This window comes from Gordonia sp. 852002-51296_SCH5728562-b, assembly GCF_001665475.1.
Classification (GTDB): domain Bacteria; phylum Actinomycetota; class Actinomycetes; order Mycobacteriales; family Mycobacteriaceae; genus Gordonia; species Gordonia sputi.
The window spans coordinates 1-42,890 of record NZ_LZMI01000130.1 but is presented as its reverse complement, the minus strand read 5'-3'; the positions used below and the strand labels follow the sequence as shown (position 1 = coordinate 42,890).

Sequence of the window (42,890 nt, the reverse complement as noted above, 5' to 3'; positions counted from 1 at the left end):
CTTAACCCGGGTGGCGCTTAAATAACCATTAAAACCACAACCCCATCCCCCCCCCCGCGCGCGGGGCCTCCCCTCGCCCGCCCGGCTCTCGACCGGTGTACAGCTACTGCGTATCAGGCAGCGGGTAAATCAAGCAGCGACGACGTCGACCTGAACGGTCGCGGTGACGTCGGGGTGCAGGTTCACGACGACCGGGAAGGTGCCGGTCGACTTGATGTGTCCCTTGGGCAGTTCGACGCTGCGCTTGTCGACTGCGGGGCCACCTGCGGACTTGATCGCGCCGGCGACATCGCCAGCGGTGACCGAGCCGAACAGCTTGCCCGAATCGTGCGTCTTGACCGTGAGGCTGATGCTCGACAGGTTCTCGAGCGCCTGCTTGAGCTCGTTGGCGTGCTCGACGCCACGGACCTCGCGGGCCTCCTGCGAGCGTCGAATGGTCTCGACCTGCTTCTCGGCACCACGGGTGGCCTTGATGGCCAGGCCGCGGGGCAGCAGGAAGTTGCGGCCGTAGCCGTCCTTGACCTCGACAGTGTCGCCTGCTTCGCCGAGGTTCTCCACGGCAGCGGTGAGGATGAGTTTCATGTCGTTATCCCCTTCCGGCTTATCGGGCGGTCGAGGTGAAGGGCAGTAGTGCCACCTCACGCGAGTTCTTGACGGCCACAGCGACGTCGCGCTGATGCTGGACGCAGTTGCCGGTCACGCGACGCGACCGGATCTTGCCGCGATCTGACAGGAAACGACGCAGCAGCGCGGTGTCCTTGTAGTCGATGTCGGCCTTCTTGTCTTTGCAGAAGGAGCACGCCTTGGTCTTGGTGACCTTCTCGACGCGCACCTTCCGGGTGCTCTTAGCTTTTGCCATGTGTACTTACTCCAAAGTTGTTGCGAGGACGCCTCTTTCACATGAGGGGCGTCGTCGCGGTTCAGAAGGGGGGTTCGTCGTCCCCGCCGCCGAAGTTTCCGCCGCTGCTCGCGGGTGCACTGCCCCACGGGTCGTCGGCAACCTGCTGGCCCGAGCCCGACCCGCCGCCGCGGCTTCCGCCGCCGGACGAGCCGAAGCCTCCGCCGCCGCCCCCACCGCGCGAGGCCTTGTTGACCTTCGCGGTGGCGTATCGCAGCGATGGGCCGATCTCGTCGACCTCCAGCTCAACAACAGTGCGCTTCTCACCCTCGCGGGTTTCGTACGACCGCTGCTTGAGACGGCCCTGCACGATGACCCGGGATCCCTTGGTCAGACTCTCGGTCACGTTCTCCGCGGCCTCACGCCAGATGTTGCAGCGCAGGAACAGCGCTTCGCCGTCCTTCCACTCGTTCGTCTGACGATCGAATGTGCGCGGCGTCGACGCCACCGTGAAGTTGGCCACCGCCGCACCCGACGGGGTGAACCGGAGTTCCGGATCAGCCGTGAGGTTGCCGATGACTGTGATGACCGTGTCGCCTGCCATGTGTTTCCCCTTAGGTCTACGTGTGGGCACTCGTCGAAATCGATGTGCACCGCGAGTTGAGTTCAACCCTAGGTGTCGACACCGACGAGATCGATGGATTCGTTCGGTCGATCAGGGATCTGTGGGTTACTTGCGCAGAACCTTCGTGCGCAGAACCGACTCGTTGAGCTTCAGCTGACGATCGAGCTCGCTGACCGTCTTGGGCTCGGCGTTGAGATCGATGACGGCGTAAATGCCTTCGCTGTGCTTCAAGATCTCGTACGCGAGTCGGCGCTTGCCCCAGATGTCGACGTTATCCACCTTGCCGCCGTCGTTACGGACAACGTTGAGGAAAGTATCGAGTGAAGGGGCGACGGTGCGCTCGTCCAGATTCGGATCGAGAATGACCATCAATTCGTAGTGACGCATAAGACCACATCACCTCCTATGGGCTCATCGGCCACGGACTGTCCGTGGCAGGAGGGTCGCCTGCGTCGGCAACCGCTCCACCATACACGGGACACCCCTGACCAGCGAAATCAGCGTCGCGCCGACTCACGCAGTCGCTCAGCCGCGTTGTCGACAACCCTGCGCAACTCCTCAGGCGACTCGATCACGAAGGCGCATCCGAGCCCCACGAGCACCCCGGGAATCCAGTCGAGGCGCTCGGCCGAGATGGACGCGCGCCACCAGGTTTCGTCATCGTCGGTCCTCGAAAGCCGTTCCAGCACGGCAATACTCGGCGGCAGATGAGCGCGAATCACGTCCTCCTGCGCCGCAACGCGCACCGACACCTGCCAGACACGCTCGGCGGTGGCGAAACGGCGCGTCAGATCGGGCGGACCATCCTCGCTGCGATGGGATCGCGAGGTGAATTCGCCGGGCAACGTGCGGATTGCCTGTACCCGGTCGAGACGGAAGGTGCGCTCGTCGCCGTGACGGAGGTCGAGGCCCACCACGTACCAGCGGCCTGCGTGCGACACGAGGTGATACGGATGCATCGTGCGCTGTGCGGTCACAGCTGCTGGCTTCGAGCCGCTTCGGTACGTCATCAATAACGGTCGACGATGGGCTACCGCGTCGGCAACCGTCAACAGCACCTCGGCGTCGGCGGCGTCGGATCGACGGCGCACGTCGAAGCTCGCAGTCGTGAGGAGCGCGTCGACCCGCGCGGCAGCGCGACGTGGGAGGGCACGTCGGATCTTGGACAACGCCGTCTGCGCAGCGGTGTCCGACCATCCGTCCTGCGATTGTGCGCGCAGCAACCCGACCGTCGCTGCGACCGCCTCGTCGTCGGAAAGCATCAGCGGCGGCATGCGATAGCCGGGTGACATCCTGTATCCGCCGTGACGTCCACGCATCGATTCGACCGGAATGTCGAGGTCGCGTAGCTGCTGCACGTAACGGCGGACGGTCCGCTCATCGACGCCGAGCCGATCGGAGAGCTCGCCGACCGTGCGCAGGCCGGTCGATTGCAGCAACTCGAGTAGCTGCAGCACGCGGGACACGGGCGCCGTCATGCGACCGATTCTGCCACTGAAACCGGGCTGATTCTGTCCGGTATCGCTCATAGCGTTGCCTTCGGTGATCGTCGATCACCACCGCAGACCTCAACCGAAAAGGACACCACCATGAAACTGGCAGCCACCCGTGTCATCACCGACGACGTCGACGGCCTCGTCGAGTTCTACGAAAAGATCACCGGACTGTCCGCGCGCCGCGTCCATCCACTGTTCGCCGAACTCGAGACGTCGACCGGCACCCTGGCGATCGCCAGCTCGCAGACCATCGGACTTCTCGGCGAGAATGCACTCGAGTCCCGGGCCAATCGGTCAGTCACGTTCGACTTCCTCGTCGACGACGTCGACGCCGTGTATGCGACGCTGCGGGAGGTCGTTGCCGAATTCGTGAACGAGCCGACGACGATGCCGTGGGGTAATCGCTCACTGCTGTTCCGCGATCCCGACGGCAACCTGGTCAATGTATTCAGCCCCGCGACCGACGCCGCGCGAGCACGTTTCGCATAGCCGAGCACTCGTCCACAGTGGTAGGTGACGCAGCCCACCCGGCATCGATCTCCTACCCTGTAGGCCATGCCCGCGCTCCGCTTCTCTCCAACCATGGGCTTTGGGCAGTACACGCTGTCTCGTCGCGGCGAGACAGCGTTGATCGTTCTGGTCTCGCTGCTTCTCACATCGGTGGCTCTGTACTGGTCCTATGTCATCAAGGTGAAGTGCGGCGGCGAGCCGTTCTTTCCCGACGGTCGGTCGCATCACTTCCCCGTCGGCGACGTCGACGCGGTTGTCCCCTGCTATTCCGACCTGATGTACCTGTGGGTCGGGCGCGACATCAACAATCACATCTTCCCGTACATCCACGGCGGGATCGGGCCCAACGGTCACCTGTTCGGCGGCGTTGTCGAGTACCCGGTGCTGTCCGGCATGTTGATGTACCTCGGCGCGATCGGCGCACACACCGACACCGAGTTCTTCCAGCATTCCGCGCTGTTGCTCGCTCCGTTCGCCTTCGCGATCACCATCATGCTGGCGCTGATGACTCGGTGGTGGGTTCTCCTGTGGGCCGCAACCCCGCCGCTCGTGCTCTACGCCTTCCACAACTGGGAGCTGCCCGTCGTCGCGACAGCGGTCGGTGCCGTCGCGGTGATGGCCTGGGGTGCGTCGACCAATCCGCGAACCGGCGACCGTCGACTCTCACTACGAACATCGGCGATGCTCGCTGCGGTGCTGTTGGGAATCGGCTTCTGCCTCAAGCTCTACCCGGGTTTCTTCGCGCTGCCGCTCGCCTTGTACGTGCTGACGCGCGGCGCCGGCAGCATGATCGACGCGCGGCGTCGAACCGAGGATCTCGACTGGACCGGCGCGATCATGACGGCCGCGGCGGCGGCCGTGACCGTGATCGCGATCCAGTTGCCGTTCATGATCGTCGGCTTCAAGGGCTGGAAGGCTGCACTCTCGTTCCAGGGCAAGCGGAAGTCCGACGTCGACACCAACTCCATCTGGTACTGGGGACTTCGACATTTCACCGGCGGCCAGACCGACACGTACAACTCACTTGTCGGCATGCTGTCTCCGCTGCTGATCCTGTGCGCCTTCGCGCTCGCGGTCTATCTGGGCTGGCGCGTGTACCTGCAGTCGGGCACCTATCCGTGGATCGGCGTCTCGGGCGCAATGCTCGCCGGATTCATGTTGTTCCACAAGGTCCACTCACCGCAGTACACGCTGTGGATTCTCCCGTTCTTCGTGCTGCTCAAGACGCGGTGGCCGATCATCATCGCCTACCTCATCGCCGACTTCCTGTTGGACACCACCATCTTCCGCTTGTTCGGCATCTACACGGCGCACGCGCCGATGCAGTGGTGGGTGATGGCGGGCGTGAACATCGGTGTCTGGGTGACCGCCACGATCCACCTGTACCTGATCTTCGCGTTCGTCCGTGCCCCACTGCGAGAACCGTTGGCCACCATGGTCGCTCCTCGCCCACGTCCGTCCGACGACCCCGAACCCGTGCTCGCGACGTCGTCGTAGAGGAGTCGACATGAACGAATGGCTTGGCGACGCCCCGCTCGTCGGCGAGCGGGTCACACTGCGGCCCTTGACCTTCGACGACGCTCCCGCACTCGCGCGGGTCGTCGACGATCCGCAACGCTTCGCCTGGACATCAGTGCCACGCGACGAACAGTCGGCACGCGAGTACATCGCCGCAGCACACGCCGACGACGCGCGCATCGCCTACGCGGTCGTCGACAACAGCGACGGACGCCTTGTCGGCTCGACGAGCTACTACGACATCGACCACGCCAACCTCTCCGTCGCGATCGGGTACACCTTCTACGCCGACACGGCGCAGGGCACTGCGGTCAATCCGACCGCGAAATACCTTCTGCTGCATCACGCCTTCGATGACTGCGGCGCCGTGCGCGTCGTGTGGCACACGCACGAGAACAACGCGCAGTCGAGGGCAGCGATCGCGAAACTCGGCGCACAGTTCGAGGGACTTCTCCGCAAACACCGACGCTGGGCCGACGGGTGGCGCACCACCGCGCAGTACGCCATGACCGACGACGGCTGGCCGGCAGCGAGAGATGCTCTGCTGCAGCGCATCTCACGTCACGGATAGGACATCCCGATCCGTCCGTCGCGGTATCGTCCGAACTCGTCGTGACGCAGGTAGCTTGGCTCACCCAGCCCATTCGACGAGTTCTGTGGGAGCTGCGAGATCGGATGTTGTCATGCACCCTGGGACGTCGAAACCCGCCTGCCGGTTCCACCGAAAGTTTCTGGCATCGCACCAAGCCGAGCCGGATCGGCCGTCGGATACCCGCCGGCAGCTCCGTCGAGTGGTCCGCCCGCCGGATCGTCGAGCGGTCTACCGCGTCGATCTCGACGCACCAGGTCGTCCTCGGGGTGGTAGATCTGCCAGATCACGACGACGCACAGCGCGACCACCATGAGCGCGCGAAGGACTACAACCAGGGTGAACCACCCCTCAGGGAGCCAGCGGCGCGACGGATCGAGGAACAGCGACATCCGCGGAATCCACACCAGGGCGTCGATCACCATCCACGTCATCAGCAGTCGCGTATGTGGAATGGCCAGTACCGCGAGCGGCACAAGCCACAGCGAGTACTGCGGACTCCAGACTTTGTTCACCAGCAGGAAGCCGGCGACCATGAGAAACGCCAACTGCGCGAGGCGCGGTCGGGTCGGCACGCGCAGTGCCAGGTAGCCGATCCCGCAGGCGATCAGGACCAGCAGGCCGAGGCTGACCGCATTCAGCAGCGTGATGTTCCATGTGAAATCAGCCGCTTTCGCGAGGATGCGGAAGAGGCTGTCGGAGTCGGCGCCGCGCTGACCGTTATAGCGGAAGAACTCGTACCAGCCGCGCGGATGTAGCAGCAGGATCGGCAGATTCACCACGACCCACGTCAGTACCGCCGCCGACGCCGCGACGAAGAAGTCGTTGCCCCGCCTGGCTCGGAGACACAGCACGAGAAGGACGAACAACAACAGGATCGGATACCACTTCGACGCGACCCCGAGGCCGATGAACAACCCCGCCAGCCACGGCTTATTACGTGCCCACGCCAGGATCGCGACCGCGACCATCGCCACTGCGATGGCGTCGAAGTTGGTGAATGCGTGGACGATCACAAGCGGTGAGAGAGCAGCCAGCCATGCCGCCCAGATGCGCGAGCGGGCGGTGAGGGCGGTCGCCCAGACGACGACGAGCCAGAATAATGCGAGACCGAGCGCCACGAGATCGAAGAACAACACGACGCTCAGCGCGCCCGGTATCCCGAGGTGATCGTGCAACCACTGCCATCCCTGCGCAGCCTGCGCGGCGACGTACATGTAGAGGCCGGTCAGCACCGGGTACTCCATGTACCGCGTGATGGTGTTGCCGTTCTGGTCCTGCTGAGTCCACGAGGCCTTGTAGGGGAATGCGCCCTTGTCCAGTTGCTCGGCGCCGTAGAGCGCGATCACGTCGGAGTAGCAGAGATCGGTGAACTGACGCTGGTTATCCCAGTCGAGCCGCATCGCATGTCCGGCATCGTTGGCCTCCGACGTCGCGGGAGCCTGCTGCAGGCAGCCCGCCTTGCCGTACCAACTGAGCGCCAACGCGCACAGGGAAAGCAGGAACAGCACGCGGATCGGTGTCCAACGTCGACTGCGGCCAACTGCCCCGTGCGCTCCCAATGGGCCGCCGATCACGCGACTCGCATCGCGCACGACGACGTCGGTCCTGCTGGGAATCACTCGCGCATCGTCGACCCGAAGGTCGTCGGACAGGGCAACCGGACTGGCGACCCCGCCCACGATCTGACCGTCGGACATCACCCCGCCGGAGATCACCCCGTCAGGAATCGATCCCTGCTGTGGCTGCGCTGACGCGGCGTCGTCGAAGTGCTTTCCCGACGACGAGCGACGGTCAGCCGACCGGCGGCTCAGGGGTGACTCCGCCCTCATTGCCGGTGCCGCCGGTGCCGGTACCGCCCTCGCCGTTACCGCCGTTTCCCGCACCACCGTTACCGGTGGTGCCGTTGCCGTTTCCCGGCTCCGGATTGCCCGGGAGCGGGATGGTCACGCCGGGAGCGAGGGTGATGCCACCTCCGCCGCCGCCACCGTTGCCCGGGATCTGCGGAATCTGCGGCGTGTTGTCCCGCTGCGTACGCGTTCGCGGTGAGTTGTTGTAGTCAGGGTTGTACGTGCTGGTCGGCGCTTCGGTCGGTGCACCGGCCTGACCACCGATGGCCGCGGGCTCGGGGAACTGCTCGACCTGGTCGCCCTCGAGGGCGTTGTTCATCGACTTACGCCAGATCTGGGCGGGAAGCCCGCTGCCGTACACCGGCGACCCGCCGTAGTTGGTCAGCGCGGTGCCCTTGTCGGTACCGACCCAGACGGCCGTGGACAGCTGCGGCGTGTAGCCGACCATCCACGCGTCCTTGTTCTGCCCGGTGTCGCCGAGCTGCGCGGTACCGGTCTTGGCCGCCGACGGACGTGCACCGTAGGTGTCGTCGGAGAGCGAATTGCCATTCGAGTACGCGGCGATCGGCTCGAGCGCCGAGGTCACGTTGTCGGCGACCTTGGCAGGGAAGACCCGCTTGCCGTCGTTCTGCTGATGCTCGTAGAGCACCTCACCGGTCGAGGTCTCGACCTTCTGCACCATGTACGGCTCGCGATAGACACCCGACGCCGCCAGCGTTGCGTACGCCGACGCCATGTCGATGACCCGCGACGGGTACTGACCGAGCACGACGCCGCCCTCGACCTCACCGTTGGGGTTCTGCAAGGTCTTCTGGATGTCGCCGAACGACTCGGCGACCCCGGCCGTGTGTGCGGCGTCGGCGACGGCGCGCGCCTGACCGTTGAGGTCCATCATCAGGCGGTAGTAGACGGTGTTGAGCGACATCTTCATCGCGGTCGCGAGGTTGCACGACCCGCAGCTCTCACCGTCGGAGTTCTCGACGGTCAGACCCGTCGACGTCTGGTAGGGCGCGGAGCTGTACACCTTGGACAGCGGGATTCCCTGCTGCAGCGCCGCGATCAGCGCGAACACCTTGAACGACGATCCGGTCTGCAGACCAGCCTGCGCGTAGTCCCAACCCTGGCCGTCGTCGCCACCGTAGTAACCCCGGACTCCACCGGTCTTGGGGTCGATCGACACGACAGCGTCGCGGATCTTGTCGGGCTCGCCGTTGAGCACTCCGTTGTCGCACGAGTAGATCTTGTTCTCGCGGCACGCGGCCTGAACAGCGGCGTTCTGCGCCTTCGGATCGATCGTGGTGGTGATCTTGAGGCCCTCGGTCCGCACCTGCTGCTCGGAGATGTTCAGCTTGTTCAGCTCGGCCATCACCTGGCGCTTGATCAAGCCGTTGGGGCCGGGCGTCTCCACGGCCGCCGCGGGCTGCGGGTAGACCTTCGGATACTGCATCGACGCCCGCTCGGACTGCTTGAGCGAACCGATCTGGACCATGCCGTCGAGCACATAGTTCCAGCGACCCTCGGAAGCGACCTTGTCGACGGCGGGGTCGTAGTAGGAGGGCGAACGGATCGCCGCTGCCAGCACCGCGGACTCCTCGGGGGTCAGCTTGCTGACGTCCTTACGGAAGTAGGCCTGCGAGGCAGCGGACACACCGTAGGCGCCGCGCCCGAAGTAGATAGTGTTGAGATAGGCGGCCATGATGTCGTCCTTGGACCACTGTCCCGACATCTTGGTCGCGATCGCGAGCTCTTTGAACTTGCGCTCATAGCTGTGCTCATCGCCGACGAGCGCGTTCTTGACGTACTGCTGCGTGATGGTCGAACCACCACCGGCGTCGGCGTTGTTGGTGAAGCGACCGACCACCGCGCGCCCGATGCCCGTGACCGAAAAGCCCTCGTTGCTGCGGAACTGGCGGTCTTCCGCCGCGATCACCGCGTCTTGCATCGACTTGGGGATGTCGGTGATCTTGACGTCGGTGCGGTTACCCTCCGGCGGCACGACCTTGGCCAGCGTCTTGCCCGTCGAGTCGGTGATCAAGGCGACCTGGTTCTGCTTGATGTCGCCGGGGCTGGGCACCGTCACCGTCGCGTAGGTGATCGCGAAGGCGAGAATGCCGATCAGGATCACCGCGGGGACCAACCCACCGAGAATGCCAAGCGTCCAGGCGATCACGCGATGCCGCGACTGCGTTGTCTGCTCGGCATCGTTCTTGGCCGATCGGGTCGGCCGTTTTCCCGTGCCGTGCGACGACTCCGTCCCGCTCATCGATCACCTTTCCGCACCGCAACCCAGGTCGCGCTCACGCGTGCCTGTGCCGTGTTGTTCGAGGTCAGAACCGCCACCATGGTCGGTTTACCGCTCCTCACAGTACTTCTCCATTGCATCGAGCCCACTCCACTGTGACGTATGCGGCGCTGGCACGGCAAAAACCTGCGGCCCACACCACAAAGTCAGAACGCCGACGAGCGTCGTATCTCTCGTCGACGAACGTGGAAACAACCGTTATTCGGCCACCCGACGACGACGTCGTGTCGATCGTGGCGGCAGACCCGCAACGTACGACTGGACCAGATGGTTCCAGCTACATGTACGGCAGACCTCGACGACGTGCACGGTGAATTCTTCGGCGGTCGCGTCGAGGGAGGCGATCTCTTCTGCGGTACGCGCCGACCCCGACACCTGGCCGAGCCGGTCGCCGAACACCCAGGACACCAGCGTGACCTGCTCCTTGCGGCAGATCGGGCACAGCGTCGACGACGGGCGCCCGTGGAACTTCGCGGCGCGCAACAGGTAGGGATTCGCGTCGCACACGTCGGCGACGGCTGTCCGGCCGGAGTGGACATCGGACAGTCGGGACCGACGCTGCAAGGCGTAGTCGACGATCTGGCGCACGTGTTTCAGCGTACGTCGTCACGCTCTGGGACGTCTGCGCGGACGCGCGCCGCGTCAACACTCGCCACCCCGCGCGTCGCCCGCAGGTCACCGGCATGACATGTTGTGGACACTCCCCCGTCGACACAGTTATATCGGTGCGATACATTGGAAACCACATCGACGCGACATGCCGTGTGGTCCCATCGGACACCCTCTGCGTGCGCGATCAGCCACGAGATCACCGAGGAGGTGCGCACCATGCTGGAGCTCGCCATTCTCGGATTGCTACTCGAATCACCCATGCACGGCTATGAGCTGCGCAAACGCCTCACCGGGTTGTTGGGCGCATTCCGGGCGTTCTCGTACGGCTCGCTGTATCCGACGCTGCGCAGGATGCAGGCGGACGGCCTGATCGACGAGGCGAGCACGCCCGCGGGCATGAAGGTGCGTCGCGGTCGACGTGTGTACCAACTGACCGAGAAGGGTCGCATCCGCTTCAACGAGCTGGTCGCCGACACCGGACCGCAGAACTACACCGACGACGGATTCGGCGTCCACCTGGCCTTTTTCTCCCGCACCCCAGCGGTGGCCCGGATGCGCATCCTCGAAGGGCGTCGACGTCAGGTCGAGGAACGGCGTGAGGGATTGCGCGAACTCGTCACCCGCGCGACGCGTGCGTCGGATCGCTACACCCGCCAACTGCACGAGCTGAGCCTCGAGTCGAGCGAGCGCGAGGTGCGCTGGCTCAACGAGCTCATCGCCGCAGAACACACACTTCCGGACGCGACCCCACAGCCGGGTCGCGACGGGACACAAGAAACACCCGAGCCGCCGGAATCGGCTGCGCTCGACACCGCCCCGGTGACACACAACTCGCCGGCGGTAACCCACGTTCCAGGGTCCAGCGACGTTCGCGGTCCCAGAGAAAAAGAAGGAGAACCCGACCATGGGTGAGCCCAATAAGGTGCGCGTGGCCATAGTGGGCGTAGGAAACTGCGCTTCATCCTTGGTCCAGGGCGTTCAGTACTACAAGGATGCCGACGAGAACGCGACCGTCCCCGGTCTGATGCACGTCAAGTTCGGTCAGTACCACGTGCGCGACGTCGAGTTCGTCGCCGCGTTCGACGTCGACGCCAAGAAGGTCGGCTTCGACCTCTCCGACGCGATCTTCGCGAGCGAGAACAACACCATCAAGATCGCCGACGTCCCGCCGACCGGTGTCACCGTGCAGCGCGGCCACACCCTCGACGGTCTCGGCAAGTACTACCTGCAGACCATCACCGAGGCCGACGGCGACGGCGTCGACGTCGTGAAGACCCTCAAGGACAACGAGGTCGACGTCCTGGTCTCCTACCTCCCCGTCGGCTCCGAGCAGGCTGACAAGTTCTACGCACAGTGCGCGATCGACGCGGGCGTCGCCTTCGTCAACGCACTGCCGGTGTTCATCGCCTCCGACCCCGAGTGGGCCGAGAAGTTCCGCGCCGCAGGCGTGCCGATCGTCGGCGACGACATCAAGAGCCAGGTCGGCGCGACCATCACCCACCGCGTGATGGCGAAGCTGTTCGAGGATCGCGGCGTGGCACTCGACCGCACCTACCAGCTCAACGTCGGCGGCAACATGGACTTCAAGAACATGCTCGAGCGTGAGCGTCTCGAGTCGAAGAAGGTCTCCAAGACCCAGGCCGTCACGTCGAACCTGACCGGCTCGCTCGCCGGCAAGGTCGAGGACAAGAACGTCCACATCGGACCGTCGGACCACGTCGCATGGCTCGACGACCGCAAGTGGGCCTACGTCCGCCTCGAGGGACGCGCCTTCGGCGACGTGCCGCTCAACCTGGAGTACAAGCTCGAGGTCTGGGACTCCCCCAACTCGGCAGGCATCATCATCGACGCCGTGCGCGCCGCGAAGATCGCCAAGGACCGCGGCATCGGCGGACCGATCCTGCCCGCCTCGGCCTACCTGATGAAGAGCCCGCCCGAGCAGCTCGCCGACGACGTCGCGCGCCAGCAGCTCGAGACGTTCATCGAGGGCTGATTCGACGGTCTGACTCCGTCACACAAAAATAGAAGTGCCGCACACTCTCTGGGTGTGCGGCACCTTTATTTTTGCTTCAGGCCAACCGGACACAGCGAGTGGTTCACACCCAACACTCGACGAGTCTGTCCCGCCAGCTCGGTTCACCCTACTCCGTCGATTCCACCCAAATCGGTTAGCATTCAACGTGACTGGGTGATAGCAACCCGGCAGTGCACGCCGACCCTGGTCAGGCACTCCTCGGCGCGGCTATTGCACCAATGACATGGAGGATTGACATATGGATTCGGCGAGTTCCGATGCCTCATTGCCCACTTGGCTTCGCGAGGTAGATGTCGCGCTCGCCGCGAATCCGCAAGTGGTCCTCACAGGCAACCTACGTGATCTGGTTTTGGTTCCCAACCGAGGCGCTGACGGACCTCCCTTCTGGAGTCTGAACACAACGTCCGCGTTGCTGGAGACACTGAGGACGGCCGGCCATCAGACTGTCGTGACGTTTAATCCCTCCGAGGGACTGGGCATCCTGGCCGAACAAGCGAACGTCGGGTCAACGTTGGTCCGCGACGCCGAGAAGGTCGCCGGCTCCGAGGCGTCGTTGACGAGACAGTTACGAGTCCTTACACGACTGGTGGCAACTGCCGATAGCCCCTGTTGTCTGATCATAGAGGGTGCTTCCCGGTTACGGGCCGACTCGGAATCGTACGGCGGCGAACTGCATGAGCTGATGGTCGCTGCAGAACAGGTCTTGCTCAAGGCACGTCGTCACTTGCTGGTTGGTTCCCACCGAACCCCCTTGTACAACGCGATCATTTGGATGGTCGATCGCGAAGGCGACCTGCCGCATTGGATTGTCGGCAGTGATCTCGTCAGGGTGATATCGATCCCGTTGCCGTCGCTCGGTGACCGCCGAAACCTCATCCGGTCGCTAATCAACTCACTTCCCGGTGCCGACCCCAAACCTCCAAATGAACCACTGGACTCGGCATCGGCATCACTCGTTGACCGCTACGCTGGACTCACCGGTGGCCTCACGCTCAGATCGATCAATGAAATTAATCGCTTAGCTATCGATCGTGGAATATCGGGCACCGATATCGACGACGCGGTGCGCACGTTCCGCGTTGGCATTCCGGATAATCCGTGGCACGATCCCGCACTCAAAGCCAAAATCCGCAGCGCCGCAGTCACCTTGAGCCGCGACGTTCTCGGCCAACCTGCCGCCGTCCGCAAAACAGTCGACATACTCATTCGTTCAACAATGGGGCTGACCGGCGCCCAAACCGCTAGCTCAACCGGCCGACCACAAGGTGTACTGTTTTTCGCTGGGCCAACAGGCGTGGGAAAGACTGAGTTAGCCAAGTCCGTCGCCGAACTGGTGTTTGGGCGCAAGGATGCTTTCCTGCGCTTCGACATGAGTGAGTTCTCCAACGAGGGGGCGGAAGCCAGGCTGATCGGCGCTCCACCCGGCTACATCGGCCATAATGCCGGTGGAGAACTCACCAATGCTGTCCGTCAGCAACCCTTTCGGCTGATTTTGTTCGATGAAGTCGAGAAGGCCCACCCTCAGATACTTGACAAGTTCCTACAGATACTTGAAGACGGCCGACTCACAGATGGCAACGGATCCACGGTGTACTTCTCTGAGGCGATGATAGTATTCACCTCGAATTTGGGTGTGTATATGGTGACACCCGACGGTGTACGCACTCCACGGATTACCCGTGGCGCCTCTTACCGCGAAGTTGAATCGACTATTCGACAATCTGTCGCTGAACACTTCACACTAGAATTGGGCAGGCCCGAGATTCTTAATCGGATCGGGGAGAACATCGTCGTCTTTGACTTTGTATCCGAATCGGTGAGCAATGATCTGGTGGATCTTTTCGTCGCCAATATCGCCAAGCGGGTTCGGGAGAGAACAGGTGCCCACCTCCGAATTGGCGACGATGCGCTCCGCACACTGAAGAGTGGCGCAACCCGCAATCTCGACTTTGGCGGTCGAGGCGTTGCCAACGTAGTCGAAGCCATGCTCGTTAATCCACTGGCGCGTGCGATGTTCGATCTCCCGAGCATCCCTGAGGAGGTGGTGGTGACCAGAATCAAACGCTCTGGCGAGAGCTGGGCCGTCTGGCTCGGGTAGGCACAACCCGGAAGACGCCCGCTCGCGAGGTGTAGTCGTTCGTCCGTTCGGTTGAATTCGGCAAACACATGAGCAATGCAGGCTCGAATCGGCCTCGACACCCTATGATTGAACATCTGCGCGTCCCGATAAGTGCGGACGCTTCCACATCGGAGAACCAGCAAATGCTCCTGCATTCGACGCGCCATGTCAGCCGAGGCTGGTAACGCATGCCCATTGACTACACCCACCCCAAGCGGATCAACTACGAGCACCCCCGGAGGCGGCGAGGTCAACCCGACACCTCTACTCCGAACACCGCTCGTACACAGCCTTCGCCACCGACGCCTAGTTCACCGCAGACGCCATCAGTAACCCCCCGGGGTCCGGCATCCGGCTCCCCGAATCTGGTCTCGTGTGTTTGCGGGACCACCGTAGATCGCAACCTCGTCGCGCAGTGCACCAATTGTGGGTACGACCTTTGGTCCCTGGACCGCACCAGCGGCTCGTCGAACACCAATAGCCCGGCGACCGTTGTGCCGCGGCGCCCGATCGGAACTTATCTTCCCGAGGCGATCCCGCCTGAACTCGGCACTAACTTTGTTTCCGTGATGCAGTCGTACTCCGATCAGATGCGTGCGCGCCTCAACGCCGCTCTCGAACTCGAAGGTAGTGCCGTCGACACGCAGTGGCGAGAGGTGGCCGCGAGGATCCTCGATGTGCATCACTGGGACGCAACCGCCCTCACCCTCGAGACGCTCATGATCAACATCATGAAAATGAAGATCCAGGAATGGGCGGCACGTGGCGGCATGGCAGACCTCGATGACATCGGTTGGACGCACGTCTGCGAATTCGTGAAGCAGATCGATACCGTAGCCGGTCCTGGCGACCGGGACTGGACGACCGGTCCCATCGAGATGCAGCACCGCGAAGCGATCCCACTCGAGTTCGACTACCTCGAATCCGTCAAGCGGATCATCGCGATGACCGCAGATGTCGAAACCACAGGGCAAGAAGTGTTCATCAAACTCGCGAACGTGTTCAACGGACATATCGAGGACTTTGCGCGACGCAACAACGCCGACATGGAGATCCTCAGTTCCGACATCACCGACGCGATTACTTCACGTCAAGGTTGGCTGCCCGAATGGGCATTCGTCTGGCCAACATATTTCGGCGAATTGGGTGTATACGCCTATAACGACTGGGTCAACAACTCACACAAGATCGAATGGCACATCGCGAAGATCATCATCGACGGCGCCCAGGATTGAGAATCAATATGCCCGTGACACCAGACAAACTCTGCCTAAGCGAGCTCACTACCCTCGCTGATCAGGCAGCCGGTCGCTTACGTTCACAAGGCCGCCCACTGCCGGTGATTGGGCAGAAGCGGGAGAGCCGGGAAGTACAACGGCGAGGATTCCTGGGCCGCGTTGAAACGCTAACTGAGACGTTTGCCGTGCCGATTACGCTTCCCGGCTGGCCAATCGGTATCAACCGGGTAATGGTGAGGTCAGGAGACTCGCAGCAAATCGATGAGGTTGTACTGACTCCGGACGGCCAGATCCACACTTACCGAATCGATATCACCAAACCGGAGGATGCGCGGATCGTCTCACCATTCGCTCGATATGCCGTGGCGGTCGCTCAAAGCAACGAGTCACAGTGCGAATGGGTGTCGACGGGAAATGGCGGCGATGTCGCGGCACGGTACAGCCGCTCGATCACAGCGGGTGACGCGCTCAGACGAATGAACGCCGGACTCCGCGAGCTCCGCTAACGCCGGAACCCCACCCATTTCGTGTCGCGGTCGCGGATCGTCCGCGCACTGGACGACTTGGGCGGAGCCTGATGAAAGTCATTCATCGCACCGTGGGGCTACTGACCGTCAAACACCCACCGTCGCCAACATCAGAGAGGGCGACGACGCGTTCACTCTGATCGATTCGATGGGAACACCTACAGATGCCAGGGCATCTACCTTCTGAGCATTCAGTCCACGGCCACCGTAGAACCCGAGTATCAATGAACCGCCACGTGCTACCAGACTCAGAATCGCTTCAAACCAGCGCACATTCTGAGGCTCTCGAAAGTCGACATTATCCCCGACCGCCCAGTACACGTGATCGAACCGAAGCCTATAGAGAGCGCGCGGATCTGAATCCTTAGAAGCGAGGACAAATCGCTCGGTATACTCCGGAAATAGATCCCGTGCCGACTGCACGAGATCACTTTCGATGTCGACGCCATATGGCTCAAGTTGATGATCGCTCCACTCCAAGACACATCGGAGGAGAAATCCATTGGCGCACCCGTAGTCCAGGATTCGACCAGGCCCGGTTATAGCATCAGCGATGAATCTTCGACTCTCTTCCCACGCCCTGAAAAGACTTGCCGCATCATCAGTATCCGAAGTCACCCAGCTGCCAGCCAGCAGATTTCGCAACCTAGCTGGGCATGAGATGAGATCGTTGAAAGACTCGGCGCTTCTTGACGCCGCGCGTGGCGAATGCTGTGCACCCGATACCATCACACGCCACCTTGATCACCTAGTCGACAAAGCCTGGCCTCGTAGGGAAGCCACATAGGGTCATGAGTTGAGGTCGCCGTAGCGTCATGGAATGCATCAGTGTTGCGCAACACCCAATTGCATCGAACTTCCGCTGGCGGGTGCGGATCCTCGGCGAGGCGCAGTGCACGCTCATCCGTCGATGCGTGTTCGCGCATCATCACAACCCACTGTTCGAAGAACTCAACCAGCTCGCAGGACTCCGCCTCTCTAGAACGCAGTACATGCACTGCAGACCACACACCGAGATGATCGCAAAAAACCTCGTTGAGCACCAGCCGTGGATCAATATCGTAGTCAAGCGTGTTGTTCGGGTCGAACACCCGAATCTTTGCTTGATCTATCAACCCTCCGAATAGTGCCCCTCCGCCCAATTGCGTCGAGGCGATCCTGTCACTATCGCTGTTCCACAACTTATCCCATACTGACAGATCGATGGCGTGCGCTAGCTCATGCCCGATGATAGTTCCCAGCGTTGCCAAGTTGCAGATCGGCGATTTACGGACGTCAAAGAAGGGAACATCCAAGAGACCAAAGGGTATTCTTAAAACGGCCTTGGCATGATTAAACATTCCTGTCGCCGAATAGACTCTGGTTGGTTCCCAATCAATCCTACGCTTTTCACGATGTAGACCCAGTACCTGCGCGATCTCATCCCTATGAGCGGCGCGGAGAATATCGAAGGGTTCACCGACGAGATCGACATCCTGTGTCATCTGCTCGCCGTCTCCGAAGGGAGCGATCTCTATCGCGACGTCTGCGACTCGTCCGGCAAGTCCGTCAGCAACACGCCGCGGCACCGGCAGATGGTGTAGGACTTCGACCAGTGCGTGTCTGATCTGTTCCGCCAGGTCGGCCGCTTCTTGGCGCGCGATTGGGGACCCATACGCTGCCGCATACGCGTCAGCAAGCGCTGATCCGAAGAATCGCTCGGTGAGCCGCATCGCTTGGCAACGCCGTTCGAGCTTACCTTCGCCGAGTTGATCCGATCTTGTTGTCAACAGTCGCCAAGTGAGCCATGCCCGAAGTTCCTTCGGCGCACATCGCTGCCATGCCCAGACGGATTCCACAACTAGGTCCTCATCTTCGATGAGGATCGCATCGTCATCCTCGACACCATGGGCGAGCACCCAGGAACTCCAATCAAATTGCGGGGATGACTCTTTGAGCTTACCGAGCGTACTCTGGAGCGACTTGACAGCAGAACGATCGATGTGAGCCCAAGGTGCATCGAGAACAGCGGCGACGATATCCACATCTTCGACGCTGACCGCTGTCGCTGCGAGAATCGACGAATCGCGGTAGTGACCATGCACCCTCGGCATCCGCCGCGGCTTTACAATCATTTCATTCCGCCCTGCAGTGTCCGACCATCGGACCGTAAGTTCCAACGGTCCAACTACTCCTAGACAGTGCATCTCTGCCAAGACCCCCGGCGAATCGGTGATGGCCTTCAGACGCTCGATGATGTTCAGCTCGGTCCGCAGTGTAGTGAGGGGCCTCAGAACAGGATCTGGCGCACGATTCATAGCGCGAAAGAACTCGGCGATATGCGTACCTGCCAACTCGCCATCTACGACGCTCAACAAATTGGCCTCGACGGTACGCCAGGCATCGCGAAATCCGCCGTCGATGTCACCTTGCGGCGTCTTGATCTGGTCGCAGATCCACTCTGCGTTCAAGGCGCGATAGAAGTCAGCACCGCGACTCACGTGTGCGGGCTCCGACGGCTCTGCGCTGCCGACCGCGGTCGAGTCACTGCACACAACACTCCGATACCATTCGCTCCAGCGACTCAGTGATCTGCGCATACACATCTCGGCGGTAATGAAATCCGGTGGGATCGTCTGGCCGGATCAGCTTGCCGGTGTCGGTCACGATATCGGATATGTCGAAAAATCTAAGATGTGAGTGCCGAGCGCACGCCGCTCGGACAGCCGCATTAAGACCGCGGTTTCGTTCATACTGATCAGCTCCGTTCGGATACGTGGCACCACGATCCAGTTCTGGCGCGCCCAGCAGCACCAGGGTTGTGTCTGATGCGAGTGCCGCGACCTTGTTAACGTGTGCCGCAAGTCGTTCCGGAGAGAGAGCGGGCCCGTGAACGAAATCACTGAAGTAGGCCTTGGGGTCGAGTTGATCTCCCACCCAGTGATCCCATTCCCACGCCGTACTAGTCTCGCTGAGCCGGATGTACTCCGGTGCCCAAACCTCGCATGGATCTTCGCGATGTCGAAGTGTGGAGCAGCTGTAATCCGCCCACAGACTGATGACTACCATGTCGTAATCCATCCAGGTTCGTGGATTCGGAATGCTACCGACCCACGGTAGGCTCGCCACGTGCAATCCTTTCACGTCGATAGTGGCGTGAGCGGCCATCAGCGCAATACTGCTGTGCCCATATCGTTGGACCCGACTCTCCGTAGTGAGACCTACGACATCCACTGATCCACCTGGACTCCACAGGGCGGCGACGATATCCATGTCACAGCCACCGATTAGAAGGATCTTGTCCCCATTATTCGCCGCCCCTATCGCGCGTTGAGCAACGGGGCAGCAATCAGGATCTGGAATCGTGTCGCTTTGCGACCAGGAGACCCAATCCACTGCGGTTCCAAAATCCACCAACGCGGGATGACGAATATCGACACCGAAACTCTCCCTAATATGGTCCGCGACGAACTCGACAATTCCCTGGTTCAGAACTCGACATGACCAGAAGAAGTGCAGCAACGAGCACGTCGCTGGCTCAACGACCACGAATCCGCAGATTCCATAGTCGCCAAACCTGTCCACAACCTGGAAAGCCCGACTGATGAACCGTGGGTCATCGACCAACGCTCCGATTTCGGTTGAGTCAACTCTGCTTCGTGTCAGGTTGAGTCGATTACTCCGGTAAGACAGCTCAGAGATTCGGCCGACGTTCGCGGCAGGATCGACGGGGAGCAAACACACTTGGCTCTCTCGGAGAAAGGCCACGGCGTTGGTACCGTCTAACCTACAGCGTTCGTCATAGGCACGGCGCCGTCGAGCGAGCAGCTTGTAGTGGTCAAGACGCTGGCGCCCTGACATGATGTCACCCCATTGCGACAGATCTGCCTCCTCCATCAGCTCAGGTGACAACGTGATCACACCCAGCCGGCGCTCGAGTTGTTCTCTAACCCGAGCGTCGTCGTCTACTACGACGACCGCGTCAGCCGCAACTTTGAAGAAGTCGAGCATGCGGGCGATAGCAGAGAGCTTTTCGCCCCATCCGATCTGCTCGAATACAATGTCAGACAGTACATTCCACTCCTCCAACAGAGCTCGCGCTTGCTCGATTTCATTGTTGGAACAGACCGAGTTCACCACGCCACGGTTGGTCAGCTGACCAATTAGCCCGACAGTAGGCCGAGGGGCGGACTGCGTTGAGCTGTCGATGACTCCATTCCACAGCGTGCCATCGATGTCCCATATGACCACCTTCGGTCGGAGGGAGGCGACCTCGCTGGCCTGCATGACTCAGACGCCTCTGCGGTGTCGATAGGTCGCAATGATGGTGTAGCGGAAGGTGTCGGATTCGACCCGCGTCACGTCGTGATTGCCGAGACTCTCCAGCCGAAGCACGACGGTGTCTCCGAATCGCAGAGGAAGCCCAATGACTGGGCGTTCTCGACTGTCGCTGAGACGCAACTCGCCTCCTGCTAGCAAGGCAGGCGACGCACCCATGATTGCCCGAAAAGCGATCGACCCGTCGTGGTGATCGGTGTGCATTCGTATTGAATCGCCAGCCCTCAGGCGATGCGCCTTCACCGAGACCAGGTCGACCTCGGCACCGTACTGGTCGCGAATTAGACTTGGGATATCTACGGTGACTACGCGTCGTAGCGACGAACTTTGCGCCAGGTGCATGTTGCGCCGGTCTTGGTCACGGAAGTCACCGGATCCCCGCAGCCATTCGCCCTGGGCAAGAGACGGATACTGCTCGGTCACAGCCGTTGTTGTCTCGGCCGAAGAGAAGAGTGTCCATGGACATGTAGCGCCACTACCCCACCCCGACGCCAGAATCGATTGCCGCCCGGGACTCGGAGACGGCGCGGATTCCAACGCCGCCTCGTTACCTGCAAGCCACTCGGTTAGATCCTTCGGCAGCGGCCCTAGAATGCCGGCACGGAGTTGCGCCGTTACGTCACGCACCCAACCCGACTCGCGTTCTCGCGCCTCCTCGTTCTCAGCGTCGGACACACCAAGCGACAGCGCACGTCCACGGACCTGGGCAGCCCGTCCGAACGAGACGAGACCATGGATTACATTCGACAGCGACCGGCGCACCCCCGGCTTCCACGGAACAGGCATCGTCGACTCGGTATCGGGCAGCACGTGCCCGAGCAGCTTCTCCGCTGTGTTTATAAGTGCGTGGGCCTCCTCATGCGCAAAACACGCGATGAGATCGACGCCGCTTCGCTCGAATGACGAGTAGACGACGAACGGGGCCGCTTCGTCAGTGCCAGCGTTTGAGAGGTTGCGCTCCCTCGTCAGCGGGACTACATCGGTTAGATAGCGATCAAACAATCCTGGCACCAGCATGTTTGAGAGTTCACCTGCCGCTGAGACCTCCTTCTGGGCCAGTTCCCAGTTACCTATCGCATCAAGGGTGAACAATGACTTCGAGCGAGGCAATCGGTAGGTAGTCTCGAAAGCGTCGACTCTCAGGCCACCGATGCGAGGCCCGCTTGACATCTCGCCTTCCAGCCGCCCATTAGCTACTGCCAGTACCCCTGGTTTCTCGAGTTCGAACGCACCAACCAGAGGAATCGCCACCGCTTTGGTGGCATGCGCAGGATCGGTCAGCTCGTCGGGGTGCGGCAGCTTGCCGACGAAGTTCGCGCCGGAGAGCATCGCGGCAGCAGCGGAAAACCTGACGAAATCAGCGGAGAAGTGGGTGAAGCAGGCGAGATCATCGTTTCGAATCGCACTGTGCAGGGAAGTGATCCACTGATATGCCGCACCATAGCTGAGTACTTGTGGTGCAAGGTCGAGCACATCCTCAATACGCCTCGACAGTTCCGGGTAGTCGCCCTGAAGACTCTTCGCGACCTTCTGAAATGAGGCACGCAGTCGTGAAGACAGCACATCATAAATCCCTAGGGCAAGGTCAGCCTCGACATCCAAGTCGGCGAGTCTCATCCAGATGGGGTCGCCCGCGGTGGTCATCAACTTCTCGCATCCTTTAGCCTTTGAATCAGCACGGCGGTCTCTCGGTCTCGTTCGCACGCATAGCGTTCCCACTCGATGTCCGGGCCGCTGCGCGCAAACACGATGTCCACGACTGCGACCTTGCTGTGCGGCCCCAGAAGCTCTCGACGCCGCACCGTTGGCACCACCGCCTCGCCTCCACAACCCGCGATACATGACTCCAGCAGACGCGCGACTGCAAGGTTGTGCGTTTCGGAGAATGTGATGACACCTACGTACGCCTCGGAGTAGTCGGGCCTAGGCTCCATGCTGACCAAGTGTCCATCGCAACTCGAGTAAGTCACCAGGCCCCAGCCATCAACAATCTCCATCACCAACGGGCGGATGGCCGGCTCTAGGCATTCAATAAAGTCCGGATGATTGCGAGACAGCGAGGCACCCTGGCCCCACGCCACTGTCCCTTCGGGTCGGACACGACCGCGGTCGTCGACAACAATCCGCCTGCTGAGTGCATTCCTCTCATGCGCGTCCTCCAACCACGACTCCAAGAAGTCGCCGAGATCGCTCAGATAGTTGAACCCCTTTTGAGCACGCAGGACCCAGAATGTGGATTTCTGGCCGTCTGCCGCTATGTGCGTAAGGCGGTCTGAAACTAGGAAACCGGAGTCACGTGCGATTACTTCGAGAACTTGTCCCGGCAGGACCAGTGAGCTAATCGTCTCGTGATCCACCCGAATTCCCTGCGCATTCACCGTGAACTGGTGACACAATTGACTCGTTCCATTCACGCGACAGTCTTCGCTGATCGTCACGCCATCCAATGGCCCCCATGAACGTTCTCCAGTGGATATCTCGAACTGTTCGATAACCAAAAGACCGTAGTCGGGCATTGCCCCCCGTATGTGCCGCAGATCGGAAGTCAACCCCTCCCTCGATGTCGACATGAACAACAGGTGTGACAACGCAATCACCACGTCGAACGAACCGCGGGCCGCCAGATTGGTGAACGAGTCCCTTGCGACCGGGCTATCTGGATACCGGGTGCGCGAGTAGTCCGCAAGGATGTCTGAGAGTTCCACTCCGAGCACCGCAGCAGGATTGTGAGCCAGCAGCTTGGCTGCGTATCGTCCACACCCACTGCCTAGATCCGCTACTCTCTTTCCTACAACGCCGCCTACTAGGCCGACGATGCGCTCAACCACCGCCGTGTCCTCGTCAGCGTTCATTAGCGGCATCCCCAACGCCGTCATAACTGCCCAGAAGTCTCCGGCTCGGAGGCCGGTGGCTAACAGTTCCGAAGCAGAGGAGCGCTCATCCCGTCGCGATACGGCGCTGCCCGCCGTCACGTCGGCACCTCTGACAATCGCTCAGCCCGCACGTTTACGTCGGCCTCAATGAATTGAATCAAGGCCATCATGTCGGAGCAATAAACCGTCTGATTCTTGAAGCCTCTCACCGTATCCCACCGATGAGATATCAGCCCGCCCCCGCAAACGTCCAACACTGGGCATCGATGACACTCCGGTGGAAGCGCCTCGGACCCGATCTGACGGCACACCACACCTGGATGCTCAAGGATCTCGTCAATGTCGTTGGTCATCACGTTGGCACCAGTCGTAGCGGCGCCGTCGTAGGTGAATCCAATGCTGTCGACTAGCTCGATATCGCCGTTCGATTCGATCGTGGCCAGTTGCGCAGCGGCCAGACCCAACGACTCGAATGAGTAGACCCCTCCGAGAAGCAAGTGCAGAATGTCATCGAACATGCGCAGACGAATTCGATTCTCGTCCGCAGCCCAGTGCTTGTAGAGCCCAATCAGCCACTCTCCGTATGGTGCTACAGCACTCGCAGATCGGTCGTCGTGCTTGAACGGAGGCAAGGCTTCCCAAGTGCCGTGCGGAAGCAAAACGTCAAGGCTTGTGAATCCCATCCCTTTTATCGTCTCGTACACAGAGATCGGGTTGTTTCGTAGATCGATCACCGCGAGCGCGCCTTGTAGCAAACCCGGGAAACGTGCCAACTGGTCGATCCCCGCTGCAACTCGCTTGAACGAGGACTTGCCTCCGAGGTCGAGACGATGCGAGTTAGCATCGATATCGCCGTCGATGCTCACACCGACATGGATGTCCAATACGGAAAGGCGCTGTGCAACAGACTCCGTAACCAACGTGGCGTTTGTTTGCATCGACACCTCGACGGCAATTGGGGAGAGTCCGACACGCATGCGCTCGACGAAGTTCTCGACCTTGGCTATCCCCCGGAGCAATGGCTCACCACCATGAATCGAGACTGCTACGCCCGGGAGCTGATGTTTCAGTGCGTGCGCCTTGATCCGGGCCGCTGCTGCGTCGATCAACTGGTCAGACAACTCAGCGGGCGCCGCTTTCCATGAGTCGTCGCCTAGGTTGTAGACATAGCAGTAATCACAGTTCAGGTTGCAGCGAGTCTGGATTTTGAAGATGTACTCATTGATCGGTCGTGGACGCCACCCCTTCGCACGCAAAGTGGTGGCGTCGCACGAACCGTCATACGGCCACAGGTCCACGACGTCAGGCGTTGTGTGAACCGAACTGGCCATGGCGGAAGAACTCCGCGCTATCGCTCTCTGCCTCGCGCTTGACTCGCTTCACGGCATCCGCCAGAAGTGAATCGCTATCCACATCCGAACCAACCAGGTCCGACAGGATCTTTTTCGTTGCATCCGAGCTCATGTGCTCACCTTTCACGTGACTGATCAAGACACAGTCAATCTAGATGTGGCCTCTGAGACCCGCGACCCTAACGATCAGGATTAGTCCGAAGGAGTGAACGTGAACACTCGGCTGCCGCGAGATTCAGCGAATGGAGAAACGGATACGAGGTGGTTCCCAGGATCAGGCCAGGGGACTGAACAGGTGAGGGGCATTCATGACCACAGAAGACAAGGGCTCTCCAACTACCCGGATTGGTCCACCCGCACAGGGTTTCCCGACGACGCTGACAATCGTCGCGATCCGGCCCGCAGCCAGCGAGTCATCGGCCGACGCGCCAGTAGCAACCATCCTGAGCATGCTGCGGTTGATGCCCGGCGCGACACTGCACATACGGTCGGGCACCTTACCCGGAACCGCACATGAACCAGCGTCGATGGGCCAGCGCCTGTGGCTCACCGGCGACGTCGACGTCGACGTGCTCGCCCAACTGCGAGCGGTCATCGACCGCTACTTCGAGGTGACCGAAGCCCCGGTCGACACCACCGACGACGAGTATCGGTGGCACGGTCTGCCCGGGGCGGGCGAACTCGGTTTCGTCCCGCATCAGAGTCGTTCGCGAGTCTGGACCCTCGGTGCCGACCATGCCCCCGACATGACTCGGCTCTGGCAAGCGTTGGCTGCGTGGCCATCCGGACATATCGACGCGACCATCGCGGCGCAGACGCGAGGCGACTTCTGTGCCTCGGTATCGCTCAGCGGAGACACACCGCCCCCGCTGCTGGTGCGCGCTGCGGCCACCGATGTCTTTCAAGGCTTGCAGTTCAGCACATCCGACGACGCGCCGGAATCGTTGCGCTGCAACGAAGACGAGGCACGCACCGTCGTGATGCTGCCGGCGGGCACGCCGTCGTACGCACCACCGGGGTTCCGGGTGGGCGCGCCGAGCATGATGCCGGTTCGTCTGGCGCTGACGTCGAACTCCCCCGACGCCGACCGCATCCGGTTGGGTTGGACGCGGACTGACGCCGGGGCCCAGGTCGACGTCGCGCTTGGCGACCAGGAACTGCTGCGTCACGTTCACCTCGTCGGCGCCACCGGCACCGGAAAGAGCAGCATGCTCGCCGGGATCATCCATCAACTGGCACACAGTGATAACGGTGCTTTGCTGCTGGACCCGCACGGCACCCTGGTAGACCGGGTACTCAACGAGCTGCCCGCCAACGCGATCGATCGTGTGCGCGTGGTACGCGCTGATGACGTCGACGCCCCAGTTGCCCTGAACCCGCTAGCCACCGATTCCCCACTCGGCATCCAGGCGGCCATCGCCGACATGGGAGAAATGTTCCACGAGTTGTTCGATCCGGGTCGCACCGGAATCGTCGGGCCGCGCTTCGTCGACCGGGTCGCACACGCACTACGCGGACTGGTCACCCTCCGTGGCGAGTACGCGAGCCTGCTCGACGTACCACTGATGCTGGGCCACAAGGGAATGCGTAAGGCGCTCGTCGAACGACTGACCGATCCGACCGAGAAGCTGTGGTGGGAGAATGACCTCCTGAATCAACGGTCCGCCGAGTACGGCGATCTCACATCGTGGGTGAACTCGAAGTTCGAGACGTTCTCCGCGAGCCCGGCGATGCGCGCGATCCTCGGCTCCGGCGCCGACACCTACAATCCCGTCGCGGCGATGGACTCCGGCCAGATCATCCTCGTCGACCTCGCAAAAGGAACCATCGGGAAAGATGCCGCGCGACTGCTCGGCTACCTTCTGCTCAACCGCTTCTGGGTCGCCGCAATGAACCGCTCGGGCAACCGCAGATTCCACATCATCGTCGATGAAGCACACTCGGTGATGGCCGGATCGTTGATCAACATGCTCTCGGAGGGAAGGAAGTTTGGACTGTCGGTGGTAGTTGCACACCAATTCCTCGGCCAGTTGCAACCAGCGGTGACCAGCGCACTGTCGGGCAACGTGGGAACGTCGGCGACCTTCCGGTCGGCGGGTCCGCATATAGCAGAGCAGATCGCCGCCACGGGAGGTCAGGTGAACGCCCAGACGTTAGCGAATCTGCCCACGCTCTCGGCGATCGTGGTGCGCAACGCCGGTGACGACGTCACACCGGCACCGCACACGGTGAGGGTCGAACAAGTCCACGACGGCTGCCAACGGGCCAATCGTTTTGCGGTGGAAACACTCTCACGCCAACGCAACCGCCAGGCACAGTCCGGACGAAAGCAGCTCGATCCCGACATCGACTTTCCGAGCCCAGAACGACCCGCCCCACGGCCCGATCAAGGGCCGCCGACGCGAGGAAAGTTCGTCGACGAGTGGCTTGAGAAACGTAAACGGCTGCAGGAGAGTTCCAACGACGGAGCAGCAACCGACACATCGTCAGCGACCAACACGGCCTCAGAGACCAATGCAGTTCCCGACGACGTCGTCACCGATTCCGACGAGGTGGCATGACCTCACGCGCTGAACCCTCCTGACAGCCGATCCCGGCCCTGGTCAACGGCGATGCCGCCGGACCAGGGTCGGGATCGACTTGCCACAGTTTCGTTCGATCGCAGTGCGCTACCGCGGCAGGCTCTACAGCCGGTCGCGTTCCAACCGCTCCGCCCAGTTCTTGCATTCTTTGCGACGCGACCTGTTCACCAGGCGACTTGTCGACGCCCGACGAAGGTTCCGTGTGACGCTCGCCCTCATCCTCCGAAGATTCTCGTCCTTCGCGACACTGTCGAGTGCGGTGGCCGCCTCTATCCACAAGTCCGCGGCTTCCGTCGACCGGCCGGTGTTCGCCGGTGATGCCCCGTCGTATCCAGAATCCCCACCAGGTCAAACCAGTACACTGAGGATAGTGAAACCACAACCACAAGGTGTACAGCGTCACCGCAGGTTGCAGCTACTCTGCGCAGGATTCGATAGATCGCCGGAGTCGGTTCAGGCGGCAACGCATCGACACTCGATAAATCAGGTGAGCCACCTCGTCTAAAGAGTCCGCCGTCGGGTCCACAGACGCGAAATCATCTGCACCTGTCAGCTCTGGTCGAAAAGTGAGCAGGTTACGGGTTTGAGTTTGCCTTACGGTCAGCGTCGACGGACGGTAGCGACTCGATTGCGGTGTGTTTGATGCGGTAGCGGGTGCCCTTGAGGGCGATCACGTCGGCGTGGTGCACGATCCGGTCGATCATGGCTGAGGCGATGGTGGGCTCGCCGAAGACCTCTCTCCACCGTGAGAATGGCAGGTTGGAGGTCAAGATGATCGACGACTTCTCTTATCGACTCGAGACCAGTTGGAAGAACAAGTTGGTCGCTTCGGCGTCGAAGGGAATGTAGCCGACTTCGTCGATCACGATGAGTCCGATCCGGCTGATCTTCTTGAGTTCGGCATCGAGCCGCCCGAGGCGGTGGGCCTCGGCCAGCCGGGTGATCCATGCGGTCGCCGAGGCGAACCCGACCCGGTAGCCGGTGTGGGCGGCGGCCACGGCCAGCGCGGTCGCGAGGTGGGTCTTCCCGGTGCCTGGGTCCGAGGAGGATGATGTTGCGTGCTTCGGAAAGCCAGCCACCGGCTTCGAGGCGGGCGATGTGGGCATGGTCCACTGCAGGTTGGGCGGTGAAATCGAAATCGGCGATCGTCTTGATCGTCGGGAATCCCGCGGCTCGAATACGAAGGCGGGCACCCGATTCGGCGCGGGCATTGGATTCCACCGCCAGCACGGCGGCCAGATAGTCCTCCAACGGCCCTTGCGCGGCCCGGCCTTGCTCGGCGATCCGGGCATAGTTCTGGGCGATCCGCGGTGCTTTGAGGAGCCTGGATTGATGGGCGATCAACTTGTCGGCATCGGAGGGTGCGCTGGGACGTATGGTGGTCATCAGGCGACCTCCCCGGTTCCGAATGCCCGATCGTAATCGCTGAGATCTGCAACTTGAGGTCCACACCGCGTGGTGTTGGTGGCCGTGAGTTGTAGTGTTCGCGTTGGGATTTGGCGATTTTCACATGGTGGTGTTCGGTTATCAAACCGTTGGGGCCCCAGCATCTTTGATGCTCGGCCACCACCTCGTCACCACATGTGGCGACGACCCGGTCGAGGCCGGCGGTCACGGCAATCATCCGCCCGATCTCCGCCGGGTTGACCGAGTACGCCGATCCGTTGATCTGCACGGAGTAGTCGCGACCCAGCCTCGTTGTCGTCGAGGTGCCGGTCGCCGGCGCAATCGGCGGCAAGGCAGCCATGGCCTGGCGATCGATCAACAGGTCCTCGACCGGTCGCCTCTTGGTGGTGCGGTGGATGCGAGTGTGGTCCGGTCAGCCATTGCTGGATCTGGGTGTTGAAGTCCGCTGGCGAGGTGAAAGTTCGGCCTGGCAGAAGCGAATTCCCGAAATAGACGTTGGCCCCCTCCACCACTCCCTTGGTATCCGGGTCGTACGGGCGGGCCTGGATCATTCGGGTGCCCAGCGTGCCACAAAATCCGGATACACCGGTAGCCAGTTTGCGGCGTTGACCGATACCTGACTCGTTGTCCCACAGCAATGTCCGCGGAACGGCACCGATCTGTTCGGCAAGTAGCAGGCCACATGCCGGCCAACAGATCTCCTGTGATCCGCGAGGCAATCATCACCGCAGTGATGAACCGCGAACATGCGGCGACCATCACTAACACCGGGAACGATCGCAGCACACCGGTGTGGTCGGGCACCAGCTCTGCCCGGGGAACCACAACTGCCGGGCGATCGCCGCTTGCGACAACCCCTCCGACCGACGCAACTGACGAATCAACGCCCAGTCCTACACAGTGATCACTCTCCAATCATTGGATGGTGCTCACTTTTCGATCGGATTCACCTGCTCACTTTTGGACCGGAGCCGACAAGCACCCAGGGCAAGTAAGTCGTGACGGCCAGACGCAACCAGAGCGGCGATCGAGGCCGTCCAGCGCGATCACCACCGGCGCTGCTGCGGTGAGTAACCCCTGACGTTTTCCGACGAAGCCCCAAGAGAAGCTGACGGCTCAGGGACCGAGTCCATTTCCGAACACTGTCGCCGCAGGAGGCATACATCGTCGAGACAATTGGAGCCACCGCCACAGGCACCACTCGGGATACAGACCGCCGAATATCGCCAACCGCCTCATACCACAGCGCAGATTTCGTCTCGTTCGCGGAAGGTCGACGATATAAAAACAGGTAGAACAGTCATAGGCCGATTCGATCCTCAGAAAGGTCATTCGTCGACCACCCGCAGGCGCTGACGCGTCCGAATAAGTGCCGATCAGAGTTCACTCACCCTAGCTGTGTGCGTCTCGTTCTTATCAGTGCGCGGAGCCGCATTCGTACGAATGGGGGAACCTGTCGCCGATGGGATGCGCGCCGTTTGCGGCCCCACTACCGTGATCTGGGCAGGCCGACCGCGCGAGGGTCCGCCGCGAAAGGAAGCGACGCGGATGAGTGGGCCCAAGGGGTACAGCGCAACGGTGAGCCCAGAAGTGCGCCGACGCCGGGAACTGGAAGCTCGCCGTCGGACCTGGGATTCACTCGTCGCACAGATCGAGTCGGTCGAAGAACAGGCTCGCCTGCTGGGGCTCGCCTGCGAAGCACGCTCCGAGCTGGATGCTTCCGGATATTCACGCCGACGCCTGCGGAATCCATCCGACGACGATCTGGACAGCGTTGAACTCTTCTCCACTTCGGTTGGCCTGGCACTCACCGCGGCCCGAACATCATTGAGCTCGCAGCAGGCCCGCGTAGCGATTGCTTCGCTCTCCGGCCTGCAAGCAGCGATCATCTCCAGTGGCATCGACTCAAGCAATCTGTCCGCCCACCAGTCTCGACCCTCCGAGCAAGCGGTCCAACAGGAGGTCGCGGCGTCAGGGAAAGACAAGGCCGACAAGTTGATCGCCCTTCTCGGACAGGCTGGCGACGAACGGGGCGAGCTTCTGCAACGTACCCGACGGACGCTGTCGAACGCGGCGACGACGGAACGGGACTGGCTGGCACTGACCGCAGATGTGACCTCAGCGGTTCGCATGAACTCAGAACGGATAGAACTCGCGCGACGAGCCGACGAACTGCGTGCATTGGTCGCCCGATTGGACAACCACTACGTCGTCGACGACTTACTCGCACGCATCGACAACTCCGCCAGTCTCGCGGTACTCGAGTCACGCCGACCCGAGATCCTCGACGCGATCCGCGCTGAAGAGCGGACATCCGAGCGGCGCTTCATCGTCGAGCAGGCCGTTGAGGTGTGGCGTGAGCTCGGTTACGAAACCGGAACCGACATCCATGAGGTCGTTCTGCGCGGTGACCCGATAGTGCTTCACAACAGTTCGTGGCCCGACCACGGTCTACAAGTACGTTATGTGCCGGCGCGAGAGCAGTTGCGCACCAACGTCGTTTCTCTCGCGGACACCTCCGCCGAACGCGACCGCGAGGTCGAAGAAGACCATTGCACCGACGTCCCCGAGTTCACCCGCACGCTGGGCGGTCGGGGGATCTCTGCTGAGCTCGTCGACGCCAAACCCGCTGGCGCACTGAGAGTCCAGAGGCACACTGCCGCAACCGCGAAGCAGAAGCGGCGGCCCACATCGACTACGAAGAAGACCATGCAATGAACGTCCCGTCACCCGCATCAACGGTTGATCGCTTCCCCCACTGGCTACGCGACATCGACGCGCACCTCCCCATCAGCGCGGGATTTGTTCTGCACGGCAATATTCGAGACAATCACCTCGTACCCGACGGACCCAGCGACCGCTTTCAGCGGACCATCCCCGCCCTGTGGGCCCTGTTGGCAACCGCTGGCTACCAGGCCCTTCTGGTCTACGATCCGGTCGCCGGACTGAGTGACTACCCCGCCACTCCCGAGTCGCGCCAAGCTATTTCAGCGCTCGGCAGCCAATGGCAGGGACGACTGGGCAAGCTCAGCTCACCCGAAGCCCTCACCGAGCTGATCCACACGGTGCAGGCGCCGCGTCCTGCTAGACCGATTGCGCTCGTGATCGACTATGTCTCACAGTTTCGACCGACCGGGGAACCACTCAGCGAGGAATTGCACGCCATGTTCCGGGCCGGTCTGTACCGCGCCAATATCGCCGGCCGCATTCCGCGTACCTCCCTTCAACGATCCCCGCTCTACAACCCGGTTTTCTGGATCGTCGATCGTCCTTCCGATCTCCCCGGGTGGATGATCGCCGCCGACGACACCATTCACCAAGTACCCATCCCTACCCCCAATCTGGACAGCCGCGCACGCGCTGCGAACAATCTTGCTGCCGGACAGGCCGAATCGGGATTCGGACCGATGGGTGCTGACGACATTAGGGTGTTTGCTACCCACACCGAAGGCATGACGCTGCGCGCGATGTACGAAATCCTGATCCTTGCGCGGGACCGCTCGATGCGGCCACATCAGATCGATGACGCGATCCGCATGTATCGAGTCGGGCTACTCGAGAATCCGTGGCAACAGAACGCTCTCAAAGACGAGATCATCAAAGCCGAACACAGCCTTGGCCACCGGGTTCTCGGACAACCAGGTGCGATCCGACGCAGCCTCGACATCCTGATGCGATCGACGACCGGACTGACCGCCGCGCACTCCGGCGGGCGGGGCACCGGACCACGAGGCGTCCTGTTCTTCGCCGGACCAACCGGCGTCGGCAAGACTGAGCTCGCCAAAGCCCTCACCGAAGTCGTATTCGGAAACGAGGATGCCTACATCCGATTCGACATGTCCGAATTCTCCAATGAGGGAAGCGATCTCCGCCTCATCGGATCACCTCCCGGATATGTCGGACACGAAGCAGGTGGCGAACTGACCAACGCCATCCGCCAACGGCCTTTCAGTCTTGTCCTTTTCGACGAGATCGAGAAGGCCGATCAGAAGATCATGGACAAGTTCCTGCAGATCCTCAGCGATGGTCGGCTCACCGACGGTTCAGGTGGCACAGTTCATTTCAGCGAAGCGCTGATCGTCTTCACGTCCAACAAGGGAATGTCGGATCCGCTTGCCGACGGCACCGGCCTGCCGCAGCCAGACATCACTTACGAGCAACTTGACGAACACGTCCGCGCCGCCATTACACGCCACTTCACCCAGAATCTCGGCCGACCCGAAATCCTCAATCGAATCGGCGACAACATCGTGGTCTTCGACTACATCCGGCCCGACACTGCCAACCACCTGCTCGATATGTTCCTACGCAATACCGTTGAACGCGTCCGCACCCTGCACTCCATCGACGTCGAGATCACCGAGACCGCGCGCACCACGCTTGAGCGGATCTGTTGCAGCAAACTCGACATGGGCGGACGTGGGATCGGACAGATGGTCGAGTCCGCGCTGATCAATCCCTTGGCTCGCGCAGTGTTCTCCCATGAGGACCCGGCCATTCCGATTGTGATCGAAGACGTCAAGCAGGTGGAGAATGGCACATGGTCACTCATCCTGAGCTGAACGTCGCCCGGATCGCCATGCCGATACAATCCTTGGGACCAGGCCGGCGTGTAGGCCTCTGGGTTCAGGGATGCACGATTGGATGCGCGGGCTGTGCATCCACCGACACGTGGAATCCGACGTCGGGCCTGACACTCTCAGTCGATGATGTTGCGCGCAAGCTGGGTGAATTACTCAGCACCGCAGACGGATTGACGATTTCTGGAGGAGAGCCCTTCCAGCAACCCGACGCACTCGCCGAACTGCTCCGCGCGCTGCGGCGCGACCGACAGCTCGACGGGCGTGACGTACTGATCTTCACCGGCTACGCCGCCGCGGCGGCACGACGCCAAGCACCTCACCTCTGGGAGCAGGCCGACGCGATCGTCGCCGGACCGTACCGCGTCGACCGCCCCGGAACCGCGTGGCTACGATCGTCGGACAATCAGGAACTCGTCGTGCTGACCGCCGTCGCCGAGGAACGATTTTCGGTTGCGGGTTCGGGTGGCATCGATATCGGCTCATCGGGCCAGGACCTGGTGATGGCCGGCCTACCACGTCCCGGCGACCTCGATCGATTCCGAAACCTGATGCGCGAGCGTGGCGTAGCGCTGGACGGTGTCTCGTGGCAGAGCTGAGCACGACACCGACATATCAGTGCACCAACCCCGACTGCCTGCGCACCTACAGCGTCGACCCGGGAATGTGTGGCGGCTGCGGACTCAACGACTTCCGACGCCTCGACGAGCCGGAACCGGTGCAGGCGCCGATGTTTCCGCCATCGCCCGAAGAGCGTTCCGCAGCCGCCCAGTCCCATTCTCCCTTGCAGGCACAGACGTCATGCCCTGCCACCGACTGTGGTCAGCTCAATCCCAACGGTCAGGAGTTTTGCGACTACTGCGGAAATCCCTTACAAGCCGAGTCATTCTCAGGAGCAAGATCATCGGTGTATCTTCGCGCTGACGACGGCACCCGAATCCCCCTGATCCAGGGACACGAGGTGGTACTCGGCCGGAGCCAAGATGCCTCCCCATGGTCGCGAATCTTCAACGGCCACAACGGCGTTTCGCGGCGTCATGCGACCGTCGTGTTCGACGGAACGCAGGTACACATCCGCGATGAGGGTTCATCGAACGGCACGTTTGTCAACCGTATTCACATCGACGGATCGGCAGCTCTCGCGCCGGCCGATCTGAGGACCATCGGCCTCGGCCGCAATTATCAGCTTTCGGTGACCGTCGAGAACTGATGATCGATCGCGCGCACCACCTCTCGAAAGGATGTACTCATGGCCGACGGTGATGACGCCACCACGTTGGAAGGCCGCGACCCCGCAGACGCCACCACCCTCGAGGGCCGCGGCGGCTCCGACGCCACGTCCCTGGAAGGCCGAGCCGGGCAGGACTCCACCACACTGGAGGGTGCCTCAACAAGTGGTAGCGGGTTTGTCCGCCGAAATCTCCCGCCGCCCCTGGCCGCCGACTATGAGGTCATCCGCGCGCTGAGCCACTCCGGTGCGCAAGCCGACGTATATCTGGCACGCGACAAGCGCGACGATTCTGAGGTAGCGATCAAGTTGTACCGCAACCTCGAAGTAGCGATGAGTGCCGCCGAGGAATCGTTGGTGGCCGGTTGCGAACCGGCACACGTGGTACCCACCACCTTCGACCAGTGGGGTGACGAGAAGTGGGAAATCCAGGAGTACATGGTCCGGGGCACGCTGGTGGACCTGCCGAAAGCCCTGGGACACAACCCCACCGCCGAGGAGTTGCACGAGGTGGCCCGCGAACTAATCGAGGCGGTGGACCACATACATTCACGCGACCTCGCGCATAGGGACATCAAGCCGAGCAATATCCTAATCCGCACGGTTCTTCCGCTCGACCTCGTCCTAGCCGACTTCGGTCTATCTCGAACGCTCGCTGCAGGTTCACAGCTGGGTTCGATGTCGCGCACGGAGCGATATGCCGCACCCGAGGTTCTCGAGGGTGTTCAGACGCTAGACAGTGACTGGTGGTCTTTGGGAATCACTCTGGCCGAGGTCGCATTGGGCCGACATCCGTTCGCCCGCAATGATGGACGCGATATCACCGATGCCCAGGTGATGGCATTCCTGATTCACAACGAGGTCGACGTCACCAACATCCGGGACGATCGGCTCCGTCTGCTGGTGTCCGGCCTGCTGACCAAAGAGCGTTCACAACGTTGGGGCTCAACCGAGACGGCGGCATGGCTGCGAGGCGAATCTCCGACGGTGCACACTCCGGCACCAAGAACGTCGGTGAGCGCTCGCGATTGGCGATTCGCGGGATTCCTCGGCCAGGTCTATACCTCATCTGAATCTCTCGGCCGCGCTCTGGCCGAGAACTGGCCGGACGCATTGCGCTACATCCAGAACGATGCCACCAAGCTCCGCAACGCTCTTGCCAAGACTGCACTCGCTGACGAGGTAGAGAACGTTTTCACTCGACGCCGCCAGAACCTGATCCAGCCCGAAGGGCAGCTTTTCGAGCTGATCTCGCTTCTCGCTCCGAGCGCCGAACCGACCTTTCGCCAGCGTCCGCTATCACCCGCCGGGCTCTCCTCAATGGCATCCGCAGCCATTCACGGCGGCGCTGACGCAGCTGAATGGATACACGGTCTGCGCACTCAAGGAATTCTGCAGCTGACTCACAACTTCGAGAACTATCCGCAGTTCGCCGTCATCGACGAGAAGCTGTCTAGGTGGTGGTCATCTCTAGAATCCGCACGAGCAGAGGCTGTCTCGCTACAACGCCAGTACCAATCGGCTAACCATCGCTACCTCAACAGCGACAACGGATCGAGAACTGTCACCGACCTCGGCGTCGTGCAAGATGCCGCACAACCCATCCTCGAGGGCACCCTGCTCGCCTGCGCATTGGGAGACCAGCAGATCCAGCACACGCACAACGCGGTACCAGCCATCACCTCACAACATGCGTCGTGGATATCCTCCATTGCACAACGGGTGCCGGCGAAAACTCCCGACCCTGGCCTCGATATGGAGGTCTCGGTTCTTGCATCGGCGGCGCTCGCCGACAAGAAGATCGTCGACGACGGACGTCGTCGGGCGGCGGCCGACGCGCGAAACAACCTCGCCAAACAGGGCTTGTGGCCCAAGCTCTGGTTTGCAGTGCCCTACCTGATCGTGGTCGGCTTCGGTTTCATTCTCGCCGTCAGTGACGATCCAGCCACAACCTTGGACACCTTCACTCCGCTCCTGAAGTCCATAGGAATCGGCACGATTCTCGCTTTCGTTGCGTGCTACCTTTCCGACCGATACATCGGCCGGGCTGTTACCTGGGTGTTGGCTATCGCCGTGTCACTTGGTTTTACGGCCGGGTGGTCAGCAGTTGCCGGTGGCGGGACAGCGTTCGCCGCGCCGATAATCGGTGCAACCATCGGGTACGTCGCTGCCGCAGCACTGACCCGCTTCGTTCCAGCGCTGAGCGATTCGGCAACAGTCCAGCATGTGGCGCCAAGCCAGCTGAACCGGCCAACAGCAGTGGTCTCCGCAATAGCAGCGATTCTCGGAATTCCGCTCGCAATGACGCAAATGGTGATGAGTATGACGTTCACCAGCGGATTCAAGGTGTCTTCCTGGGTCACTGACATGACCATGGAGGCCTGGCCTTGGCTCGCCACCGTTCTGCGGTGGTTTGGTGGCCTGAACAACGTGGCACCAGAAGCCGGTGCGATGTGGGCAATTCCGTGCATGATCGCGCTGACAGTCAAGACGCTGTGGAACGGTACCGACAGAACATCGTCACGAAAGCTGTCCCGAGCGGACGTTGCGATCGTCTGGATCGCTGCGCTCGGTCTGATCATCGCGATCTTGGCGCAATGGACGATCGCGGTTCTCGTATCCGGTCTGCTCGCGATGATCGTGGCGGCACTCGCCCTCGGACTCTGGATCGGATCATTATTCATATGACGACCCGTCCGACTATTCACGTTAGAGCCACCACACATGTCGGTATGGTCAGGACAATCAACCAAGACTGTCTGCATGTGGCGGGTTGGTCGTCATCACTGTCCGGCACGCAGATCGCAATGCCTGTTCCACCACGAAGCGTGGTCGCCGTCATCGACGGTATGGGCGGACAACCCGGGGGAGACTGCGCGTCGTGGACCGCTTCCCGTGCACTCGGCGACGCACGACTCGAACGCAGCGCGACCGCCACCGACATCGGTGCGAAGATCCAGTGGGTATCCGACGTCGTTCGCACTGTCGGTCAGTCAACCCAGGGATACAGCCGGATGGGTGCGACGATCGCGGGCGTCGCGTTCACCGATGCTGGCATGATCCTGTTCAATGTGGGCGACTGCTCCATCCTGCAGATAGATCGCACCGGTGTCAGTCAGCTAGCCGAGATCGACCGCATCGGTGCACACTCCGTAGGCCAGTGCCTGGGCGGCACTGAGAAGCCGACCGCGATCGATGCTCACCCGATCGTCTTCCAACCGCGCGAACGTGAGCAATTGCTCCTGAGTACCGATGGCCTGACGGATTGCCTGACTCTCGATCAGATCGGCCAAATCATAGCCGGGGAAATCGGATCCGACCCGCTTTCGGAACTGGTGCGGGCCGCGTGCGCTGCCGGCGCCCCAGACAACATCAGCCTTGCGCTCGTGACCGTCGCATACGTCCCATCCGACAGTTCACGAACGGATGATTAGCACTTTAAGACGACGCGTCGGGAACCGACGCCACCATACGATAACCAGAACAACCAACCCACTACGGATGGAACTCCAATGTCACAGTGCCAGAAGTGTTTCAAAGCTCTCAACGACTGCCAAGCATGCAAGGGCAAGGGCGGCGGCAGCGGGATCTTTGGTCGGCTCAACTGCAGCAAATGCCGAAACACCGGTCTGTTGTGCAGCTCGCACGGTGGCTTCTGGAAGAAGTAACTCGCATCTCAGGGATCGGGCAGGCAGACCGTCACGGGCAGAATGGCACTCAGTGATCTCGAGGGATAGCCAATGACCGGATTCGTGGTCGCGCTACTCTTTGTCGCGCTCGCGTTCGGGTACGTCCAATTCGTGCGTGGCGATTCGGCGCGGTCGGATCCGGCCGACGGTCTCACTCTTTACCTCGAGGGCGTGATCGCCACGCTCGCGGTCCTTCAGATATCAGGCTCGGGCGCAATGGGTTCTGGCGGTGCCATCCTCATCGGTGTGGTCATGGCGGTCGCTGTTGGCATCGCGACCGTCCTGGCCCGCAATTCGCTGATTCAGGGAACCATCGAGATGATCTTCTCAGTCATCGCGTTGATCGCGCTCATTCCCGCACTGGGGATTGCGTTCGGCGACCTGTCCTGTGGACACGTCATCAACCGGTCCGCCTTCGTAGCAGCGATGGTCGTGTTCACCATTTCCTTCGCCGGTGCCGCGTTGTTTGCCATCTTCTCTGCACGGACCTGGTCGGCGGTGTTACACATCGGTATGGGGTGGTTCGGATTCGTTGAGCTGCTCCTCTTTTGGAGTCTCCCGGCGGCCTGGCAATTCACCGGACAATCACTAGCGCCCACAGCCGCGGCCATTATCGCCGCCACGCTGTCTGGCGCGCTCGTCGCATTCCGTCCCCGCATCGCCTTCGCAGTTATCGGATTACTCATCGCGATCGGCGCGCTGATTCCGTTCGTGACCAGCGTGCCCACCTGCGCCGACGATTCACTCGGAGGCACAGCTGTTCCGCTCGCCATGCTGGCCTACGCGATCGTCGGATACGTGATCAGCAGCTTCCGGCTGAAGCGCGCCAGACGCGGATAGCTGATCCACGCCAAAGGGCGGCTCACACTCTCGTGAGAGCCGCCCTTGGTGGTGATCACTCCCGAGGCCGGTGGATCAGCCCGGCATCGGAATCAAAACGGACCGTATCGATCTCGCTCAGTGAGCCGAGCCCCGCGATCAGAACCGTGAGCTCCTCGATCGCGAGGCGCAACGACTCATCGGCGTCGGGGTAGGGCCCCTCTCCCGACCGCGCCCATTCGATGAGGCGCCGCTGGTGGCAATCGAGGGTCACTCGCGAGGCGTGGCGTCGAACCCGCTCGGCCAGCCGCGCACTGCTCTGCGAGCTCATCGACCGTCGGCTCACGGACCGCTCACTGGAAATGTCTTCCATCTCTATTCCTTTCTGAAAGAACCGAACTCCGGACAGAGTTCTCCCCCGAGAGGGCTTCAGTAAGGTCGCGGATATCCGCTGCGAGAGCCACAACGCTACGTCGTCCCAAAGCGATACGCAAGGCCCCCTCTGCGTCGACGTCGTCGCGCATCCGTGTGGAGCGACGGTACCGGCGACCCCGACGACGGGGCGCGCACCGCAGTGGATACCTGCGGGGCGCGCACACCCTCGACAATCGTTGTGAGAGAGTACGATCCGACTGCAGGATCATGCGACGCCGGCCGCATCATCGGGATCGATCCACCCGTCGGCGAGCAACTGGCGCAGCAGTTGCGCCTTGTTCGCGACCGGCCTGCCGGCCTCAGTGTAGCGCCGGGTGACTCGCTGGTAGTGGGTCTTGACTGTGCTCTCGCCGATGAAGTGCTTTTGCGCGGTCATCTTCGAGGTCGCACCGAGAAGATACGTACGCAGCACCTCGAGTTCGCGGTGCGTCATATGCACCGGGCTGTTGACACCGTCGCGTGCACCGAGCGTGTCGTGCAGTACTCGCTCCAGATTCCCCAGGGAATCAGGACCTTTAATCCACAACACTTTTCGGCCGCTGGGGTGGCTACGAAAACCGCATCGGCCGCTCTCGGCGTCCACGCCGACCAAGACCGGTCGTCTGCCAGAGTTGTCACATGAGCCGAGTTCGCGCACGACTCGTGCAAGGGTGACCTCGTCTCGGAAGATCACCGCGCGTGCCTGTAGAGCTCCGATGTCCCGCGGGGGTGCGATTTGGGCGCTGTACCCGAACTTCTCCACCAGCAACACCATGGCGTGGTCGATCACCGATCCCTCGCCGGCAACCACTACTCGTCCGCGCTCTCCGACATGGCTACTCATCGACAACTCCCTCATCCGGTGTGCGACCGCCGGTCGGCAGTCATCAGGAAGTCCGTTTCTCCACTCGGGTGCAGCGAGTAGCGAGGCCCCGACGTACCAAGCCCGCCCCCGCACTCCGAGCCGTCCATCGAAATGGTGAAACGGACGTAGTGCAGGCGCCCCAACCGGGGATGGCCACGAAGAAACCCGAGGAGATCATGATGTTCAGCAAGTTCAGGGAGTTCTGGCTACGCCAAAAGACACGGTCCGCCGGATCTGAGGCATACCTTCGTGCCGGCGAACAGATCAAACGCGCACAACAGGAGTCCGGATCGACCGTCATCATCGACGGTGACCTGCAGGCCGGCGAGGCCGAGTTGCTGTCGCTCACGTCGCAGGCGACGGCAGCGGTCGAGTCGCGATACGGCAAGCACCTCAACAAGATCGCCGACGGCAAGAGCGAGATCGGCACCCAGAACGCCGTCCTGTGTGCGCAGATCGAGCGCATGGACAGCAACGAGCACATCGTGTCCACCGAGCACGGCGGTGCAGCGGTCTCCGGTGACCGGCAGACCCTTCCGCAGATGCGCGCCGACCACGACGCACTCACCGCCCAGATCGCCGTCGACACCGAAGCGGGGATCACCCGGCACGCTCACAAGGTGAAGCGCGTCTGGCGGATCGTCGCCAACAGCATCCTGCTGATCGACGTGGTCGCGCTGTTCATGCTGATGCTCACCATCGAGAACACCAGCTTCGGCTCGCTCATCAAGAACCCCGGAGCCAACACCGCCAAATTCATCACTGCGGCCGGCTTCAGCTTGATGGGGGCACTGGTGCTCGCCGCGTTCGCCCACCAACTGGGTCAGTCCCTGTGGCGGCGAATCCACCGACGAGGCAACGAAATCGGTGAACATGACAAAGCCGGGGACGACGGGCATCCGCAGCGTAAGGCACGCAACATGGCCGATCACGTGCTGGTTCTCGGCATCGCGACCGTGGTCATCGTCGCGCTGGCCGCAGTAGTGGCGGCGTCGATCTTCCACCGCATCGGCATCGCCGCCGGGACCTCGGAAGCAGCGCCGCTGGCGCCCTGGATCGGCGTCGCGATCGGCATCGCCGTTACGGTGGCACCGCTGATCGTCGCCAGCGTCGAAGCCATGGCGCCATCACCCGAGGTGGCACGCCGCGACGCGCTCGCAGCGCGGATCACCGCCGAGGACAAGCGCAAGCAGTCGCTCGAGGAGTCGTTGGCAGCCAATTACCAGCGACTGTCGAGCCTCGATGTCGAAGCCGGCCGCATTCTGGTTCACGCGGACCGCGAACTGCAGGACGCCATGCTGCCGGCGACGCAGCTGATCCTCAAGCTGCGCAGCGAATTCGGGCACGCGGGTGAGATGTTCCGGCCCGTCACGCTGCCGTCGCCCGTAGAAGGATCCGTCGCCATCGGGTGGGACAACCTGGAACGGCTGCGCATGATCGTCCCACCCACTGAGCAGATCGTCGACGTCGAACCCGAACCGAGCGGCCCGCATCCGCTCGACGACGACGTCGCGGCGTAAGCGACCCGGCAGTATCCCGGTCGGTGGTGATGTGCACTCGCACGTCACCACCGGCGCCGTCACCAGGCGGCAACCGACGGGACAATGGCCAGGACTCGATCGACATCAGGGTCGAGCCTGGCCGCCATCTCTCGGTAACGACCCAACACTACGTTCCCGTCGGCGCCGACCAGCGCCGGCGGTGGTGCCATCGGAAGATCTGGTCGCGCAAGAAGATTGACTGCGCCCATGGTTATGGCGGCATCGTCGGCGTCCGCCGAGCGCAGCGCGTCTCCGAACCCGTCATCGAGATCCTCAAGCACCGGCTCGCTGGCCGGTGGCGCTTCTGCACCCGGCGAGCCGTACACCCCACCGTTGATGCCCCACTCGATGAGGTCCGCGACGAGTGCAGCGTCACCGAAGGTCGCGGCGATCGAGAAAGTCATTGCGGTTCTCTCGCGCAGGGAGCTCGCCCAGTCGGCACGACGCCGGGGACTGACGAACTGGAAACGCTCGTAGTCCGCGGCGATCAGCGAGGTGAGCGCGGCGTCAACCGCATTGCGGGTCAACGCCGCTCGATCGGCGGAGTTGACTGCAGCCTCAGTGAAGTAGCGCTTTACCCGGTTCCATTCCAGCCGCGACAGCTGATGATGCTGGCAGGCATCGGCAAGACCCTTGGCCGCCGATTCGAATGCCGCGTCAGCGCGGTCGAACTGTTGCAGTGCGACATACATGTTGGCGAGGTTGTAGTCGACGGCCGCAGCCTTGTCGGGTCGGTCGACCTCGACGTAGTGTTGCCTCGCTCCGTCGTACAAGGCGTTGGCCCGGGTCCACTCCCCGACCATCGCCAGGCAGTACGCCAGCACGATCTCGGCGTCACGTTGATCGTCGATCAGGTCGAGAGCGCTGAAGATTTCGATGGCCTTCTCGGTTTCGCGACGTGCGAGATACTGCCGATTCGGATTTTGAATGTGGATACCCGCCAACGCCATCGACGCGATCGCCG

The 42,890-nt window shown here is 61.8% G+C and carries 33 protein-coding genes and 2 pseudogenes; 16 read left to right on the top strand and 19 right to left on the bottom strand.

The features are described 5' to 3' along the window. Nucleotides 1-129: 129 nt before the first annotated feature. From rplI to A5766_RS21500, 5 genes are all read right to left on the bottom strand, one after another. The gene (rplI, locus tag A5766_RS21520; RefSeq protein ID WP_005202389.1) at nt 130-582 is read right to left on the bottom strand and encodes a 50S ribosomal protein L9; all 453 of its coding nucleotides are present in this window, start codon (nt 580-582) and stop codon (nt 130-132) included. Nucleotides 583-601: 19 nt separating this feature from the next. After that, nucleotides 602-859, bottom strand: coding sequence for a 30S ribosomal protein S18 (rpsR, locus tag A5766_RS21515; protein ID WP_005177187.1), 258 nt, complete (start codon nt 857-859; stop codon nt 602-604). Between the two features lie 61 nt (nt 860-920). Next, nucleotides 921-1,442: a single-stranded DNA-binding protein gene (locus tag A5766_RS21510; RefSeq protein WP_005202391.1), complete on the bottom strand. Its 522-nt coding sequence runs from the start codon at nt 1,440-1,442 to the stop codon at nt 921-923. Between the two features lie 126 nt (nt 1,443-1,568). Then, complete coding sequence (rpsF, locus tag A5766_RS21505; protein ID WP_005202393.1) at nt 1,569-1,850, bottom strand: 30S ribosomal protein S6; 282 nt, start codon at nt 1,848-1,850, stop codon at nt 1,569-1,571. Between the two features lie 110 nt (nt 1,851-1,960). Next, nucleotides 1,961-2,941, bottom strand: a complete 981-nt coding sequence (locus A5766_RS21500) for a helix-turn-helix transcriptional regulator (protein ID WP_064906352.1) — start codon at nt 2,939-2,941, stop codon at nt 1,961-1,963. A gap of 111 nt (nt 2,942-3,052) precedes the next feature. On the opposite strand from A5766_RS21500, the gene A5766_RS21495 reads away from it, so the two are divergent. The 3 genes from A5766_RS21495 to A5766_RS21485 all read left to right on the top strand — a co-directional run bounded on the left by A5766_RS21495 (nt 3,053) and on the right by A5766_RS21485 (nt 5,558). Further along, nucleotides 3,053-3,448 carry a VOC family protein gene (locus A5766_RS21495; protein WP_064864675.1) on the top strand — a complete coding sequence of 132 codons (396 nt, stop codon included), beginning with the start codon at nt 3,053-3,055 and terminating at the stop codon, nt 3,446-3,448. Nucleotides 3,449-3,514: 66 nt separating this feature from the next. Continuing rightward, on the top strand, nt 3,515-4,966 hold the full coding sequence (locus tag A5766_RS21490) for a hypothetical protein (protein WP_064906344.1): 1,452 nt from the start codon (nt 3,515-3,517) through the stop codon (nt 4,964-4,966). Between the two features lie 10 nt (nt 4,967-4,976). Beyond that, a complete protein-coding gene (locus A5766_RS21485) occupies nt 4,977-5,558 on the top strand; it encodes a GNAT family N-acetyltransferase (RefSeq protein WP_064906340.1) in 582 nt (193 codons plus the stop codon). Nucleotides 5,559-5,668: 110 nt separating this feature from the next. Here the strand turns inward: A5766_RS21485 and A5766_RS21480 are convergent, their stop codons facing one another. From A5766_RS21480 to A5766_RS21470, 3 genes are all read right to left on the bottom strand, one after another. Beyond that, a complete protein-coding gene (locus tag A5766_RS21480) occupies nt 5,669-7,276 on the bottom strand; it encodes a glycosyltransferase family 87 protein (RefSeq protein WP_231894767.1) in 1,608 nt (535 codons plus the stop codon). A gap of 94 nt (nt 7,277-7,370) precedes the next feature. Beyond that, a complete protein-coding gene (locus A5766_RS21475; protein ID WP_064906338.1) occupies nt 7,371-9,689 on the bottom strand; it encodes a transglycosylase domain-containing protein in 2,319 nt (772 codons plus the stop codon). Nucleotides 9,690-9,926: 237 nt separating this feature from the next. Next, nucleotides 9,927-10,325 (bottom strand): DUF5318 family protein, encoded by a 399-nt coding sequence (locus A5766_RS21470; RefSeq protein ID WP_039854392.1) that lies wholly within the window; start codon nt 10,323-10,325, stop codon nt 9,927-9,929. A gap of 231 nt (nt 10,326-10,556) precedes the next feature. Between A5766_RS21470 and A5766_RS21465 the strand changes: the two genes are divergently transcribed. From A5766_RS21465 to A5766_RS21450, 4 genes are all read left to right on the top strand, one after another. Beyond that, entirely contained in the window at nt 10,557-11,252 is a 696-nt protein-coding gene (locus A5766_RS21465; RefSeq protein WP_005202413.1) for a PadR family transcriptional regulator, read from the top strand. Beyond that, nucleotides 11,245-12,333 carry an inositol-3-phosphate synthase gene (locus A5766_RS21460; RefSeq protein ID WP_005202415.1) on the top strand — a complete coding sequence of 363 codons (1,089 nt, stop codon included), beginning with the start codon at nt 11,245-11,247 and terminating at the stop codon, nt 12,331-12,333. The genes A5766_RS21465 and A5766_RS21460 overlap by 8 nt, the downstream gene beginning before the upstream one ends. A gap of 280 nt (nt 12,334-12,613) precedes the next feature. After that, nucleotides 12,614-14,473, top strand: a complete 1,860-nt coding sequence (locus tag A5766_RS21455) for an AAA family ATPase (RefSeq protein WP_064906336.1) — start codon at nt 12,614-12,616, stop codon at nt 14,471-14,473. A gap of 590 nt (nt 14,474-15,063) precedes the next feature. Beyond that, nucleotides 15,064-15,729 carry a hypothetical protein gene (locus A5766_RS21450; RefSeq protein WP_064906348.1) on the top strand — a complete coding sequence of 222 codons (666 nt, stop codon included), beginning with the start codon at nt 15,064-15,066 and terminating at the stop codon, nt 15,727-15,729. Nucleotides 15,730-16,987: 1,258 nt separating this feature from the next. On the opposite strand, the gene A5766_RS21435 is transcribed toward A5766_RS21450, so the two are convergent. The 6 genes from A5766_RS21435 to A5766_RS24525 all read right to left on the bottom strand — a co-directional run bounded on the left by A5766_RS21435 (nt 16,988) and on the right by A5766_RS24525 (nt 24,913). Continuing rightward, complete coding sequence (locus tag A5766_RS21435; RefSeq protein ID WP_197501577.1) at nt 16,988-18,709, bottom strand: M13-type metalloendopeptidase; 1,722 nt, start codon at nt 18,707-18,709, stop codon at nt 16,988-16,990. Nucleotides 18,710-18,782: 73 nt separating this feature from the next. Continuing rightward, nucleotides 18,783-20,525 (bottom strand): hypothetical protein, encoded by a 1,743-nt coding sequence (locus A5766_RS21430; protein ID WP_064906328.1) that lies wholly within the window; start codon nt 20,523-20,525, stop codon nt 18,783-18,785. 3 nt (nt 20,526-20,528) lie between these two features. Further along, complete coding sequence (locus tag A5766_RS21425) at nt 20,529-22,220, bottom strand: aKG-HExxH-type peptide beta-hydroxylase (RefSeq protein ID WP_064906324.1); 1,692 nt, start codon at nt 22,218-22,220, stop codon at nt 20,529-20,531. Continuing rightward, entirely contained in the window at nt 22,220-23,548 is a 1,329-nt protein-coding gene (locus tag A5766_RS21420; RefSeq protein WP_064906322.1) for a class I SAM-dependent methyltransferase, read from the bottom strand. Before A5766_RS21420 ends, A5766_RS21425 begins: the two co-directional genes overlap by 1 nt. Then, on the bottom strand, nt 23,545-24,780 hold the full coding sequence (locus tag A5766_RS21415; RefSeq protein WP_064906320.1) for a radical SAM protein: 1,236 nt from the start codon (nt 24,778-24,780) through the stop codon (nt 23,545-23,547). Before A5766_RS21415 ends, A5766_RS21420 begins: the two co-directional genes overlap by 4 nt. Beyond that, nucleotides 24,752-24,913 carry a hypothetical protein gene (locus A5766_RS24525; RefSeq protein WP_156527541.1) on the bottom strand — a complete coding sequence of 54 codons (162 nt, stop codon included), beginning with the start codon at nt 24,911-24,913 and terminating at the stop codon, nt 24,752-24,754. The genes A5766_RS21415 and A5766_RS24525 overlap by 29 nt, the downstream gene beginning before the upstream one ends. Before the next feature lie 196 nt (nt 24,914-25,109). Here A5766_RS24525 and A5766_RS21410 point away from each other — a divergent pair, with 196 nt between their 5' ends. Further along, the gene (locus tag A5766_RS21410; protein WP_231894765.1) at nt 25,110-27,362 is read left to right on the top strand and encodes a type IV secretory system conjugative DNA transfer family protein; all 2,253 of its coding nucleotides are present in this window, start codon (nt 25,110-25,112) and stop codon (nt 27,360-27,362) included. Nucleotides 27,363-27,958: 596 nt separating this feature from the next. Here the strand turns inward: A5766_RS21410 and istB are convergent. Next, a pseudogene (gene istB, locus A5766_RS21405) lies at nt 27,959-28,769 on the bottom strand (IS21-like element helper ATPase IstB). A gap of 141 nt (nt 28,770-28,910) precedes the next feature. Continuing rightward, nucleotides 28,911-29,617: pseudogene (locus A5766_RS25215) on the bottom strand (Mu transposase domain-containing protein); the annotation flags it as partial. A 721-nt stretch (nt 29,618-30,338) separates the two neighbouring features. On the opposite strand from A5766_RS25215, the gene A5766_RS21400 reads away from it, so the two are divergent. From A5766_RS21400 to A5766_RS21370, 7 genes are all read left to right on the top strand, one after another. Continuing rightward, nucleotides 30,339-31,508, top strand: a complete 1,170-nt coding sequence (locus tag A5766_RS21400) for a hypothetical protein (protein WP_156527540.1) — start codon at nt 30,339-30,341, stop codon at nt 31,506-31,508. Beyond that, nucleotides 31,505-33,352, top strand: a complete 1,848-nt coding sequence (locus tag A5766_RS21395; RefSeq protein ID WP_064906314.1) for an AAA family ATPase — start codon at nt 31,505-31,507, stop codon at nt 33,350-33,352. The genes A5766_RS21400 and A5766_RS21395 overlap by 4 nt, the downstream gene beginning before the upstream one ends. Further along, on the top strand, nt 33,331-33,969 hold the full coding sequence (locus A5766_RS21390; RefSeq protein WP_064906312.1) for a 4Fe-4S single cluster domain-containing protein: 639 nt from the start codon (nt 33,331-33,333) through the stop codon (nt 33,967-33,969). Before A5766_RS21395 ends, A5766_RS21390 begins: the two co-directional genes overlap by 22 nt. Next, nucleotides 33,957-34,580, top strand: a complete 624-nt coding sequence (locus A5766_RS21385; RefSeq protein WP_064906310.1) for an FHA domain-containing protein — start codon at nt 33,957-33,959, stop codon at nt 34,578-34,580. Before A5766_RS21390 ends, A5766_RS21385 begins: the two co-directional genes overlap by 13 nt. A gap of 39 nt (nt 34,581-34,619) precedes the next feature. Further along, nucleotides 34,620-37,286 carry a protein kinase domain-containing protein gene (locus A5766_RS21380; protein WP_064906309.1) on the top strand — a complete coding sequence of 889 codons (2,667 nt, stop codon included), beginning with the start codon at nt 34,620-34,622 and terminating at the stop codon, nt 37,284-37,286. Between the two features lie 119 nt (nt 37,287-37,405). Next, nucleotides 37,406-38,032: a PP2C family protein-serine/threonine phosphatase gene (locus tag A5766_RS21375; protein WP_197501574.1), complete on the top strand. Its 627-nt coding sequence runs from the start codon at nt 37,406-37,408 to the stop codon at nt 38,030-38,032. A 306-nt stretch (nt 38,033-38,338) separates the two neighbouring features. Further along, a complete protein-coding gene (locus A5766_RS21370; protein WP_064906305.1) occupies nt 38,339-39,127 on the top strand; it encodes a hypothetical protein in 789 nt (262 codons plus the stop codon). A gap of 55 nt (nt 39,128-39,182) precedes the next feature. On the opposite strand, the gene A5766_RS21365 is transcribed toward A5766_RS21370, so the two are convergent. After that, a complete protein-coding gene (locus A5766_RS21365; protein WP_156527539.1) occupies nt 39,183-39,479 on the bottom strand; it encodes a hypothetical protein in 297 nt (98 codons plus the stop codon). A 267-nt stretch (nt 39,480-39,746) separates the two neighbouring features. After that, nucleotides 39,747-40,364, bottom strand: a complete 618-nt coding sequence (locus A5766_RS21360; RefSeq protein WP_064906346.1) for a helix-turn-helix transcriptional regulator — start codon at nt 40,362-40,364, stop codon at nt 39,747-39,749. A 170-nt stretch (nt 40,365-40,534) separates the two neighbouring features. On the opposite strand from A5766_RS21360, the gene A5766_RS21355 reads away from it, so the two are divergent. Further along, complete coding sequence (locus A5766_RS21355; protein ID WP_156527538.1) at nt 40,535-41,905, top strand: hypothetical protein; 1,371 nt, start codon at nt 40,535-40,537, stop codon at nt 41,903-41,905. A 59-nt stretch (nt 41,906-41,964) separates the two neighbouring features. Here A5766_RS21355 and A5766_RS24780 read toward each other — a convergent pair. Beyond that, on the bottom strand, nt 41,965-42,890 hold a 926-nt coding region (locus A5766_RS24780), incomplete at its 5' end, for a tetratricopeptide repeat protein (RefSeq protein ID WP_442902982.1).

What these genes read in the sequence shown, in the direction of transcription:
- A5766_RS21450 (WP_064906348.1), top strand. Translation starts at nt 15,064, where the DNA reads ATGCAGTCGTACTCCGATCAGATGCGTGCGCGCCTCAACGCCGCTCTC.
- A5766_RS21360 (WP_064906346.1), bottom strand. Translation starts at nt 40,364, where the DNA reads ATGAGTAGCCATGTCGGAGAGCGCGGACGAGTAGTGGTTGCCGGCGAG.
- A5766_RS21410 (WP_231894765.1), top strand. Translation starts at nt 25,110, where the DNA reads ATGACCACAGAAGACAAGGGCTCTCCAACTACCCGGATTGGTCCACCC.
- rplI (WP_005202389.1), bottom strand. Translation starts at nt 582, where the DNA reads ATGAAACTCATCCTCACCGCTGCCGTGGAGAACCTCGGCGAAGCAGGC.
- rpsR (WP_005177187.1), bottom strand. Translation starts at nt 859, where the DNA reads ATGGCAAAAGCTAAGAGCACCCGGAAGGTGCGCGTCGAGAAGGTCACC.
- A5766_RS21475 (WP_064906338.1), bottom strand. Translation starts at nt 9,689, where the DNA reads ATGAGCGGGACGGAGTCGTCGCACGGCACGGGAAAACGGCCGACCCGA.
- A5766_RS21495 (WP_064864675.1), top strand. Translation starts at nt 3,053, where the DNA reads ATGAAACTGGCAGCCACCCGTGTCATCACCGACGACGTCGACGGCCTC.
- A5766_RS21490 (WP_064906344.1), top strand. Translation starts at nt 3,515, where the DNA reads ATGCCCGCGCTCCGCTTCTCTCCAACCATGGGCTTTGGGCAGTACACG.
- A5766_RS21460 (WP_005202415.1), top strand. Translation starts at nt 11,245, where the DNA reads ATGGGTGAGCCCAATAAGGTGCGCGTGGCCATAGTGGGCGTAGGAAAC.
- A5766_RS21365 (WP_156527539.1), bottom strand. Translation starts at nt 39,479, where the DNA reads ATGGAAGACATTTCCAGTGAGCGGTCCGTGAGCCGACGGTCGATGAGC.
- A5766_RS21390 (WP_064906312.1), top strand. Translation starts at nt 33,331, where the DNA reads ATGGTCACTCATCCTGAGCTGAACGTCGCCCGGATCGCCATGCCGATA.
- A5766_RS21465 (WP_005202413.1), top strand. Translation starts at nt 10,557, where the DNA reads ATGCTGGAGCTCGCCATTCTCGGATTGCTACTCGAATCACCCATGCAC.
- A5766_RS21485 (WP_064906340.1), top strand. Translation starts at nt 4,977, where the DNA reads ATGAACGAATGGCTTGGCGACGCCCCGCTCGTCGGCGAGCGGGTCACA.
- A5766_RS21480 (WP_231894767.1), bottom strand. Translation starts at nt 7,276, where the DNA reads ATGTCCGACGGTCAGATCGTGGGCGGGGTCGCCAGTCCGGTTGCCCTG.
- A5766_RS21400 (WP_156527540.1), top strand. Translation starts at nt 30,339, where the DNA reads ATGAGTGGGCCCAAGGGGTACAGCGCAACGGTGAGCCCAGAAGTGCGC.
- A5766_RS21415 (WP_064906320.1), bottom strand. Translation starts at nt 24,780, where the DNA reads ATGGCCAGTTCGGTTCACACAACGCCTGACGTCGTGGACCTGTGGCCG.
- rpsF (WP_005202393.1), bottom strand. Translation starts at nt 1,850, where the DNA reads ATGCGTCACTACGAATTGATGGTCATTCTCGATCCGAATCTGGACGAG.
- A5766_RS21355 (WP_156527538.1), top strand. Translation starts at nt 40,535, where the DNA reads ATGGCCACGAAGAAACCCGAGGAGATCATGATGTTCAGCAAGTTCAGG.
- A5766_RS21500 (WP_064906352.1), bottom strand. Translation starts at nt 2,941, where the DNA reads ATGACGGCGCCCGTGTCCCGCGTGCTGCAGCTACTCGAGTTGCTGCAA.
- A5766_RS21370 (WP_064906305.1), top strand. Translation starts at nt 38,339, where the DNA reads ATGACCGGATTCGTGGTCGCGCTACTCTTTGTCGCGCTCGCGTTCGGG.
- A5766_RS21425 (WP_064906324.1), bottom strand. Translation starts at nt 22,220, where the DNA reads ATGACCACCGCGGGCGACCCCATCTGGATGAGACTCGCCGACTTGGAT.
- A5766_RS21510 (WP_005202391.1), bottom strand. Translation starts at nt 1,442, where the DNA reads ATGGCAGGCGACACGGTCATCACAGTCATCGGCAACCTCACGGCTGAT.
- A5766_RS24525 (WP_156527541.1), bottom strand. Translation starts at nt 24,913, where the DNA reads ATGAGCTCGGATGCAACGAAAAAGATCCTGTCGGACCTGGTTGGTTCG.
- A5766_RS21455 (WP_064906336.1), top strand. Translation starts at nt 12,614, where the DNA reads ATGGATTCGGCGAGTTCCGATGCCTCATTGCCCACTTGGCTTCGCGAG.
- A5766_RS21430 (WP_064906328.1), bottom strand. Translation starts at nt 20,525, where the DNA reads ATGCAGGCCAGCGAGGTCGCCTCCCTCCGACCGAAGGTGGTCATATGG.
- A5766_RS21375 (WP_197501574.1), top strand. Translation starts at nt 37,406, where the DNA reads ATGCCTGTTCCACCACGAAGCGTGGTCGCCGTCATCGACGGTATGGGC.
- A5766_RS21395 (WP_064906314.1), top strand. Translation starts at nt 31,505, where the DNA reads ATGAACGTCCCGTCACCCGCATCAACGGTTGATCGCTTCCCCCACTGG.
- A5766_RS21380 (WP_064906309.1), top strand. Translation starts at nt 34,620, where the DNA reads ATGGCCGACGGTGATGACGCCACCACGTTGGAAGGCCGCGACCCCGCA.